This window comes from Burkholderia sp. Ac-20384 (assembly GCF_017104605.1).
In the GTDB taxonomy this organism is placed as follows: Bacteria; Pseudomonadota; Gammaproteobacteria; order Burkholderiales; family Burkholderiaceae; genus Burkholderia; species Burkholderia lata.
The window spans coordinates 1-57,671 of record NZ_JAAGPE010000013.1 but is presented as its reverse complement, the minus strand read 5'-3'; the positions used below and the strand labels follow the sequence as shown (position 1 = coordinate 57,671).

Below are 57,671 nucleotides of genomic sequence, written 5' to 3'. Positions count from 1 at the left end.
CTCGTAAGCCAGGTTAGCCGAAGCGCGCCGTTCAGAACTTGCCGCAGAACCGCGCACGGACACGATTTCCATGCCGGCGCACCGGCGCTGCGGCAAGAACGGCTTCATTGCTGAACAACGTCTGGTGTGCGCTAAAGCAATATCGGGAACCGAACAAGCGTATCACCCTTTGAGTCGATATCCAACGCGCGGCGGCGGTGCCGACTAGACCGGCCTGACGCTCGTGAGCCGATGGTAGGCGCGGTCGAAATACAGCAGGCCGCCCGCTTGAGACCCGTTCCCGATCCCGACGACCTGGCAGAACAGGATGCCGTGCGTGCCGACTTTCTCGATGCGGTCGATCTTGCAGTCGAAGCACACCAGGCTGTCGGGCAGCACCGGCGAACCGGTCTCCAGATACGCGTAATCGGTCTGCGCGAACCGGTCCTCGACCGACGCACGCGTCTGCCCGCTGAACAGCCGCGAGACATGTTCCTGCTCGGCACCGAGCACGTTCACGCACAGCACGCCGTTGGCCTCGAAGCGGTCGTACTGGTGGCTGCTCTGATTCATGCAGACGAGCAGTGTGGGCGGGCTGTCCGTGACGCTGCATACCGCCGACGCGGTAAAGCCGCCCAGGCCGGCGAGGCCATTCGTCGTCACGACATTGACGGCCGCACCCAGCCGCGACATTGCATCCCGAAATTCCGTTGGCATCACCATGACTTGTCTCCTTGAGTTCGATTGCACCCTGCTGGCCAGCTCCGCAGAGTGATGAAAAAATCATAGATGATGATTTCATCAGTTTCAACTGCCGGCGCAGGTAAACGTGGCTGGGGAAAACCCCATTTGACTCTTCGCAAATGTGATCGTTAAATCATAACTGATGACATCATCAGTTTATGGGTCGACGAGATTCGAATCCGGCCGGGGTGGCATCTGACGAGATAGAGGGGGCAGCGATGTACGTCGTGGTGGACAGGCAATGGCGGATCAGGGTCTCGGACGGGTTGGACGTCAGTCGGCTGGCGCTCCTCGTGCACCAGCCGCGTACCGAGTTGCAGCATGTGCGCGCGGTGCTGGACGGTGTCGCGGTTGGCGTCGACGCGGATTTCGCATCGATCTCGCTGGCCTGGCTGAAGTCGGAATGCCTGCGCGCCGGGTCGAGCGGGGGGCAGCGCTTTGCACGATTGATGGAGCAATTGCATCGGATCGGCATCAACGAGGAGGGTGTCGGGACCATACGCATCCCGATTCGGTGGAATCAGGTCGATCGGACCGAACCGGGCAGCGACGAAGCCTGGAACGGGGCGGTCTGCCAGGTCTACATCGTCGATACGGCGGAGCGGTTCAACTGCCACGGCAATCAGCCGGTGCTGCAGGCGGCCATCGGCGCGGGAACGAAGTCGATCCGGTCGGGTTGCCACGGCGGTGGATGCGGCATCTGCAAGATCAGGGTGCTGCATGGCAGCTATGCGTCCGGCCCGATGAGCCGGGCGCACGTCAGCCCGACGGCCGGTGAAGGCAGCGACGTGCTGGCGTGCCGGATCTACCCGCTGTCGAACCTGGTCGTCGAGTTGCTCGGAAAATCGAAGGAACGCTGCACGATCAAAAGCAGTTAGTTATCCAAAATCATGAAGGAGGGGATGATGGGTGTGATGAGAATCGGTCACGTGGCCCTGCGAGTGCTCGACCTCGATCGGGCGCTGCATCATTACGTGACGGTGCTGGGCCTGCAGAAAAGCCATGTCGACGCGCGCGGCACGGTCTATCTGAAGGGATGGGACGAGTGGGATCTCTATTCCGTTTCGCTGACGCAGGCGGATCGGTCCGGCGTCGAGCACATCGCGTACAAGGTCGAGAAGGAGGCCGATCTCGACACGCTGGCGGCGAGAGTCGAGGCAGCCGGCGTTCGGGCGACCGAGCATGCGGCGGGACATCTCGAGCGGTGCGGGCGCTCCATCGGCTTCACGCTGCCCAGCGGGCATCTGATGTACCTGTACGCGGACAAGGAATTTCGCGGCAAGAGTGTCGGCACGCTGAATCCGGAGCCCTGGCCCGATGGCCTCGAAGGCGCGGCGGTGCATTGGCTCGATCACGTGATGCTGATGTGCCCGGTCGACCCGGAGGCTGGCATCAACACCGTCGAGGAGAACACGCGCTTCCTCGGCGAGGCGCTCGATTTCCATCTGGCCGAGCAGGTGCTCGCCGGGCCCGATCACTCGGTGCAGGCCGCCGTGTGGCTGTTCCGGGGCTGCAAGCCTCACGATCTGGCCATGGCCGGCGGCCCGGTTGCCGGCCTGCATCACGTGGCGTTCTACCTCGACAGCTGGCACGACGTGCTGCGCGCGGCCGATGTGCTCGGCAAGCATCAGGTGAAGATCGACGTCACGCCGCAGCGCCACGGCATTACCCGTGGGCAGACGACCTACTTCTTCGATCCGTCGGGCAATCGCAACGAGATGTTCGCGGGGCTCGGCTACTACGCGCAACCCGACATGCCGCCCATCACCTGGCACGCGGAGGACATCTGGCGCGGCATTTTCTATCACCAGGGCGAACCGAGACCGGATTTCATCGAGGTCTACACCTGACCTGCGCGGCCGGTCGCGTCATCCGGCGCGACCGCGAGGCAGCGGATTTACAGCAGGTTGGCAGGGCAATTGCATTCAAGGAACAACGAGATGAACGAGACAGCAGCGACCCGGAACGACCCCGAAATCGGGCGCTCGATTCGTGCGGACGGCATCACCACGAACTACCACGACGAAGGAAGCGGGCGGCCGGTGCTGCTGATCCACGGCTCCGGGCCGGGCGTCACCGCGTGGGCGAACTGGCGGCAGACGCTGCCCGCGCTGGCGGAGTTCTGCCGGCCGATCGCGCCGGACATCGTGGGCTTCGGTTACACCGAGCGCCCGGATGGCGCGACGTATGGCAAGCGGCTCTGGCTCGAGCATCTCGTCGGCTTTCTCGATGCGCTGGGGCTGACCGAGGTGGACGTGATCGGCAACTCGTTCGGCGGCGCGCTCGCGCTGACGCTGGCGACGACCTTCCCCGAGCGGGTCGGCAAGATCGTGTTGATGGGAAGTGTCGGCGTGCCGTTCGAACTGACGCCCGGGCTCGATGCGGTGTGGGGGTACGAGCCGTCGAAAGAGAACATGCGGAATCTCCTGCACACGTTCGCCTACAACCACGGGATGCTGACCGACGCGCTTGCCGATTCGCGTTACGAGGCCAGCATCCGGCCCGGGTATCAGGAGACTTTCGGCCGGATGTTCCCGGCGCCCCGCCAGCAAGGCATCGACGCGCTGGCCGTGCCGGACGAAAAACTGTCGGCCATCCGCCAGCCGACGCTGATCGTGCACGGGCGGGAAGACAAGGTGATTCCGACCCGGACCAGCGAGCGGCTGTTCCAGCTGATTCCGCATGCGGAGCTGCACATGTTCTCCGAATGCGGGCATTGGGTGCAGATCGAGAAGGCCGCGAAGTTCAATCAACTGGTCCGGAATTTCCTGACGTCGTGATGCTTTCACGCGGCAGCTTGAAGGTTTCGGCAAAAAACGCCTCACCAGGCAAACATGAGAGGTGACACATGAAGATCAACTACTTCCAACAGGTTCCGTATCGGGACTTGCCGGCCGATTTCGAAACGAAACACGAATCGGTCGTCACGACGCCCTATGGGCTCACGACGCCGCAAGGCATCCGGGGCGCCTATCGCGATGCGCTTGACGAGATGATGTATGCGGCGCGCGCCGGCTTCGACGGGCTCGCGATCACCGAGCACGGGCAAAGCTCGTACGACATGATGCCGAACCCGGATCTGTTCGAGGCCGTGCTGGCCTACATGACCGAAGTCGAAGGCATCGAGACCGCGATCTATCCGATCGGGCGCTCGCTCGGCAAGACGCTGGAGCCGCTGCGGGTGGCCGAAGAGCAGGCGATGCTCGACTGCATGTCGGGGGGGCGTCTCATCTGCGGTTTTCCGATCGGCCTGGCGTACGACGCGAACGTGAACAACGGCGTGTCGCCGCTGCAGACGCGCGCGCGCTTCGATGAAAACCTCGAACTCATCCTGAAGGCGTGGAAGGCGCCGAAGCCGTTCGCGTGGAACGGCAAGTTCTCCCAGCACCCGGACGTGAACATCTGGCCGCGTCCGATCCAGAACGCGCCGCATCCGCCGGTCTGGATCACGGCGATCGGCAACCCGAACACGATGAAGTTCATCGTCGATCGCGACTACGGATTCAATTACTTCGGCTGGTTCGGCGCGAAAGCCACCGGCAAGCGCATTTTCGACCGGTTCCGCGAGATCGAACAGGAAGCGGGCAAGGCACCGAACCCGTACCGGATCGGCTTCATGCAGTCGATCGCGGTTGCCGAAACGGATGCCGAAGCCGAGCGGCTGTACGCACGGCATGCGGAATACTTCTTCCGCAAGGCGCTCGGCGGCATCGGGATGCACCGGCTGGCACTGCCGGGCGGCATCGACATCCGCGGGCTCGAATTCATCTTCCGCGATCCGAAGGATTTCGGCATGTACGACCGGATGAAGACGGCGACCTACCGGGATCTCCTCGAATCGGGTGCGGTCGTCGCCGGCGGGATCAGCACGGTGCGCGAGCAGCTCGTCGAATATGCACGCGAATTCGGCATCGGCAACCTGCACGCGATGCTGCAGTTCGGCTCGATGCCGAAGGAGCTCGCGCAGTACAACATCGACATGTTTACCAAATACGTGATGCCGGACCTCAAGAAGCTGTGGAGCGACAAGGGGCATCAGCATCACTGGTGGCCGGAGCGGCTGGGCGGCGTTCCGCTCGATGCTCGCCAACAACAACTCGCGGAGACACAGGCATGAACACCGAAACGATCGAATCCCCGAACCAGGCTGCCGTCAGCGTTCCGCTCGAGGAGCGCAAGGTGCCGGTGTGGGGCGGCAAAGTCACGCTTCGCGTCAAGGTTTTCGGCACGGGTGCGGATGTCGTCTATCTTCATCCGGCGGCCGGCCTCGTGATCGACGACTTCCTGATGGACCTCGCGGGCACGCATCGCATTTTCGCGATCGAGTTTCCGGGAACCAGTGCGGACGACCCTTACGCGGTGCGGCAGTTCGACGATCTTCACGACGTCGTGCTGGCCTATGAAGAAGCGATCCGCCAGCTCGGCATCGAACGGCCGATCGTCATCGGGCAAAGCTTCGGCGGCATGCTGGCAGCCGAGCTCGCGTCGACGTTCCCCACGTTGTTCCGCCGGGCCGTGCTGCTGGACCCGATCGGCCTGTGGCGGGACGACATGCCGGTCGTGCACTGGAATTCGGTGCCCGCCGAGCAGATGCCGTCGCTGCTCTTTGCGGATCCGGACAGCGAAGCCGCACGCGCGTTTCTCGCGATGCCGACCGATCAGGAATCCTTCGTAAAAACGCTGGCCGCGCGGATCTGGACGCTGGGCTGCACCGGCTCCTTCGTGTGGCCGATTCCGGATCGTGGCCTCGCGAAACGGCTGCACCGGATCCGGATCCCGACCAAGATCATCTGGGGCCGCGACGACAAGCTCGTGTCGTCCGGCTATGCGGCGGAGTTCCAGCGCCTGATCGCCGACAGCGAAGTCGAGATCATCGACGATTGCGGACACATCCCGCAGGTCGAGAAGCGCATCGAGACCTACCGCATCGTCAGCGGATTCCTCGGGCAAGCGAAGTAGTCGACGCACGTGCGGCGATGGGGCCGCACAAGCGGCAGGCGGGCAATACCCGCCTGCCGTTCCATCGAGGGGCTTTTCAAATGAATGTGGATCAGATTCAACACGTGGCGGACCGGCTCCGTCGGGCCGAAAGCACCGGCGATTTCATCGAGCCGCTGCACCGGGCGAACGCGGCGCTGAACATCGACGATGCGTATGCGATACAGCAGCTCAATATTCAACGACGGATCAGCGCGGGCAGCCGGCGGGTCGGCTGCAAGATCGGCCTGACGTCGGCAGCGGTGCAGAAGCAGCTGGGCGTCGACCAGCCCGATTTCGGCGTGCTGCTCGACGACATGGCCTACGGCGACCAGGAAACCGTGCCGTGGAGCGCGTTGAGCCAGCCGAAGATCGAGGCGGAAGTTGCGTTTGTGATGGGGCGGGACATCGCGTGCGACAACCCGGGGCATCTCGATCTGTTGCATGCAATCGAATACGTGCTGCCGGCGCTCGAGATCGTCGGCAGCCGGATCCGCGACTGGGAGATCGGCATCGTCGACACGATCGCCGACAACGCATCGTCGTCCGCGTTCGTGCTGGGGAATCGTCCGGTCAAGCTGTCGGACGTGGATCTCCGGTTGTGCGGCATGGTGACGGAGCGGCGCGGGGAAGTCGTCTCGCTCGGCGTCGGGGCGGCATGCATGGGGCATCCGGTCAATGCGCTCGTCTGGCTGGCCAGGACGATGGCGGCGCGTGGCGTGCCGCTGCGGGCCGGCGATGTCGTGTTGTCCGGCGCGCTCGGCCCGATGGTGAACGTGCGGCCGGGTGATGTGTTCGAAGCGCAGATCCAGGGGCTGGGCGCGGTGCGCGCGAGTTTCGACGACGCAGAGGCATGACATGCGGGGAGTCGGCGTGTTCGGGCGAACCGGATGCGACACGGCGAATGAAACGAGTTTGAACGATCGGAGTGGACGGTGAAGTCAAAAGCGAAAGTAGCGATCATCGGGCCGGGAAATATCGGCACGGACCTGATGATCAAGGTGATGCGTCACGGCACGCACATCGAAATGGGCGCGATGATCGGCGTCGATCCGAAGTCGGACGGCCTCGCGCGCGCGCAGCGCATGGGTGTCGCGATCTCGTCGGACGGTATCGACGGGTTGCTGGCGCTCGACGTGTTCAAGGAGATCGACATTGTGTTCGACGCGACGTCGGCCGGCGCGCACAAGCGGCACAACGATGTGTTGCAGGCGCATGGTGTGCAGGTGATCGACCTGACGCCGGCCGCGATCGGCCCGTATGTGATTCCGGCCATCAACCTGGAATCGGAAAATGCGCCGAACATGAACATGGTGACGTGCGGCGGCCAGGCGACGATCCCGATGGTCGCCGCGATATCGCGCGTGACGAAGGTGCATTACGCGGAAATCGTCGCATCGATATCGAGCAAGTCGGCGGGGCCCGGCACGCGCGCGAACATCGACGAATTCACCGAGACGACGCGCAAGGCGATCGAGCAGCTCGGCGGCGCGTCGCGCGGCAAGGCGATCATCATCCTCAATCCTGCCGAGCCGCCGCTGATCATGCGCGACACGGTGTTCGCGCTGTCCGATCCTGCCGATCAGGGCAAGATCGAGGACAGCATCGCGCAGATGGTCGCGAGCGTGCAGGCGTACGTGCCTGGCTATCGGCTCAAGCAGAAGGTCCAGTTCGACGTGATCCCGGCCGACAAGCCGCTCAACGTGCCGGGCGTCGGGCTGAAGCACGGATTGAAGACGTCGGTGTTCCTCGAGGTCGAGGGCGCGGCGCACTACCTGCCGTCGTATGCCGGCAACCTCGACATCATGACTTCGGCCGCACTCGCATGCGGCGACATGATGGCGCGCAGAAGAATGGCCGCGGGCATTGCGCGCGGTCACAAGGAGGCAGTGTGATGAACGACGCACGCAAGAAGCTCTATATTTCCGATGTGACCTTGCGCGACGGAAGTCATGCGATCCGCCATCAGTACAGCATCGCGAACGTGAAGGCGATCGCGGCCGCGCTGGATCGCGCGGGGGTCGACAGCATCGAGGTCGCGCACGGCGACGGCATCGAGGGCTCGAGTTTCAACTATGGTTTCGGCGCGCACTCCGACGTCGAATGGATCGAAGCCGCGGCTGCGAGCGTGACGCACGCGAAAATCGCCACGCTGCTGATTCCCGGCATCGGGACGATCCACGATCTGCGTAACGCGTACGATGCCGGCGCGCGCGTGGTGCGCGTGGCGACGCACTGTACCGAAGCGGACGTGTCGCGGCAGCATCTGGAATACGCCCGCGAGATCGGCATGGATCCGGTCGGTTTCCTGATGATGAGCCACATGACGACGCCGCAAAAGCTCGCGGAACAGGCGAAGCTGATGGAGAGCTACGGCGCGACCTGCGTGTATGTGGTCGATTCCGGCGGCGCACTTGGCATGAACGATATCCGCGACCGCTTCCGCGCGTTCAAGGAGGCGTTGAAGCCCGAGACACAGACGGGCATGCATGCGCACCACAACCTGAGCCTGGGTGTCGCGAACTCGCTGGTGGCGGTCGAGGAGGGATGCGACCGCATCGACGCGAGTCTGGCCGGGATGGGGGCGGGCGCGGGCAATGCGCCGCTCGAGGTGTTCATTGCCGCTGCCGAGCGCCAGGGATGGCATCACGGCTGCGACCTGTACGGCCTGATGGATGCGGCCGACGACATCGTGCGCCCGCTGCAGGACCGGCCGGTGCGTGTCGATCGCGAGACGCTCGCGCTGGGCTACGCCGGCGTGTATTCGAGCTTCCTGCGCCATGCCGAGCGCGCGGCGGACAAATACGACCTGAAGACCGTCGATATCCTCGTCGAACTCGGCCGCCGGAAGATGGTGGGCGGGCAGGAGGACATGATCGTCGACGTCGCGCTCGATCTGCTGAAGTCGGCGGAGCACGAACACGCGCATGCCGAGCCGACGATGAGCGAAGCGGGGCGTTGAGCGAGCACGTCGGCACGTCACGCCGGTGCGAGGCGACGCGCCGGCGGCGGCGCGCGTCGACGATTCATGCGCTGCCTCGGGCATGGCCGACGAGGCAGCGGCGGCGACGCTCGTCCCGATCGCTGATCACGTCATCGACCTGATGCAACGCCCGGCAGGGGATACCTGCCGGGCGTTGCATTTTGTGCAGCGAGCGGGCGTGCTCCGACGCGGAGTCCGTCTGCACGCCGTGCCGCTGTGCCTTCAAACCCGCGAACGGGTCATTCCGACAGCAAGAGCCGGCTGCACTCGCAGCTACGTGTACACAGGCGCACCGATCGCACGCGTCGGGGGAAAACCCTATTTGACGTGAATCAATGGTGATCGTTAAATCATAACTGAGGTGTTTATCAGTTTATGTGTGAGGTGACCTTCAGCGGCTTGTATTTGGTGTTGGAACAAGTGGCAATGAGCCGGACCGGTGAGGACCGGGCGCTCCGGAGCGGCGCTTGCCCGGACTTCCGGTCGTCCATCATTCGCAGGCGCTCGGGATAAAGGTTGCGGCGCCGGATGGCAATCTGTCGTGTGGCACATGACTGAATGCCTTGATCGGCTTTCGCTCGCGGCGAAAGTCGAGAGGGACGTGACGGCATCGATCTGATAGATCCCTGTTTGGTTAGGAATGCAGTAGATGTTTGGTTTAATGAATCGATAGCAGCAGCTGCACCGACACTGGAAACGCGAAGCGTGAACGGGCAACGGTTGGCAGTGTCAACCCGAGCGCAAGTTGTGCTCGCGTGACGCGATATCGCAACGACGGAACGCGAGCGAGCCGGTTGTGCTGCGGAAGGCCGATGTTCGGAAAAGACGATACGAAAGGAGACAGAGACGTGAATACGCATGAAGGACGTGTGGCGATCGTAACGGGTGCCAGCAAGGGGATCGGGCAGGCGGTTGCCGAGAAGCTTGCGACGCATGGGGCGCAGTTGGTGCTCTTCGATCTCGAAGACTGCGGCGAGACCTTGCGGCATATCGCCGCCATGGGCGGAACGGCGACAAGCATTCAAGGCGATGTGTCGTCGGAGCAGGACTGGGTCCGTGTGCGGGACGAAGTTCGTCAACGATTCGGGCGAGCGGACATCCTGGTGAACAACGCGGCCATCTATCCGTTTGCGACGATCGACGATCTGGATCCCGATCTCTTCCGCCGGGTGCTGAAGGTCAACCTCGAAGGCCCGTACCTCGGGGCCCGCACGTTTGCGCCGCTGATGGCCGAGAATCGGTGGGGGCGCATCGTCAACATTGCCTCCAACTCGATCGCGACGAACCTTGCCGGGCTCAGCCATTACATGGCGAGCAAGATGGGTGTGATCGGCCTGACCCGCGGCCTGGCCAACGAGCTTGCGGATCGCGGCATTACCGTGAACGCCGTCGCACCGGCCATCACGGACACGCCGGGAACGAGCGGCATGCCGCGCGACATCATCGATGCCGTGTGGAACCAGCAGGCCATCAAGCGTTTTGCGGTGCCGCGGGACATCGCCGGTCCGATCGTCTTCCTGACAAGCGAGGGCGCGGCGTTCGTTACCGGGCAGACCGTTTCCGTCGATGGCGGGATGATGAAGCTTTGACCGTGCCCACGCCCGCCGTTTAGCAAGAACGCTCGCTGCGCAGGCGCGACTACGGCTACCGCGGACGCATTTGGCCATCGGCGAATGATGGCCGATACAATCCACGACCGGATTTGAAGCAGGATCGCCGGGCAGCCCAGGTGTGATTTGAATGGTCGGTCCGATCCAATTGATTCGATATCCTATTTGAGTGAGGTTGGGATTGATCTGAAAAAGTATCGGGTGGCAGGTATTTCGATTAGGAATCCATTAAATAAATACGATTCTCTGCGTGCTGTAACTCATCAGGAAAGACAGGAGAGGGACATGGAAGGTGGATGGAAGGTATCTCGTAAGGGCGCGGCGATCGCGGTGGCAGGTTCGCTGATGGGCGGTGTGGCTCACGCCCAGAGCAACATCACGCTTTACGGCATTGTCGACGCGGGGTTGTTGTACACGAGCAAGACGGCCGGCGCCAACGGTCAGAACCTGGGGCACCAGTTCTCCGCCGTCGACAGCGGTTCGCTGCCGTCGCAGTTTGGCCTGACGGGCACGGAAGACCTGGGTGGCGGCATGAAGGCGTCGTTCAAGCTGGAGAGTGGCATCAACATGCGCAACGGCGGCTTCGACGACTCGAACGGGAACCTGTTCGGTCGCCAGGCCTATGTCGCACTGGAAAACCAGTTCGGCAAAGTGGCGATCGGCCTGCAGTTTTCACCGTTCTTCCTGTCCTTGCTCGACACCGACCCGCGCGGGTTTTCGCAGCTGGGCAGCGGCCTGATCATCTATGCGGATACCGTGACCGGCACGGGCGCATTCAACTCGAATGCCGTGTCGTACACCAGCCCGACCATCGCCGGCTTGCAGGGCAAGGCGATGCTGGCACTCGGTGGAGCCGCGGGCAATTTCCAGGCCGGCCGTCAGTATTCGGCAAGCCTGAAATACACGGTCGGCAATCTCCTGATCAGCGGAGGAATCTATTCCGGCAACAGCGGCGGTACGGTGTCGACGCCGATCCCGACAACGGTCGCATTCTGGGGGCGCGCGATCGGCGCCACCTACAATTTCGGCGTCGTCACGGCGAAGGCGCAGTTCGTCAACTACAAGGTGGCGCAATCGTACGATTCCAACGTCTACAGTGCGGGGCTCGACAGCTACGTCACGCCGCAGTTGAATCTCAACGGCGGTATCTATTTCACCAGTGACCGGAATCACACGGCGAATCATTCCATCATGGGCGCCGCCGGGGCCACCTACAACCTGTCGAAAAGCACGGCGCTCTATGCGCAAGTGGCTGTCGTGAACAACCACGGCACGATGAACACCGGCATTTCGGCAGACGGGGCGCTGTACGGTGTTCAGGGGACGACCGTGGGTGCCGATATCGGTATCCGGCATTTCTTCTGAGCGGCGGGTGTCGGCGTGGCGGGTATGTCGGCGTGAACGATCGCGGCGCGTTATCGACGATAACGGCCCGGGGCGGGCAAGATGCGCTTGGTATACTTCGACATCTTCCCGCCTTCGACGTCATTCCTGCATGCCCAGCTCCGATACTTCGGCCAAGCGCCAGCCCACAGCCAAACGCACCAGGGGACGCCCGTCCGGCACTGCGCACGTCGGTTTCGATTCGCTGCTGCGATGTGCGCGGCAGCGGTTCGCCAAGCAGGGCTACGCGGCAACCAGCGTGCGGGAGATTGCAGGTCTTGCGGGCGTCGATCCTGCATTGATGGCCCATCATTTCGGATCGAAAGAAGGGCTGTGGACCGCGGTCGTCGACCAGCTGGCCGCGCAGCTGGCACAGCTGATCGAGACGACGAAGCAATTGCGCAACAGCCGGATGTCGCCGATCGAACGAATCAGGCAGGCATTGACACTGCTGACCGACAGCGTGTTCGAGAACCCGGATATCGGCATGTTTCTCTCGACCGCCACGACGGAGCACGGCGAGCGCCTGAACGTACTCGTCGAAAGACTGATCAGCCCCTATCGTGACGCACTCATTCCGCTTCTCGAGGATGCAATCGAAGCCGGCAAGATGAAGCCTCACGATCCCGAGCTGTTGCACGCGATGATCGTGAATTCGATCAGCAACACGATCTCCTACGGGCACGTGCTCGAGAAATTTTCGACGCTGCCGGAGCAACCCGAAAAATTCAAGCAAGGGGTGCTGGAGATCGCAATGGGGCTGCTGCGATAACCTGGCCGTCGTGCCGACGTCCCCGCGATGCGCGTGGTGATGAAGGTCGCCAGGCCTGTGCGTCATGCTGTCGAGCGGGCAGCGGCTGTCACGCGATCTCCGCGGTTGCCTGGTATTGCGCCGGTGCGGGGCAGTGCGGTGCGGTTCCCGATTCGTCGAACGTCGCCAGCAGATGGTCGATGAAGGTTCGCACCTTGGCGGGCAAGTGGCGACGGCTGGGGTAGACGATGCCGAACGTCGGCGCCGGGGCCCAGTGATCCGGAAGGACACGCTTCAGCGTGCCTTGCTCGAGTTCCCGTTGGACCAGTGCGGGCTGGATCAACGCGATTCCCATGCCTGACAGGACCATCTGCATGAGGAAGTCGATGTTGTTGGCCACGACGGCCGGATTGCACGTGATCGTGACGGTGCCGTCGGCACTGTCCAGATGAAGCTCGGATTTACCGCGCTGGGGGCCCGAGATCGCGAGGTACGCGTGCTCGGCCAGCTCCGCCGGGTGCGTCGGCTCGCCGCGCCGCTGAAGATAGCCGGGCGATGCAACGGCGATGAGCGGCGCGCTGAAGACTGCGCGTGCGACGAGGCTCGTGCATGACAACGACGACAGGTCGACGATGCCGGCATCGTAGCCGTCTGCGACGAGATCGACAGGGCGATCGACCAGCACGGGAACCGGCAGTACCTCCGGATACGAATCGCAATAGTCACGCAGGCACGACGACAGGTGCCGCAGCGACAAGCCGACGGAGACCGCTACACGCAGGGTTCCGGACGGCGTTTGCGTGGGCACCGATACCGCATGCTCGACCTCGTCGAGCTTCGCCAGAATGTCGCTGACACGCGTGTAGTACGTCTTCCCGAACTCCGTAAGCGACACGCTCCGCGTCCTGCGGACGAGCAGGCGCCTTTCCAGCTGTTCCTCGAGCCAGTTGACGCGACGGCTGATCATCATTTGAGAGATGCCGAGGCGGGTGGCCGCACGGATAAAGCTTCCGTCGTTCACGACCTGTACGAACGACCGCATCGATTGAAGTTTGTCCATATCCGTTTTCTGGTTCAGGCGCCGTTCCCATCCCGGGCATGCCGGGCCTCGCAATCGCGGCGGCCGGCTGGCGCACGGGAACGGCCGTCTGTGTAGTTCGCAAGCGATATTCAACGAATGATGAATAAAATGATATCGCAAAAATGGCCCCGCGTGAAGATTGCCGGCCGCCGCGTGTCGCAGTCCTGCACCACCACGATGCTTGAGCGCGTCGAGTGCGCCGGCAGTGCAGGGCGGTGGCGGCACTGTCGACACCCCGGCTCGATTCGACGCGTGGCCCCCGTCCGAGGGGATCGATCACGTAAACGCATTGACCGTCGGGGCATATGGCGCATCGCTCGCGTTATCTGAGCATGGCTTCTATCGGCCGCCTGCTTCGCCGCGTGCGAGCCGCCTGACGCCGCCTCGAGCGTGCCGTGACGTGGCACGACGTGACGATCGAACGGTTGACAGCGTCGCGACGGATGCCCTACCATCGCAATAAATCAACAAGTGATGAATAAATTTCGACCATGAGGATTCCGGCCATCGGGGACGGATAGCGCACAGCGCGCTCTGCTTCCGCCCTGGCAAGACAGGCGCCCGGCAACCCGGGTTGCATGCCTGCCGCACCGGGTGGATGTCCCGTCGCATCGCGTGCTCATTCGTACGAGTGAGTCGTTGCGTCGGTCGTGCGTTAACGGGCGGGAGGTTCGGCACCGTTAACGTCCTTTCTTATCGATCAGTACACCTACTGAATGGGTGGGAGTCATGCTGCGCGCAAAAATCGTTGAATCCGGTGCCGCTTGCCGATTCGAGGCTGCGTGCGGCGGATCGTATGTGCGTCGCGACGGCGGATGCGCCGAGCAGGCGTCCATATGGGCAGACGAACCGGACTTGTCGTTCAGCCCGGCGCACGGAGGGGCTTCCCCAGTGGCGGCCGGATTCGCAACGTTGAGAGTGAGAAACATGAAACGAACAGTGAGGGATGTTGTATGTACCGGATGATCATTCCCAAGAGAACCGCCTTGCTTGCGACGTGTGTCGTAGTCGGGTCGATGGCTGTCGCCGGATGCCAGAAGAAGGAAGCCGCGGTGGCGGCTGTCCCCGAGGTCGGCGTGGTCACGCTGCAGCAGCAGGAGATCACGCTCAAGTCGTTGTTGCCGGGTCGCGCGAATTCGTGGCGTGTTGCGGAAGTGCGCCCGCAGGTCAACGGCGTGATCAAGCGCCGGCTCTTCGTCGAAGGCGACGATGTCAAGCAGGGCCAGCAGCTCTACCAGATCGACGATGCGCCGTACAAGGCCGCGTACGAGAAGGCGCGCGCCGCGCTGGTATCGGCGCAGCATCTCGCCGAGCGCAATGAAAAGCTGCTTGCCGACAACGCGGTGAGCCGTCAGCAGTACGACGACTCGGTGTCCTCGTATCGCCAGGCACAGGCCGATCTCGATACCGCGAAGGTCAACCTGGACTACACGAAGGTCTACGCACCGATCGCCGGGCGCATCGGCCGCTCGCTCGTGACGGAAGGCGCACTGGTCACGAACGGCCAGTCCCAGTCGATGGCGGTCATCACGCAGCTCGATCCCATTTATGTCGACGTGACGCAGTCGTCGTCCGACATGCTGCGCCTGCGCAAGGAACTCGCCGACGGCCAGTTGCAGACCGCTAGCGCGGGCGCAGCCAGTGTCGGGCTGTTGCTCGAGGACGGCACGTCGTATGCGCACGGCGGCACGCTGAAATTCTCCGAAGTCAGTGTCGACGAAGGCACGGGCTCGGTGACGTTGCGTGCCCAGTTCCCGAACCCGGATCACCAGATCCTGCCGGGCATGTTCGTGCGCACGAAGCTCGACGAGGGCGTCAAGCGGGACGCGATCCTGGTGCCGCAGCAGGGCATCACGCGCGATACGACGGGCACGCCGGTGGCCTGGGTCGTCGATGCCGACGGCAAGGTGCAACTGAAGCAGCTCGCGGTGGACCGGACGGTCGGCAATACCTGGCTCGTCCGCTCGGGGCTGAATGCGGGCGAGCGCGTGGTGACCGAAGGCGTGCAGAAACTGCAGGTCGGCATGAAGGTCGTCGCGGTGCCCGCGACGAACGTCCATGTCGACCTGGGTGACGCGCGCATTGCCGCGCCGTCTACGGCTAACGGCAGCTAGTCGGAGCGCGCATGTCACAGTTCTTTATCAGGCGGCCCATCTTTGCGTGGGTGATCGCCATCGTCATCATGCTGGCCGGTTATCTGGCGATTCGGTCGTTACCGATCAACCAGTATCCGAACATCGCGGCGCCCGCGGTGTCGATCACGGTCAGCTACCCGGGCGCGTCCGCGCAGACGGTTCAGGACACGGTCGTCCAGCCGATCGAGCAGCAGCTCAACGGTCTCGACGGCCTGCGTTACATGTCGTCGGAAAGTAACGCCGACGGCAGCATGACGATCGTCGCGACGTTCGACCAGGGCACCAACCCCGATATCGCGCAGGTCCAGGTGCAGAACAAGCTGTCGCTCGCGACGCCGCTTCTGCCCCAGGAAGTGCAGCAGCAGGGGATTCGCGTCGTCAAGTACCAGATCAACTTCATGATGGTCGCGGCGCTCGTTTCCGAAGACGGAAAAATGTCGAGCGGCGACCTCGGCAACTATCTGGCGTCGAACCTCCAGGATCCGATCCTGCGAACGAAAGGGGTGGGCGACTACCTGCTGATGGGTTCGCAGTACGGGATGCGGATCTGGCTCGATCCGGCGAAGCTCGACAGCTATTCGCTCACGCCGCTCGATGTCACGAACGCGATCCGGTCGCAGAACGTCCAGGTATCGTCGGGCCAGCTTGGCGGCCTGCCGACGCGGCGTGGCGTGGAGCTGAGCGCGACCGTGATCGGGAAGGTGCGCCTGCGTACCGCCGACGAGTTCAAGCAGATCCTGCTCAAGGTGAATGCCGACGGTTCGCAGGTCAAGCTCGGCGACGTCGCGACCGTGAGCCTCGGGCCGGAGAACTACTCGATCTCGAGTATGTACAACGGCAAGCCGTCGGCCGGTATCGCACTGCGTCTGGCGACCGGCGCGAACCTGCTCGAGACGGTGGAATCCGTCAAGAAACTGCTCAAGGAACAGGAACCGCTGTTGCCGCCTGGCGTGAAGATCGTCGTTCCGTACGATACGTCGCCGGTCGTTCATGCGTCGATCCACGAAGTGGTCAAGACGCTGATCGAAGGCATCATCCTCGTGTTCCTGGTGATGTACCTGTTCCTGCAGAACATCCGCGCGACGCTGATTCCGACGCTGGCGGTGCCGGTCGTGCTGCTGGGTACGTTCGGCGTGCTCGCCGCGTGCGGCTTCACGATCAACACGCTCACCATGTTCGGCATGGTGCTGGCGATCGGCCTGCTGGTCGACGACGCGATCGTCGTGGTGGAGAACGTCGAGCGCGTGATGACCGAGGAAGGGCTGAGCGCGCGGGAAGCGACCAGCAAGTCGATGGGGCAGATCCAGGGCGCGCTGGTCGGTATCGCGATGGTGCTGTCGGCCGTGTTCCTGCCGATGGCGTTCTTCGGCGGATCGACGGGCGTGATCTATCGCCAGTTCTCGATCACGATCGTGTCGGCGATGGCGCTGTCGGTGCTGGTTGCACTGGTGTTCACGCCGGCGTTGTGCGCGACGATGCTCAAGCCGGGCGACGCCGATCATCACGTGAAGAAGGGCTTCTTTGGGTGGTTCAACCGCACGTTCGACCGCGGTACCGACCGCTACGAAGGTGCGGTCGCGGCGATCCTGCGCAAGAAGGGCCGCTACATCGTCATCTACCTGCTGATCGTGGTCGGCATGGGCTTCCTGTTCACGCGCATCCCGACGGCCTTCCTGCCGGACGAAGACCAGGGGACGCTGTTCGTTCAGCTCCAGATGCCGGGCAATGCATCGGCGGAACGGACCGAAGACGCGTTGGCGAAGGTGCGTGACTACCTGTTGAAGGACGAGGCGGATATCGTCGAATCGGTCTACACGGTGAACGGCTTCAACTTCGCGGGGCGCGGGCAGAACTCCGCACTGGCATTCGTCGGGCTCAAGCCGTGGGCCGCGCGCAAGGGGAGCGACACCACTGTGTTCGGCCTTGCACAGCGTGCGGGTGCGGCGTTTTCGAAGATCAAGGACGGCATCGTGATTCCGATCGTGCCGCCCGCGATCATGGAAATGGGCAACTCGCAGGGCTTCGACGTGTACCTCCAGGATCGGACCGGTCAAGGCCACGACGCGCTGATGGCGGCACGCGACCAGTTCCTGAAGCTCGCGCATGCCAACCCGCTGCTGGCCAACGTTCGCCCGAACGGCATGAACGACGAGCCGCAGTTCCACATCGATATCGACGATGAGAAGGCGCGTGCGCTGCAGGTCAGCATCGCCGATATCAACGATACGATGACCGCTGCCTGGGGTTCCCAGTACGTGAACGACTTCGTCGATCGCGGTCGTGTGAAGAAGGTGTACGTCCAGGGCCTGCCGGATGCGCGCGTGGGTCCGGAGGATCTGTACAAATGGTATCTGCGCAACGGCAACGGCCAGATGGTGCCGTTCTCGGCGGTGGCGTCGGGGCATTGGGAATACGGTTCGCCGAAGCTCGAGCGCTACAACGGCATTCCGGCCGTCGAACTGCAGGGCCAGCCGACCGCCGGCCACAGCTCGGGCGAAGCGATGCAGGAGATCGAGAAGATCGCGGCGCAGCTGCCGAACGGATTCGGGCTGGCGGTCACGGGGCTGTCCTATGAGGAACAGCTGTCGGGCTCGCAGGCGCCGGCGCTCTATGCACTGTCGATCCTGATCGTGTTCCTCTGTCTTGCCGCGCTGTACGAGAGCTGGTCGGTGCCGCTCTCGGTGCTGATGGTCGTGCCGCTCGGCGTGATCGGCGCGGTGGTCGCCACGCTCGCGCGCGGCCTGACGAACGACGTGTTCTTCCAGGTGGGCCTGCTGACAACGGTCGGCCTGTCCGCGAAGAACGCGATCCTGATCGTCGAGTTCGCGAAAGAGCTGTACGAAAAAGAAGGGATGTCGCTGATGCAGGCGGCCGTTCAGGCGGCACGGCTGCGGCTGCGCCCGATCATCATGACGTCGATGGCGTTCGTGCTCGGCGTGCTGCCGCTCGCGATCTCGAACGGCGCCGGCTCGGGCAGCCAGCACTCCGTCGGCACCGGTGTGGTCGGCGGGATGATGACCGCGACGTTCCTGGCCGTGTTCTACGTGCCGCTGTTCTATGTGCTGGTGACGGGCCTGTTCTCGCGCGGCAAGAAAGGCAAGGCCGACAAGGCCGACGACATCGACAAGGTTGACGAGGTGACCGCATGAAGATCCTGAAACTCGCGGTATTGCCTGCGGCGCTGCTGATGGCGAGCTGCACGATGATCCCAACCTATCATCGTCCCGACCCGTCGGTTGCCGCGCAATACGCGGCAACCACACAAGACACCGCCGGCCAGCCGGCGGCCGCGGAAGTCGGCTGGCGCGACTTCTACACCGACCCGCACCTGCAGACGCTGATCGGCATGGCGCTGGAAAACAACCGCGACCTGCGCGTGGCCGTGCTGAACATCGAAGCGGCGCGCGCGCAGTACCGGATCCAGCGGGCGGACCTGCTGCCGACGCTGTCGGCCGGCGCGTCCGGGTCGATCCAGCGGCTGCCGTCGGACCTGTCGACGACGGGCCAAGCCGGCGTCACGCGGTCCTACAACGTCGGGGGCGTCGCGTCGTACGAGCTGGACCTGTTCGGCAAGATCCGCAGCCTGACGGAGCAGGCGATGCAGACGTATCTGGCGACCGAGGCGACGCGCAAGGCCACCCAGATCAGCCTGATCGCCGAGGTGGCCACTGCGTGGCTGACGCTGCAGGCCGACCAGGACATCAAGGCGCTGACGGCCGACACGCTCGCCAGCCAGCGGGCGTCGCTGAAGATCACCGAAGCGGGGTACCGGAACGGCACGTCGTCGCTGCTCGATCTGCGTCAGGCCGAGACGACCGTCCGCTCGGCGGAAGCGAATCTCGCGCAGTACGACCGGCAGGTGCGGACCGACATCAACGCGCTGACGCTGCTGGTGGGCGTGCCGCTCGACGACGCACTGCTGTCGCGCGAACCGCTTGCGACGGTCAGGTTCGACGAGGACCTGCCGGCCGGACTGCCGTCGGATCTGCTTGCGCGGCGCCCGGACATCATCGCCGCCGAGCATCAGCTGATGGCCTCGAATGCGAACATCGGCGCCGCGCGCGCGGCGTTCTTCCCGAGCATTTCGCTGACGGCGAACGGCGGTACGGCCAGTGCGTCGTTGCGCAACCTGTTCGATCCCGGCAGCGCGGCGTGGTCGTTCGGGCCGACGATCAGCGTGCCGATCTTCGACTACGGGCGCAACAGCGCGAACCTGGCGGTGTCGAAGGTCAATCGCGACATCGAGGTCGCGACGTACCAGAAGGCGGTCCAGACGGCGTTTCGAGAGGTCTCCGATGCGCTCGACGGTCGTGCGACCTGGGGCCGGCAGGAAACGGCCCAGCGTCTGCTGGTGGAGGCGAGCCAGTCCGCGTACCGGCTGTCCGACGCGCGCTATCGCGCGGGCGTCGACGGGTATGTGGACGTGCTCGTCAACCAGCGTTCGCTGTACGACGCGCAGCAGAACCTGGTCAAGGTCCGGCTGTCGAGGATGTCGAACACGGTCGACCTCTACCGCGCATTGGGCGGCGGCTGGCAGGACCGGACGGTGAAAGCCGACGTGTCGACCGGGCAGGCCGCGCATCCGCCGGGTTGACCCGTACGCCGACTTGAAGCAGGACGCCGCAACGGGCCCGGCCCGTTCGGTGATTCAGGATGCGTGCCCCGGCACCCGGGGCACGCAAATCGCATGCCCTTACCGGGCCGCTGCGATGTGACACGCGAGCCATCCCGACCCGGATGGACGTTCGGAAACGTTATGGTGAAACGAACCCGTGAACAGGCACAGGCGACACGGGCCATCATCGTCGAGTCGGCACAGGGCGTGTTCTTCGATCATGGCTTCGCGCATGCGTCGCTCGAGGAAATCGCCCGCCGGGCCGGCGTCACGCGCGGGGCCGTGTACTGGCACTTCGAGAGCAAGCTCGACGTGCTCGATGCCATCTTCGCCGATGCGGCGATTCCACTGGACCCTTTCCTGATTGCGTCGCGACACGATGCCGAGCATGAGCTCGACGCGCTGATCGATGCACTCGGTGCGTGCTGGCGGATGGCGACGCGCTCGAAATTGTCGCGCCGGCTGTACACGCTGTCGTACACGCGATGCGAAAACGCGAAGGAAACGGCGGCTTTCTGCGAACGGGTTTGCCAGGCTGGGTACGCGGCGGAACAGCGCATCGATGCATGGTTGCGTCGTGCGATATCGGCCGGGCAGCTGGCGAGCGAGCATGAACCGGCGGTGATCGCCAGCGTGGTTCACGCGACGTTGAGCGGATTGCTGCACCGGGAATTGACGCGGCCAGGATGCCGCAATCCGGACAGGGTTGAGGTGACCGAAGTGGTCCGGACCCTGATTCAAGGATGAATGCATCGGGCGCTCGACGAAGGGCGTTGCGCCGCGATCCATGAGTGCTGTGATGAATCCCGTACCAACAGAGTTTGAAATCGCGAAAGAACAATCCGGTGAAATGGCACCAGGAATGTCCGGTTCGAATTCCGTCATTCCGGAAAGGCGCCACCATCGCATGTCCATCGTGACATTGCTGTCGGCTGCCGATTCGTTGCAGTCCCGGTGCATCGACCGGCGCGTCGAGCAGGCGCTCGGCATTACGAAGTCGCAGGCGTCGATCCTGCACGTGCTCGATTGCGGTGCGCCGTTGACGGCCGGCGAACTGGCCGATGCCTGCGGCATTGCCGGCAGCGCGGTGACGCGTCTGGTGGACCGGCTGGAGGCGCGGTATCTCGTGGAGCGGGCGCAACGGGACGATGACCGCCGTATCGTCTACGTGTCGCTCACGTGTGACGGGCGTCGGATCGCGGCCGCGTGGCGCGATCTGCAAGACGAGATCCAGTGCGAGCTGCGTGCCTTCGCGAGCGACGACGAGCTTCGAATGCTGGGCAATTTGCTGTCGCGCATGCTCGGCAATGCAGCGGGAGGCGAGGCGAGTGGATGAACGGCAAGGCCGGTTCGTCGGTACGTGCCGAAAGGCGGCCTTCGTCCATTCTTCCCGGGTGCTGAAGGGGAGCGCTTGCCGTTCCCGGATCGGCCGTCCCGACAATTTCTTGCGTGCATACGTCTTCCCATCGCTTCAGCCCTGACCGCTTTGGCCGCGGAGCAGTGCTGCCTCCGCGGGTTTTCATACGGTGTCCGACGTTCCCCGGCTCAGGCGGCGAGTGCGAGCTTCGACGCGAGCATCGCGACGAGCGACGGCAATTCCGCGAGCGAGCCGACCGCGCCGAACACGTAGTAGTCGGGGCGCACGATGATGGCCCTGGCGTGCTGTTCGTTGAAGAACGCCTGGTACTTGCCGCTGACGTCGTACAGGATTCGCCCGGCGACGACCTTGCTTTCGTCGTGCGTGATGCCGATCGTCTGCGCGCCGATGCGGGCGAGGGTGGCCTGCGTGCCGGCGTCGAGATGCGCGTCCGGGTCCGCATCGAGCACGATGACGTGAAAACCGTTCGGAATCGCGTCGTCGTAGCGCATCACTTCGCTGTCGTTGCGCACCTGGCCGTGCACGCTCAACTGGCCGGCAATGCCGCCGTCCGCCGAATTCTGGTCGACCCGGATCACGCCGTCGGTCAGCCCCGGGAACGGCGGCAGTGGCGGCACCTGGCCGGACAGGTAGGCTTCGTCGCGTTGCGCGGCTGTCTGCGGATCGGCGATGCACACGACCTTGCCCATTTCGATCGACGCGTCGATTACCGCGCGAACCTGCGGCCGCCGCTCAGGCGTGTAGCCGTCGAGCAGGTCGTCCGACGCGATGCCCTTCAGGATCAGGTCGAAACGCCACGCCAGGTTCCACGCGTCGCGCAGGCCGGAACACATGCCCTGGCCCATGAACGGCGGCATCTGGTGCGCCGCGTCGCCGGCAAGCAGCACGCGCTGCTTGCGCCACGTCTGTGCGATCAGCGAGCGGAACGTGTAGACCGCGTAGCGTACGAGCGTCGCCTGATCCGGCCCGACCCACGGCGACAGCAGCGTCCACACCTTCTCGGGCTTCTGCATCTCCTCGAGCGTTTCGTGCGGCAGTCGCATGAACTCCCAGCGCCGATAGCCGGGACCACCAGGCACCATCGTGGTCGGGCGCGCCGGATTGCACCACTGGCCGATGTCGGGCACGTCGAGCTTCACGCCTTCGTTCGGCTGCAGGTCGACGACGAGCCAGTCTTCCTGGAAGCCGAGATCGGCGAACGGGATGTCGAGCGACTTGCGCACGAAGCTGTTGGCGCCGTCGGCACCGACCACATAGCGTGCGCGGACGGTCAGCGTCTCGCCGGTTGACGTCCAGACGCCGTTCACCATGCGCCCTTGCCCGACGGTCAGCTCGCAATGGTCGGGCAACTGTTTCAGTCCAATCGCTTCCCAGCCCTGGTTGACCGACACGTTCGGCAGCGACTTGGCCTTGCGATCGAGCAGCGCTTCGAGCGACGGCTGGTTGAACAGGTAGCCGACGGGGCCGTCGCTGATCGATTCAGCGGACCAGTCGATCTCGACCAGCGTTTTCCAGTCGGCGTTGAACCACTGGTACATCGACGAGGGCTGCGAGATCGCCTCGACGTCGTGGCCGATCCCCATCGCGTGAAAGACGCGGCGTATCTCGTGGTCGTGGAAGACCGCCCGGGGCAGCGGATACAACGACGGCCAGCGTTCGACCACGGCGACGTTGTAGCCGCGTTCGCCGAGAGCGATGGACAGCGATTGTCCGACCGGGCCGTAGCCGATGATGACGACGTCGTAGAGGTTCTGGTCAACCATTTGAATCACCTGCAAGAAAGCGAGTCGTGCCCTGGCACCAGGGAATCTGGCAGCCATACAGTGCACGTCGGTGAGAAATCGATTCGTTCAGCCGGGCGGCTTCACGCGAGTGCCCTTATTCCGGGGCCTCGGTGTTGTGAACGAAGTTGCCGGGGACCGGCGGCCCCCACAGGTACAGCGAGTCTTCGGGCGGGAAGTCGCCCGCCGGCCAGGGGTGGCCGGCCGACACGAAGTCGATGTCGGCGGAATACTCGCAGAACGAGCCCCACGGATCCTCGACATAGTGGAAGTAGTTCGAGCCAAGCACGTGGCGCCCCGTGCCCCAGCCCTTGTCGTAGCCGGCCGCGGCCATCTGCGACGCGCCTTCGCCGACCAGGTTCACGTCTGCCACGTCCCACGCGGCGTGATGCCAGCCGCGTGCGCCGCTCTTCGCGAATGCGACCAGGTGGTGGTCGCTGCCGTGCGGCGCATGCGTGAACGCGATGATGTCCTGCGACTTGTCGGACAGCTGCAGCCCGAGCGCGTCGTGGTAGAACGCGATCGCGCGCAGCACGTCCGGCGTGAACAGCAGCACGTGCGACAGCCGGTCGGGATGAACCGTCTTCGATTCCGAGCGCGTATGCGAGCCGCGCGCGTCGGCCGCGCTGCCGGCGACGACGTTCCGCGTCTTCGCACAAGGGCTGGTCTTCGGCCCGACCTTCACCTGCAGCAGGTTGCCGTCCGGATCGTGGAACCACACGCCGTCCTGGTCTTCGCCCGTGACCGGGTCGGCGCCGGCCGCGACGATTCTCGCGTAGAGCGCGTCGAAGTCGGCCGCGTAGCAGTTGAACGACAGATACGCGAGCGATTTGCGATCGGCGGGCAGGATGCGGGCCCAGCGATGGCCGTCAGTCGCGTACAGCGAGAGTTCCTGGCGATCGCCGCCCGTGCGTTCGACGCGCAGGCCGAAGCTGCGATAGAAGTGCTCGGCCACGTCGAGTGACGGCACGTTCAGGGCGAAGTGGTCGATCGAGTGGACGGCCGGGGTGGGGGGCATGTCAGTCTCCGTTGTCGTGTGCGCCCGCGCGTGGGCGGGCGCTGCATCACGATGGCCGAAAGTCAGCGGGCGGCTTCGTCCGCGATCACGTTGCGCAGCGTGCCGATCTGCTCGACGCTGACTTCGCACACGTCGCCGGCCTTCATCAGCAGCTTGGGCGTCCGCGCCCAGCCGATGCCCGAGGGCGTGCCCGACACGATCACGTCGCCGGCCTCGAGCGTGATCGCCTCGCTGATGATGCTGATCAGGCTGGCCACGTCGAACACCATCTCGTCGGTGCTGGCCGACTGCACGACTTCACCGTTCAGTCGCGTTTCGAGGCGCAGGCCCTTGACGCCGGGCGGCAGCTCGTCGGCGGTCACGAGGTCCGGGCCGAACGCGCCGGTGCCGTCGAAGTTCTTGCCGACGGTCCACTGCGGGGTCTTGAACTGGTATTCGCGCACCGAGCCGTCGTTGAACACCGAGTAGCCCGCGACGTGCGAGAGCGCATCGGCCTTGCCGATATGGCGGCCGCCCTTGCCGATGACCACCGCGATCTCGCCTTCGAAGTCGAGGCCTTCGGAATCGGTGACGGCGGGGCGGATCATCGGCTGGTCGTGCGCGATCAGGCTGGTGGCGACGCGGAAGAACAGCGTCGGGTAATCGGGCTGCTCGTACTTGCTCTCCGACGTGTGATCCGCGAAGTTCAGGCCCACGCAGATGATCTTCGGCGGACGGCGCAGCGGCGGGAGCAGCTTCAGGCCGCTGGCGGCGACGCGTTCCTGCGCGGCTGAACTGCTCGCGTACTCGACGAGATTCACGCCGCGGGCAAGCAGCGATTCCAGTGTTTCGTCGCCGAGCACACGCACCGTATCGCCTTCACGCACACCCAGCGTTGCCTTGCCGTTCTGTTCAAAACTGACCAATCGCATATCCATCTCCAGTAACGTGCCACGGGGTCGAATGTTTCCGGGGCATCGATTTGACGAATTCGTCATTTCTTCATTCTAGTTGATTTGATAAAATCGTCAATTAGGCTTGGGTTGGGAGAAACCCGAATGCCGTGCGTCGCGACGCGCGCAAGGACAGGGAGATGAAAATGAAGGATCAGGACGAGAACTATCAAAGCCGCGCGGGCGCGTTGCGCCGGGAAAAGACGCGCAACCGGCTGATCGAGAGCGCGCTGGCCGTGTTCGCGGAGAAGGGGCCCGACGCGCCGATGATCGACGATTTCATTGCGGCGGCCGGCGTGGCGCGCGGCACGTTCTACAACTACTTCCGCACCACCGCGGAGCTGCTGGCCGTCGTGGCCGGCGAAACCAGCGACGAGGTGCTGGGCGTGGTCGATCCGCTGGTGCTCGAGGTGGACGACGTGGTGCAGCGGATTGTCGTCGGTGCGCGGCTGTATATGGCGATGGCGGTGCGGTATCCGCAGTGGGGCGCATTCATCACGCGGGTCGGCACGCGGCGCGGTTCGCGCGGCCGGCTGCTCGACGTGTATCTCACACGCGACCTGCAAACGGCGATCGATGCAGGGCGCCTGCAGGTCGGCCACGTGATGGTCGCCCGGGATATCGCGCTCGGGGCAATCATGTACGGGATCGAAACCCTGCTGTCGGGCGACGCGCCGGCAGACTATACGGAGCAGTCGATGTTCGCGTTGCTGCGGGCCTTCGGGGTTGGCGAGAAGGATGCGCGCAAGTTTGCGTGGGCGCCGCTGGCCGATTGTCCGGAGCCGCGCGGTGCCATTTTCGAGCGGTTCCGTCACGCGGATACGGCTGGCAGCGACGAAGCGGACGCGTGACTTATCGCTGACTGACCGCGCCGCGCCGGGATGGCGCGGCAGCAGTGAAAACCGGCCGACGTTCCCGTCGCCTGAGGCAATCGGCATCACGCCGGCGCAAAGGGGCCCGCATTCACGACGGCTCGCCCCGGTGGCTGGGCGCGCTTGAACCCGTCATCCCCCGATCAGGGGAATCCATGCTTCCAAACTACCCGAACGGGTAGCTGCCACCCGTCCCCCTCATACCTACACTCCTTTTCCAGAAACAACGCGACTGAACGGCGGCGAAACCGCCGGGTCGTGACTCCCGCGCAAAAACAGGTGCGCGGGACGTGATTTGTTTCGTCCTGCTTCCGATTGACGTCTGCGCGTCGACGGCCATCCTGCCGATCAACGCGCACGGACGGTCGGACTCCGCCGCGCAACGACCGGGCCCGGGCAAGCCGGAGCATCCGGTCCGGCGGGCATTCGCAACAGCGAAGCACCGGTATCCAACAAACAGAGACTAGAACAGGAGACATTCCCGATGACGATCATCCCGTCCCGCAAACGTTTCGCGTCCGTTGCCGGCGTGCTGCTGGCCACGGCCGGATTGCCCGCTCATGCGCAAAGCAGTGTCACGCTCTACGGTGTCGTCGACGCCGGCATCCTCTATACGAGCAAGGCGATCGATCCGAAGACCGGGCTGAATGCCGGGCATCAGGTATCGATGATCACCGGCGGGATGACGCCGTCGTTGTTCGGCCTGAAAGGCACCGAGGATCTCGGCGGCGGCGTGAAGGCGCTCTTCACGCTGGAAAGCGGCATCGACGTGTCGAACGGCGGCTATGCCGATTCGAACGGCAACCTGTTCGGCCGGCAGGCGTGGGTGGGGATCGAGAGCAGCTACGGCACGGTGAAGGCCGGCGTCCAGTTCTCGCCGTTCGTGCTGTCGTTGATCGCCACCGACGCGCGCAGCGTGTCGTACTTCGGCAGCGGCGTGCCGATCTATGTCGGCGGCGTGCTCGTGACGGGGATCTTCAACGCGAATGCGATTTCGTACACGAGCCCGGTGGTGGCGGGCTTGCAGGGCAGCGCGATGCTTGCGCTCGGCGGCAAGGCCGGCGATTTCCAGGCGGGCCGCCAGTATTCGGCGAGCCTCAATTACACGGTTGGGCCGTTGCTCGTCAGTGCCGCGATGTACAACGGCAACTCGGGCGGCACGGCCGCGGCGACGCCGGTACCGAGCACGGTGCCGTTTACCGGGCGCACGCTCGGCGCGAGCTATCAGTACGACGCGCTCACGGTGAAAGCCGCCTACGTCAATTACAAGATCGCGGGCTCGTTCGACAGCCGCGTCTACGGCGGCGGCGCCGCCTATCAGTTCACGCCGGTCGTGAGCGCCGACGCCGGCGTCTGGTACACGAGCGACGGCAACGACACGAACAATCACTCGATCCTCGCCGCGGCAGGGCTGACCTACAGCCTGTCGAAGGCGACGTTGCTGTACGGGCAGCTCGGCTATGTGAACAACCACGGCAAGATGAATACGGGGCTGTCGACGAACGGTGCGCTGTACGGCGCGAACGGGTCGACGTTCGGCACCGTGATCGGCATGCGCCACCTGTTCTGACGACGGGTTCCCAGGTTTCGACAGGAGGGTGGCATGCAGATCGAGATAGGTTTCGAGCAACGGCACGTGTTCGTCTTCGGCGGCACGACCGGCATCAACTTCGGCATCGCGCAAGCATTCGCGCGATGCGGCGCGGCCGTCAGCGTGGCGAGCCGCAAACGCGAGAACGTCGACGCCGCGGTGAAGACACTGCGCACGACCCATGCGTCGGTGCACGGCGCATGCGCCGACGTACGCGATTTCGACGCGGTGGGCGCCGCGCTCGGCGATGCGGTGCGTGAATTCGGCCCGATCGACGTGCTGATATCCGGCGCGGCGGGCAATTTCCTGTGCGACGCGAACGCGATGTCGGCGAACGGTTTCCGCACGGTCATCGATATCGACCTGATCGGCTCGTTCAACGTGATGCGGCAGGCCTATCCGCATCTGCGCAAGCCGGGCGCGTCGATCATCAGCATCACCGCACCGCAGGCGACGGTGCCGATGCGCCATCAGGCACACGCGTCCGCGGCGAAAGCCGGCATCGACCAGCTCACCCGCGTGCTCGCGCTGGAATGGGGTGCCGACGGCGTGCGCGTCAACGCGATCTCGCCGGGCCCGATCGACGGGACGGAAGGCTTTCGCAAGCTGATCGCCCGCACCGACGACGAACTCGCGCTGGCCGAATCGGCCGTGCCGCTGCGCCGGTTCGGCTCGATCGACGACATTGCGAACCTCGCGCTGTTCCTCGCATCGCCGTATGCGTCGTACGTGTCCGGCGCCGTGATTCCGTGTGACGGTGGCGGTGCGATCGACAGCGTGAAGCCGGCGATCGAGCGGGCTGGCGCGAACGCGTCGGCCGGTACCTGACGCGCGGATGCCACCGATACGGGCAATCCATACCCGATAACTACCCGGACGGGTGGCGGCGGCCGACAGGCCGCTGCCTACACTGATTCCACGACGAACATAACCAGACAGGAGACGACGTGCATTCCCTTCCTTTTCCGACGCCGCACGGCTGCATGACGGAGCCGAGCGCGCCCATCGACATGCGCCGCGCTGCACGGGCACGGCAGCCGCGCCGCGCCTGAACCGGCCGATCACGAAGCGAGAGAGCTCATGACAATCCCAACCGATTCGATCCAGCACGCGGCATCGGGCACGTCCGGCACACGGACCGCGCGGCATCGCCTGATCAACATCGACAACGGCGGCACGCTGACCGACATCTGCGTGATGGACGGCGACAACGTGATCCGCACGAAGACGCTGACCACGCCGCACGACCTGTCGCAATGCCTGTTCGACGGGCTGCGCAAGGCGTCCGTGGCGATCTACGGCAACGAAGACCTGGAGGCGCTGCTGTTGTCGACGGCTGCGATCCGCTACTCGACGACCCAGGGGACGAACGCGCTCGTCGAGCGCAAGGGGCCGCGGCTCGGGCTCGTGGTCGGCGGGACGCTGTCGGCCGCGCAGGTGCGCGAAGCCGACGGCGCTGCCGACCTGTTCGACGCGGTGATCGGCAGCCGCGCAGTCACGCTGTCCGGCGATTCGGCCGAAGCCGACGTGGTTCGCGCGGTCGGCGAACTCGCGGCGTCCGGGGCCAACCGGCTCGTCGTGGCGATCGGCGGCCCGCAGCGCGTCGAACTCGAACAGCGCCTGAAGCGCAAGCTGCTGCGCAGCTTTCCGCCGCACCTGCTCGGCGCGCTGCCGATCCTGTATGCACACGAAATCGCCGACGATGCGAGCGACGTGCGCCGCACGTGGACCGCACTGTTCAACGCGTTCCTGCATCCGGCGATGGAGCGCTTTCTCTACAGCGCCGAACAGAAGCTGCGCGACGCGCGCGCGCAGAGCCCGCTGCTCGTGTTCCGCAACGACGGCTATGCAGGGCGCGTCGCGAAGACGATCGCGCTGAAGACCTACAGTTCCGGCCCGCGCGGCGGGATGGAAGGCGCACGTGTACTGGCCCGGCACTACGGGCTGACGCATCTGCTGTCGATGGACATCGGCGGAACGACGACCGACATCGGCGTGGTCGACGAACGCGGCGTGCGCGCGGAACGGCACGGCAACGTCGAAGGCGTCGCGACGTCGTTCGCGTTGTGCGACGTGGTCAGTGCGGGCGTCGGCGGCAGCTCGATCATCCGCGTCGCGGGCGAACGCATCGCGGTGGGGCCGGAAAGCGTCGGCAGCGCGCCGGGGCCGGCCTGTTTCGGCCTCGGCGGCACGCAGGCGACGATCACCGATGCGTTCACGCTGTCGGGCCTGCTCGATCCCGCGTCGTTCTTCGGCGGCAAGCTGCAGCTCGACAAGGCGCGTGCCCGCCAGGCGGTTCATGCGCATGTGGCCGATCCGCTGAAGATGGGCGACCTCGAAGCGCTCGCCGCGATGGAAGCCGCGTGGGTGAAGAAAGTCGCCGACAGCCTCACCGCCTATGCGTCGATCCGGCCCGACACGACGCTTGCCGCGTTCGGCGGCGCGGGGGCGCTCGTCGCATGCCGCGTCGCGGAGGCGATCGGCGTGAAGCGGGTGTTGATTCCGGGGCTGGCGGCGGTGTTTTCCGCGTACGGAATCAGCTTTTCGGATGTCGGGCACAGCTTCTCGGCGCCGCTTGCCGAAGCGACCGACAGCGCACTCGCTGCTGCGATGGACACGCTGTTCACGCAGGCATCGCGCGCGATGTTCGGTGAAGACGCGGCGATCGACGACTGCCGGTTGGCCTATACGGTCGAAGCGACCGGCGCCGACGGCCGGAGTAGCGAGCACGCGGTGACCGGCACGACGCTGCCGGCCGGGCTTGCGCCGGACGCGACGCTGTCCGTGTCGCTGACCGCGATCAAGCGCATGCCGCAAGCGACGCTGGACGGCCGCTTCGACGAGACCGGCCACCAGCCCGCCGTTGCGCACGGCACGCGGCGCGTCGTGGTCGATGGCCGCGAAACCGAACTGCCGCTGTACCGCGTCGAGGATCAGCCGAAGGGCGTCGCGGTACGCGCGGCCGGCCCGGCGGTGCTCGAGGAAGCGTTCTTCACGGGGCGCATCGATGCCGGCTGGCATTTCGACATCAATTCCGCCGGAGACATCCTGCTCAGCAGCGGCACGGAGAACGAATAATGAAAGTCCTGATTACCGAAACCCTGCGCATCGATCTCGGCACGGAACAATGGGAATGCCGGCGTTGCGGTCATGCGCACGGCAGCGCGCGCGACAACTACAAGCGCGGCCTGCTCGTCCACGATCGCGATCCGCGCGAGATCCACAAGCCGCTGCTCGATCCGAACCGCTACGCACGTACGTACTCGCCGGACCCGGACTGGTGCCGGATTCTCGAATACTACTGCCCGGAATGCGGCGTGCTCGTCGAAGCCGAATACCTGCCGCCCGGCCATCCGCCGCTGCACGACATCGATCTCGACATCGACGCGTTGAAGCTGCAATGGAAGGATCGCGAGGAGATGACGGAGCCCGCGCAGGCGCCCGACCTTGCACTCGAACGCGTGAAGCTGCAGCGCGCGCTGCATGCGGCCGCCCATCATCGCCACGCAGTCGGTGCCGGCACCGACGCGTCGTCCACTTGAGCCACGGGGAGATTCGATCATGAAACGTGTTTCCGTCGACATTGGCGGCACCTTCACCGATTGCTTCGTGGCATGGGGCGATCATTGCGTCGAAGGCAAGTCGCTCACGACGCACCACAATCTGGCGGTCGGCTTCAACGATTCGCTGGCCGACGCATGCCGCCAGCTCGAACTGACGCCGACCCAGCTGCTGTCCGAAGTCGATTCGGTGCGCTACGCGACGACGCTCGGCACCAACGCGCTGATCGAGCGCAAGGGCCCGCGCGTCGGCCTGCTCGTCACGACGGGCTTCAAGCACACGGTGCCGCTGTCGCGTGCCCGCGGTTACGGGGAAGGGCTGTCCGAACACGAGCAGATGGATATTCCGAATGCGGCCCGCCCGGAGCCACTCGTGGCGATTCCGCTGATCCGCGAGATCCGCGAGCGTGTCGACTACGTCGGCCAGGTGTTCTGGACGCTCGACGAGGACGACGTGCGCTTGCGCATCCGCGAGCTCGTCGACGCCGGTGCGCAGGCACTCGTCGTGATGTTCACGAACAGCGTCGTGAACCCGGTGCACGAGCTGCGCGTGCGCGAGATTTTCCTCGAGGAGTACCCGGCGCACATGCTCGGCGCGATCCCGATGCTGCTGTCGCACCAGGTGGTCGGCCGCAAGGGCGAGTATTCGCGCGCGACGTCGTCGATCATCGACGCGTTCCTGCATCAGATCATGTACCACGGGCTCGGCACGCTGGAGCTGAACCTGCGCCAGCAGGGCTATACGAAGCCGATGCTCGTCAATCACAACTCGGGCGGGATGGCGCAACTCAACTCGACCGATGCGCTGCAGACCGTCCACTCGGGGCCGGTGTCGGGCATCGCCGCGAGCGAGTACCTGGCGGCGGCCGCCGAACTGGGCAACGTCGTCGCGACCGACATGGGCGGCACGAGCTTCGACATCGGGATCGTCGTGCAGGGCGGGCAGAAGTTCTACGACTTCAACCCGGTGATCGATCGCTGGCTCGTCAGCGTGCCGATGGTGCACCTCGTCGCGCTGGGCGCGGGCGGCGGCTCGATCGCGCGCTACGAGCGGATGTACAAGACGGTCGAGATCGGCCCGCAGTCGGCCGGCTCCGATCCGGGGCCCGCGTGTTACGACCGCGGCGGCCAGCATCCGACCGTCACCGACGCCGACCTGCTGCTCGGCTATCTCGATCCGAAGAACTACGCGAACGGCCGCATTCCGCTGAATCCGCGCCGCGCGAAGCAGGCGATGCAGGACGACCTGTGCGACGTGCTCGATCTCGACGTGATCGAAACCGCCAAGCTGATCAAGAAGCAGGTCGACGCGTCGATGGCGAACGGCATCGCCACCGAATTGCGCACGCGCGGCTTCGAGCCGAAGGAATTCACGGTGCTCGCGTACGGCGGCAACGGGCCGCTGCATGCGTGCGGGATTGCGTCCGCGCTCGGGGTCGCGAAAGTGCTGGCGCCGCCGTATTCGTCGACGTTCTCCGCGTGCGGGGCGGGGACGGTGAACCAGATGCATATCCACGAAATGAACACGTGGACGGTGCTGTTCAACCCGAACACGAAATCGTTCTTCCTGGATTTCGACACGTTCAACCGCGGCGTCGAGGAACTCGAGCGGCGCGGGCGCGAGGATCTGGAACGGCAGGGGATGGACCCGTCGCAAATCCGCTACCGGCTCGAACTCGACATGCGTTACGGCAACCAGCGCGTGCAGACGGCGGTCGTCACGCCGATCTCGCGCCTGAAGACGCAGCGCGACGTGCTGACGCTGATGGAGCTGTTCCACGAGAGTTACGGCTCGCGCTTCGGGGACGGCTCGCAAAGCCCGGAAACCGGCGTGCGGATCAACACGCTGCGTGTTTGCGCGTACGTCGAACAGCCGTCGGTGAAGTTCGCGAAGCTCGCGGTCAGCGACAACCCGCTGCCGCCGCCGGAGCCGGTTGGCTACCGCGAATGCCACTTCGTCGGGCACGACGGGCCGCAACGCACCGCCATCTACGACGACCGCGCGCGTGCCGAGCGCACGCAGATCGAAGGGCCGGCCGTCATCACGACCCGCGCGACGACGTTCCTCGTCGAGCCGGGCTGGATCTATCAGGCGACGGCCCAGGGCGGCGCGTGGTTCCTGCGCAAGTAAGCAAGGAGATCGACATGCAAAACGACATCAATGCGGAAGACCGGGCGCTGCTCGACAAGTTCATCGCCGACAACACGCTGTTTCTCGGCCCCGATCCCGAGATCATGCGCAATCACAGCATCCTGCCGCGCTCGACGCTGGAGAACGAAGTGCTGGAGCGCGGCGTCGACCCGCACCAGGTTCACCATGTGCGGGGGCTGATCAATTCGGCGCTGTCCGAAGCGTTCACGATGGTGAACCAGATGGGCGCGGCGCCGGGCGCGAAGTGGGGCGACCTCGTCACCGCGATCTACACCGCGCAGGGCGACCTGTCGATGATCGCGCCGCACGGGATCATCGCGTTCGCCGCGTGCTGCTTCTATCCGATCCGCTTCATCATCAAGAACTGGGTGAACGACCCGACGGTCGGCGTGAAGGACGGCGACGGCTTCATCCACAACGACGCGCGCTACGGCGGCATCCACAACACCGACCAGTCGATGATGATGCCGCTGTTCTACAAGGGCGAACTCGTGTGCTGGCTGTCGTCGACGATCCACGAGGGCGAGAACGGCTCGACCGAGCCGGGCGGGCTGCCGGCCAAGGCCGAGAGCAAGTACGACGAAGGCATCAAGATGCCGCCGTTCAAGATCGTCGAGAACTTCGAGCTGAAGCGCGACCTCGTCACGTTCCTGCAGAACTCGGTGCGCGACCCGCGCCTGCAGCTCGAGGACATGAAGGTGAAGCTGCACGCGGTGCTGCGCCTGCGCGAGCGCATCATCGCGCTGCTCGACCAGTATGGGCGTGACGCGCTGATCGGCACGTTGCGCACGCACCTGGAAGACGTCGAAACGGAAATGCGCCGCCGCATTCGCGAGTTGCCCGACGGCACGACGCGCGTGCTGCAGTTCATGGATTCGAGCTTGCGCGAAAACGCGCTGCAGAAGATCTCGTGCGCGATCACCGTGAAGGGCGACCGGATGGTGATGGATTTCCGCGGCTCGGCACCGCAGTTCATGAACCGTTCGGTCAATACCAACATCGCGTCGTTCAAGGCGGCGCTGTGCACGGGCCTGCTGCAGAACATCTGGCCCGACCTGCCGCATACGATGGCCGTGCTGTCGCCGATCGAGATCATCACCGATCGCAACTCGATCCTCGATGCGGAAGGCGAGATGCCGCAGGCGATGAGCCTGATGCCGCTGTTCAAGGGCTGCGTCGTGTGGACGATTCCGATGAACAAGCTGAGCTACAGTCTGCCGCATCGCTACTCGGCGGTGATCGCGTCGCAGTATGACCAGGCGGCGACGTTCATCTACGGCGGCCTGACGCAGCACGGCGACGTGACCGGCAACTTCTGCGCGGACATCAACGGCAACGGGCAGGGCGCGCGCAGCCACGCAGACGGCGAGCATTCGATCTCGCCCGTGTTCGGCTTCATGTGCGACACCGGCGAACACGAGATCGCGGAAGAGGACACGCCGATCATCCGCCTCGGCGCGCAGCGGCTCGCGAAGGACCGGATCGGCTGGGGCAAGTATCGCGGCGGGATGGGCTACGAGCAGATCGCGACCGCGCGCGGTTCCGGGCTGTGGGGCTTCATGACCGGCTGCGAGGGCTCGAAGTTTCCGTCGGCGCAGGGGCTGTTCGGCGGCTATTCGTGCCCGAGCTACCAGCTGATGAAGATCAAGGGCATCAACATCTTCAAGGTGCTCGAGGAGAACCCGAAGGCGGTCGACACGTTCGACATCGTCGAGCTGATGAACAAGCGGCCGATTCCGGGCGCGCAGTACAGCAGCCACGACATGGGCATGACGTTCGAGATCTGCAACGAGGGCGAGATCTACATGATCTGCCAGGGCTCGGGCGGCGGCTATGGCGACGTGCTCGAACGCGATCCGGCGCTCGTGATGAAGGACCTGCGCGAGGAGCTGATGTCGCACGAGAACGCGCGCGACATCTACAAGGTCGTCTACGACGAGGAGACGCTCGTCGTCGATGTCGAGGCGACGGCGGAAGCGCGGGCGGCCGAGCGGCTCGCACGGATTGCGCGCGGCAAGCCGTTCGACGCGTTCTGCGACGCCTGGGTGACACCGGAGCCGCCTGCGACGCTGCCGTACTTCGGCAGCTGGGACGATCGCACCGAGATCTACGCGACGACGCTGGGCCAGCGCGTCAGGATGCCGGCGGACGCGATCCAGGGCGCCTTCATGCTCGATCCGAAGGATGTCCGCATCGCGGAGCTGGAGGCGCAACTGGCCGACAAGGCGGCGCAGGCATAAGCCGGCGCCACGGCCGAGGCGCGGCGGGCGAGAGCGCGCCGCGCCGAACGTTTTTTTCCTGCAGGACGGGCGGCGGTCGCGTGATTGACGGCCACCCGGCCTCATGCTGAACTGGAAGGCATCATGTCTCGACTCATCGATACCGCGCGGGTACGCCGGCCGCTCTGGCTGAATCACGCTGGCTACAGCGTGCCGTTGCTCGCGGGCGGCAGCGCGCCGTGGCTCGACAGTGCCGCGTGCGTCGCGTGGGCACGCCAGGCGCACGGGTTGCTCGGATCGGACGTGCTCACCTTGCCGCTGGCGGAGCTTGCCGCCGCATGGGTGACGCGCGACACGGCATTGCAGGACGCAATGGCTGCGAACACGAAGCGCGCGCATCTGCCGCTGAAGGCCTGTCTCGCGAGCACGCCGCTGCGCGAGCAGGCGGCCGCGCTGGCGAGCGCGTTGCGCGCGGCGTTGCCCGAGGCGATCTTCGCACTCGTGCTACCGTCTCCACGCGACTGGGCGGCTCGGGCGCTTGCATCGGCAGGCGGTTCGCCGCACGGCGAGGTCGACGAGGATGCCGCCGATGCGGCGGCGTCGAGCATCGCGGATTTCCTGCGGGCGTTCGCGACGGCGGGCGTCGATGCGGTACTGCTGCACGAGTCGCGTACCTGGGAGGCCGACGAAACCGCGCTGTGGCTCGAACTGTATCAACCCGTCGCAAACGTCGCGACGCATTACGGCTGGGACTGGGGCATGCAATGGCCGGCGGCCGTGACGCTGGCCGACGGCCAGGGGCCGGATTTCACGATCGCGCCGACGCGATGCGGGCCCGGCACGGCCGGTATCGTCGTGCCGGACTCGTTCTGGCACGACGGTGCGATGCCGGCGCCGGAACCCAAGGCGTTCGACGTGGCCGAGATTCCCGCTGCGGCACATCCGGAGACCGTTCTCGAACGGCTCGCGCTCTTACATGAAAGGCGATTGACATGGTGAACGAAGGCGAACTGCTGTGGACGCCCGGCGAGACGTCCGTGCGCGGCTCCCATCTTGCCCGCTATCTCGACTGGCTCGCGACCGATCGCGATCTGGCATTCGCGGACTACGACGCGCTATGGCGCTGGTCGGTGCGCGAGCCCGATGCGTTCTGGGCGTCGATCTGGCAATGGTACGGCGTGCAGTACGACGGCTCGGCGCGACGCGTGACGGACGGCGCGCCGATGCCGCATACGCGCTGGTTTCCTGATGCGCGGGTGAACTACGCGGAGCATGTGCTGCAGAACGCCGCGCATGCGGGTGCGGCGCCAGCCTTCCATTACGCTTCCGAAACGCGACCGCTGCAGACGATGTCGCTTGCCGAGCTTGCGAGCCAGGTGCGGCGCTTCGCGACGCGCCTGCGCGACCTCGGTGTGGTGCCGGGCGATCGCGTTGTCGCGTATCTGCCGAACGTGCCCGAGTGCGCGGTCGCGATGCTCGCGACGACCGCCATCGGCGCGATATGGTCGTCGGCTGCGATCGACTTCGGCGTGCGCACGGTCGTCGACCGCTTCCAGCAGATCGCGCCGAAGGTGCTGATCGCAGCCGACGGCTACCACTTCGGCGGCAAGGTATTCGATCGCCGGCGCGAGGTCGCCGAAATCGCGCGGGCGCTGCCGTCGCTGCAGACGCTCGTCTGGCTGCCGAACGTGGCGGATGCGATGCCGGCCGATGCGACGTCGCTGCCGTGCGCGGTGCACGCATGGGACGCGTTGCTCGCCGGCCCCGACGTGCCGGCCGATACGTTCCGCTTCGAGCGGGTCGGCGCCGATCATCCGCTGTGGATCGTGTTCTCGTCGGGCACCACGGGCTTGCCGAAGGCGATCGTGCATGGTCATGCGGGCATCCTGGCCGAGCACCTGAAGTTGATGCATCTGCACGTGGACCTGCACCCGGGCGACGTGATGTTCTTCTACAGCACGACCGGCTGGATGATGTGGAATCTGCTGGTCGCCTCGCTGCTGACCGGCGCATCCGCCGTGCTCTACGACGGCAGCCCGATGCACGGCGGCCCCGAGTGTCTGTGGCGGCTCGCGGCCGACGCCGGCGCGACCTGCTTCGGCGGCAGTCCGACCTTCGTGCAGATGATGGAGAAATCGGGCATCGAGCCCGGGCGGCAGTTCGACCTGTCGGCGCTCAGGAGCGTGCTGCTCTCCGGTGCGCCGAGCACGCCCGAGACGTTCGCATGGTTCTACCGCAACGTGAAGCAGGACTTGTGGGTCACGTCGCAATCGGGCGGCACCGAGCTGTGCAGCGGGCTGGTGGGCGCGGTGCCATCGCTGCCGGTCCACGCGGGAGAGATCCAGGCGCGCATGCTCGGCATGGCGGTCGACGTGTGGAACGACGACGGGCAGCCGGTCGTCGACGAAGTGGGCGAGCTCGTCGTCACGCAGCCGGCCCCGTCGATGCCGATCTTCTTCTGGAACGACGACGGCGGCGCGCGCTATCGCGAGTCGTACTTCGAAACCTTTCCCGGCGTATGGCGGCACGGCGACTTCATGCGAATCACGCGCGACGGCGGCTGCTACATCTACGGGCGTGCCGATTCGACGCTGAATCGATACGGTGTGCGAATCGGCTCGGCGGAGATCTATCGCGTCGTCGAGGAGATCGACGAGGTGGCCGACAGCCTGGTCGTGTGCTGCGAGTTGCCGGGCGGCGGTTTCTTCATGCCGCTGTTCGTGCGGCTGCGCAATGGCGAAACGCTCGATGACACGCTGCGTGCGCGCATCGCCGAGCGGCTGCGCACGCTATGCAGCCCACGCCACGTGCCGGACACGATGGTCGCGATGGAGCAGATACCGTACACGCTGACGGGCAAGAAAATGGAGGTGCCGGTGCGCAAGATCCTGATGGGGCGTCCGGTCGAGCAGGCGGCGAGCCGCGACGCGATGGCCAATCCGGCCGCGCTCGATGCCTACGTCGCGTTTGCCGCCGAGGTGCCGCGATGAGCGCGACTGCCTCGCTTCCCGAAGCGGCCGCGGCGCCCGGCGACGACGACCCCGCAGCGCACGAATCGGCGGCGTGCCTGCGGCCTTACTGCTGTAATCCGTTCGCGGCGTTCTCCGCGTTTTCCCGGGTGGGCGGGTGGACGCCGCCGCTGCCGGATGCCGGTGCGGTACCCGAAGGCGATGCCACGGCTTGAAGCTGCCGCGTGAATGCGGCAGGATGAGCGACCCGACCCCTCACCCGGATGATCGTGACCGTTTCCCGAAATGCGATCCAGCGCAGCGTGCGTCATGACGGCGTGGACCTGCGCGAGCACAAGTTTTCGCCACCCGCCGCGCGACGCGGCGCGATCGTGCGACATGCGTTGCTCGAACGCGTGACGCGGCTCGGCGTGCCGCACGTCGTGATCCTGCACGCGCCGCTCGGCAGCGGCAAATCCACGCTGCTTCGGCAGATCATGGAGATAGGCACCGCGAAGCGCTGGACGATCGGGTGGCTGACGCTCGACGAGAACGACAACGATCCGCGCCGCTTCGAAACGTACTTCATCGCGCTGGTCACGCAGATGGTGGCGGACGCGGGCGGCCCCGCGCCCGAGCAGTCGCCGGCGACGACCGACAACATGATCGACTGGGTGCTCGATCGATTCGGGCAGATTCCCGGCCCGATCGGCTTGTGCATCGACGATCTCCAGTGGATTCGCGATCCCGCGATCCTGCGGTTCCTGCGCGACCTGTTGCGCGCGCTGCCGGGCCGCTGCCGGATCTATATCGGGTCGCGCAATTTGCCGGACATCGGCGTGAGCACGCTGCTCGTCGCCGAGGAGGCGCTGGTGCTGCGGATGGAGGACCTGCGTTTCTCGCCGGCGGAGTCGGTCGAGTTCATGACCGCGTCGGACGACGCGGCGCTCGACGCGGAGATCGCGTCGTTCGTGCAGGCGCGCACCGAAGGCTGGCCGGCCGGGTTGCAGCTGTTCAAGCTTGCGCTTGCGCGCGGCAATCCGTGGCACACGGTCGACGAGATGCGCGATTGCGGGCCGCTGGAACTGGTGCGCTACCTGTCGGAAAACACGCTGTCGCTGCAGCCGCCGGACGCGCAGGTGTTCCTGCTGAAAACATCGTTGTTACGGCGCCTGAACGGATCGCTGTGCGCGGAGGTGACCGGCGCGCATCACGCAGACGCGGTGCTGCAGCGACTGGAGCAGGACGGCCTGTTTCTCGAGGCGCTCGACGGCAATCCGGGCTGGTACAGGTATCACAGCCTGTTTGCGCGTTTCCTGTCCGAGCGTCTCGGCCAGGACGATCCCGATGGCGTGCTCGACGTGCACCGGCGCGCGGCGCACTGGTACGTGCGGCATGGCGTGCCCGAGGAAGCGATGTATCACGCGGTCGAGGCGCGCGAGTACGCGCTTGCGGTGCGCACGCTCGACGAATGGGCGTCGCGGCTGATCGCGGGCGCGGAGCTCGCCACGGTGGCGTACTGGTTCGACCGGCTGCCGTTGAACGAGGTGCTCGGCAACCGGAGTCTCGCGATCAAGGTCGCGTGGGCGCTCGTGTTCCTGCGTCGCGGGAGCCCGACGCATCCGCTTCTCTCGTATCTCGACGAGACGCGCGCTCGCGAACAGGGTGGCACCACGCACAATCCGGATGTCGTGCTGGCGATGGCGACGATGTTCAACAACGACCTGCGCGGCGCCGCGCGTCTCGCGAACATCCCGGTGCTGCATCAGCCGGCGCGCGACATCTTCGAGGCGTTCGAACTGGGCGCGGCAGCGAACCTGCTGACGTTCAGCGCGATGGCGACGTGGCACGAGGAAGACATCCACCACATGCTCGTGCTGGCGAACAGCCACAACGATCATGCGCAGGCCGCGTTCAGCCAGGGCTACACGCTCGCGCTGCGCTGCATCCTGCAGGTCACCAGCGGGCAGCCGAGGCTCGCGACCGAAGCGCCGCGCGCGACGTCGGGCACCCGGCCGTGGCCCTACGTGAATCGCGGCATGGCGGCGGTGGCGCTTGCGGCATCGCGGATCTGGGCGTGCTATGAAGCCGATGCGCTCGACATCGGGGAGCGGCTCGCGACCCAGTTCGAGGACGAGATCGCGCTGGCGGCGGTACCGGAATTCATCGCGCTGTCGATGGTCTCGATCGCGCGCATCCACGCGGCCCGCGGGCGGATGATCCAGGCACGCGACACGCTCGACACGCTCGAGCGCCTGAGCTTTCAGAGCCAGTGGTCGGGCGTGCGCGAGATGATCGCGTGGGAGCGGCTCTACTTTGCCGGGCGCAGCGGCGATGCGGCGCGGGTCGATGCGCTGCTGCAGCACGTGACGGACGACGCGTCGCCGCTGGACCCCGTGTGGATTCCGATCACCGAGATGCTGAGCGGGCGGCTGCTGGGACGGATCCGGCTCGCGCTGTTCCGGCAACAACTCGACCGGGCCGGCGAGTTGCTGAAAGCCGCGCTGGCGATCACGCCGGCCCGGCCGCTGCTGTCGGTCAAGCTGCACGTGCTGCAGGCACTGGTGCAGCATCGGCAGGGGCATACGCGGCTCGCGCTGCGAACGCTGCAGGGCGTACGCGAAACGGCGAGCGCCGGCGGCTGCCGACGCGCGCTGCTCGACGAAGGCGCCGAACTGGTCGCGTTGCTCGACGAGGCGCCCGACGCGGAGTTGCCGCATACGGCGCAGGCATCGGAACAACGTTCCCATACGGCGGCGTGGTACGGCGCCTTGTCGCAGCGCGAACAGGAAATCCTGCGGCTGCTGTGCAGCGGCGCATCGAATCGCGAGATTTCGGAGAAGCTGTTCCTTTCCGAAAACACCGTGAAGTTTCACCTGAAGAACGTGTACCTGAAGCTGGACGTCAAGAATCGCGCGCAGGCGATTCTCAAGGCGCAACTCGACTTGCGGTGACGCAATGTGAAGGGGACGGCCACGCGGGTTGCGTGGCCGTCCCCTTCGGTACGTCAGCTCGGGCTATCGCGACACGGAAGCGTGCGGCGGAAAATGCCGGCCACCGTGTCACGTTCGGGCAGGGCCGACCACCGGCATGTTGTGCCGGCCGGCAGCCCGCCTCGCGGCAGGTAGCCGATCGCGCGTTACGCCCCCAGATGCTTCTTGAAGAACGGCACCAGTTGCGCCAGCGCCTGGCCGGTCGGCGCGGGCTGGTCGTACAGGTCATAGTGGGTGGCGCCGGGCACGATCTGCAGCGTCTTCTCGCTCGAACGCGCGCGGTTGTACAGGTCGAAGCCGTCGCGGTACGAACCGAACGCGCCCGGCTCGCCGCCGCCGATGACGATATGCAGCGGCTGCGTCAGCAGGTGCTCGGCCAGGTGGAACGCATCCCAGCCGACTGCCGGCGCGAGGCTCGAGAAACGCAGCTTGTTGGGCGAACCCGGCTGCTGGCCGCGCGGCGTCGTGTAGTACTCGACCGCCTCGACGATGTCCACGTTGGTCAGGCCGGCCTGCTCGAGCGCCGCCTTGGAGGTCGGGATGTAGGTGGTCAGCAGCGGTTCGGCGCCGCGTGCTTCCGCCGTACGCTGGCTGGCGATCGCGTCCAGTGCCTTCAGCGCCGAATCCGGCGTCAGGTCGCCTTCACGCATGAGGCGGCCGTAGTTGGCTGCGACCACCGTGCCCACCGCCTTGAAACGGCGCTCGGTCATGGCGGCATTGACCGCATAACCGCCGCCGCCGCACACGCCCAGCACGCCGATGCGCTTCTCGTCCACGAAGGGGAGCGTGACCAGGTAGTCCACCGCGCAGCGGAAGTCTTCCACGCGCAGCGTCGGATCTTCGCTGAAGCGCGGCTCGCCGCCGCTCGCGCCCTGGGTCGATGCGTCGAAGGCCAGCGTGATGAAACCCTGCTCGGCGAGCTGTTCGCCGTAGATGCGGCCCGAGGTCTGCTCCTTGCAGCTGCTGATCGGGTGCGCGCAGACGATGGCCGGGTAGGTCTTCGTTTCGTCGAAGTCCTTCGGGAAGCGAAGGTCGGCGGCCACGTCCCACGTGCGGTTCTTGAAGGTCACGGATTTCATGGTGAGGTCCTGTCGTGTGCGCGTGGCCGGTCGGGCCCTGCGCGATGAGTGGATCGGGACACGTTTCCCGGGGAGCGAGCCGAACGCCGGCATGCTGCCTGGGAGGGCGTACCGTTGATGCTCGCGGTGAGTAACACTTTAGACCTTGACAGGCTCGGTGATAATCCAGAAAAATTTTGATGCAGTTATTAGTGGAGCTTCTGAATGAACGGCAACAACCTCAAGGACCTGACGGCATTCCTGCTGGTCGCCGAAGAAGGCAGCTTCACGCGCGCGGCCGCGCGCCTGGGCATCTCGCAGTCGGCGCTCAGCCAGGTCATCCGCGCACTCGAGACGCGGCTCGGCCTGCAGCTGTTCGCGCGCACCACGCGCAGCGTTTCGCTGACCGCCGCGGGCAGCCGGCTGCTGGAGCTGATCGGCCCGGCGATGGGCGAGATCGACTCGGGCCTCGACGAAATTACCCACCTGCGCGACAAGCCCGCCGGGACGATCCGCCTCAATGCCGACGAATATGCGGTGCAGCATGTCCTGCAGCCTGCCGTGACGCGGCTCTTGCCCGCGTACCCCGACATCCGCGTCGAACTCAATATCGATTACGGGCTGACCGACATCGTCAGCGGCCGCTACGACGCGGGCGTGCGGCGCGGCGGGCTCGTGGCCAAGGACATGATCGCCGTGCAGATCAGCCCGCCGCATCCGATGTCGGTCGTCGGGGCGCCGGCGTATTTCGCCAGCCGGCCGGCGCCGAAACTCCCACGCGACCTGACCGACCACCTCTGCATCAACCTTCGCCTGCCGACGCACGGCGAGTATTTCCCGTGGGTGTTCGCGAAAGCGGGCAAGGAGCAGCGCGTGAAGGTCGACGGCCAGCTGGTCGGCAACAGCATCGGGTCGGCGCGCGATGCCGCGCTGAGCGGGCTTGGCCTCGCGCACCTGCCGCATGCGTACGTCGCCGAGCAGCTGGCGTCGGGGCAACTGGTCGAAGCGCTGTCGGGCTGGCGCAAGACCTACGAGCCGTACTACCTCTACTACCCGAGCCGCCGTCATGCGTCCCCCGCGTTTTCGCTAGTGGTCGACGCGCTGCGCTACCGCGGATAGGGCCCATCGTCGTGCCGGCGGCGCGGGCGGGCCGTGCGCCGGTCATCGAATGGCTGGCGCGGTTCGATCGCGATCCGGCCCGGTTTGTCGGCGTGATGTCCGGGCGCGTGCCGATACTGTAGCGGCGTGTCCGGAACCGGCGCATCGTCTCTTGCTGGAACGTTCCGCATGCTGGAAGCGAACCGGTCGCGATAGCCGATTCCGTTGTACGGAAACCGCCGCGCTCCGGAATTGACCGCTCGACGGCATGGCCGCACGCTGCTCGTGAACTGATGACGCGCCCCTGATCGTGCCGATTCCCATCGGCGTGCCGGGCGGACGCGCGCAGCGCAACCATCGCCAATACGGAGACAAGTGATGCCCCGTTCCCCTCGCGCACGGCCGAATCGTCGTGTCGACCTCCATGTGCATGCCGACGATCGCGCCGGATTGCATCGAGACGCTTCCCGATCCGCCGACGAGTAATGCCGATGCCGCTCGATCCGCAAATTGCCGCGATCCTGAAGACCCTCGAAGCCGCACCGCCGATGGAGAGCCTGTCCGTCGACGCGCTCAGGAACAGCCTCGCGTACCCGCCGCTGGAGCGGCGCACCGTCGTCGGCGAGGTCGTCGATTTCGACCTGCCGCTCGAAGGGCGCGTGCTCGCGGCACGCCTGTACCGGCCGAAGCTTGCGCAAAGCGATGGCGTCACCGTGTTCTTTCATGGCGGCGGCTTCGTGATCGGCAATCTCAATACGCACGATCACGTGTGTCGCGATCTCTGCGCGGAAAGTGGTGCCGCCGTGATTGCCGTCGATTATCGGCTGGCGCCGGAACACCCGTTTCCTGCCGCTGTCGACGATTGCTTCGATGCCGTGCGCTGGATCGCGGAACACGCCGACACGCTGTCGTTCGACCCGTCGCGCATCGTCGTGGCCGGCGACAGCGCGGGCGGCAACCTGGCCGCCGTGACCGCGCTGAGGATCCGCGACGAGGGGGGGCCGACGTTGCGCGCGCAGGTGCTCGTGTATCCGGTGACCGACTATCACACGCCGCCGACCCGTTCGTACATCGAGAACCAGTCCGGCTATTCGCTCACGCGCGCGGCGATGATCCGGTTCTGGAACGACTACGTCGCGAACGAACGGGAGGCGCTGCATCCGCATGCGTGCCCGCTGCGCGCGAAATCGCTGGCGGGCCTGCCGCGCGCGCTGGTGATCACGGCCGGGTTCGACCCGCTGCGCGACGAAGGCGAAGCCTATGCCAATCGCCTGTTCGATGCCGGCGTGTCGGTCACCTTCCGGCGTCACGACGACATGATTCACGGCTTCTTCCGGATGGGGCCGGCCTGTGCGGCCGCTCAGGAAGGGTTGCTGCGCGCGGCGGCGTGGATCCGCGACGTGATGGCGCGCTGACGAACGATAAAGCGTCGTGGCGCGGTCGCGTCATGACTTGATGGACAAACGGATTCGGAGTGCGAATGGAAACAGAACAATCTATCGGCTTTCTGGGCCTCGGTCAGATGGGCGGCCCGATGGCCGAGCGCTTGCTCGGACACGCGTTCCGCCTGCATGTGTACGATCCGTCGCCGGCGGCGCTCGCACCGTTCATCGCAGGCGGCGCCGTCGTCCACGATTCGCCGCGCGCGGTCGCCGATGCGGCCGGCATCGTGTTCGCGTGCCTGCCGAACCGGGACGTGTCGCTGGCGGTCGGCCTGGGGCCGGACGGCGTCGTGCACGGATCGGCGATCCGCACCTACGTGGAGATGTCGACGATCGGTCAGGACCTGATCGAGCGGATCGGCGACGCGCTCGCGCAGAAGGGAATCGGCATCGTCGATGCGCCGATTTCCGGCGGCGCGCCGGCCGCACGTGCCGGTACGCTTGCGATGCTCGCGGCCGGCGCACCGGCGCTCGTCGAGCAGGTGTCGCCGCTGCTGTCGCTGATCGGCAAGGACGTGTTCGTGATGGGCGAGCGCGCCGGCATGGCGCAGGTCATGAAGATCGTGAATAACATCATCATGGCGACCAATCTCGTCGTTTGCTCGGAAGGGCTTGCGATGGGCGCGAAGGCCGGTCTCGATCCCGACATGATGATGCGGCTGCTCGACGCCGGAACGGCACAGAGCTTCGCGTGTTCGAAAATGCTGAGCCGGGCCGTGGCGGGGCGATTCGACTACGGCGCGGCGGTCGCGATCATCGACAAGGACATGTCGCTCGGATTCGACGCGGCGCGTTTGCTGGACATCGCGGCGCCGACGATCGAGCGGGCGCGCGACGTCTGGCACGCGGCTTACGAAGCTGGGCGCGGCAAGGACGATTTCACGTCGATCCTGACGTTCGTCGCGGAGCAGGGCGGCACGCAGGTGCGCAGTGGGCGAGTGCCCGGATGACGCGCGACGAACCGCATCGGTGCGCCGCGTGTGCGATCACGGTTCGTAGCGAACGTCGCGCAGCACGTGTTCGAGATCGCGCGCGGCCTGCTTGAGCGCCGGCACGATGCGTTGCCTGATGGTGTCGATGTCGGCTTGGGCCTTGATCGCGCCGCAGCTCAGCGACATCGGCGTGGCCGTATCGCCGACGCTGACCGGCAATGCGATGCCGTACGCGTTGCGCTGGAATTCGCCGTACGACAGGCACACACCGTTCTCGCGCAGATCCTCGAACGCGTGGTCGATGCCGACGCGCATCGCATCGCGCTGCGCGCCGGCGGCCTCCAGCAGCCGCGCGACATATTCCTGCCGCCGAGGGTCGGGCAACCCCCACAGCCACGCGCGCCCGATCGCCGTGAGGCCCATCGGCAGCAACGAGCCGACGCCGAGCCGCAGCGTCGCGATGCCCGAACTCGTGCGATGCGCGATGTACAGCATGTCGAGGCCATCGGCCGTGGCGAGTGCGACGGACACGTCGAGCCGGTCGGCGAGTTGCTGCATCAGCGGCTGCGCGAGCCGCGTGACGGGATTGGTTTCGAGGTACGCATGCCCGATGCCGAAGACGCCGGTCGCCAGCTCGAAGCGGGTGCCGCCCGCGACGCGGCGGATATACCCGAGCTGAATCAGCGTCGACGTGAGGCGGGACACCGCGGACCGGGACATCCCGGTGCGCTGCGCCAGTTCGCCGTTGGTCAGCGGCGCGCGCTCGGCATGAAACGCGCGCAGCAGCTGAAGGCCGCGGTCGAGCGTGAGCGTGACCTGCGCGGGCTCGGGCGTCGCGGTTTCGGCATGATTCGACGGATTCGCCATCGTGCTCCCGCGCCCTCAGCCCTGGCGCGGCACGCGATTGCGCAGCGTCTGCGCAATCGCGACGAGCCGCGGCCCGAGTTCCCGTTCGATCCGCGCCTGGGCGAGGCGCGCGGTGCGGCCGACACAGCCGAGCACCAGCGGCGGGCGATCGGGCAGCACCAGCGGTGCCGCGACGCACGCGAGTTCCTCTTCCCATTCGCCGTGCAGCATGCCGAAGCCGAGTTCGCGCACCTGCGCGATTTTTTCGTGCATCCGGCGCCCGATGGTCGGCCAGTTGTCATCGGGCCGCCGCTCGAGTTCGCTCAGCAGATAGCTGCGCTCCGACTCCGGCAGCACGGCAAGCAGCGACCAGCCCATCAGCGAATACGCGATATGCATGCGCATGCCGGGCTGCAACTGCAGGTTGAGCACGACGCGGCTGCCGATCTGGACGTCGAGGATCAGGATGTCGGACCGGTCGCGCGTGCCGAGCAGCACGCAGGTATCGGTCGCCTCGGCGAACTTGCGCATCTCGATGCCGGCGACCCGCTGCAGGTCGGGATCGGACACGGCCGCGTAGCCGAGCGCGAGCGAGGCGGCGGCCAGCGAATACTTGCGGCTCGCCTTGTCGTGATGCAGGTAGCCGAGCGCGACGAGCGAGCGCAGCAGCCGCAGCACGGTCGGCGCCGGAATGCCGGTGGCGTGCGCGATTTCCAGGTTGCCGAGCCACGCATGTTCCGGGCCGAACACCGACAGGATCGACAGCCCGCGCGCGAGGGGCGTCACCATCGTGCTGCTCGGCGCACGTTCGCCGCGCGGCGGCTTCGGCCACGCGGTGTCGACGCCGTGCGGGCCGTTGTCGGACCTCGCATCGACGTGCGTCGGCATGGATCTGCCGGGTTGCATGAGTGTCTCCGTCGGTTCGTTCGATCGCGGGCCGCGTGCGGGCCCGTGGCGCGTTGCTGGTCGAATCGTACTACCATCGCGCCGATCGTGACGCTGGGGCGAGCCCGGAGGCGGGCCCGGTGCGTCAGCGCGACGATCGCGCGACGAGGTCGCGGAGCCGCTCGCACACGAATTCCAGGCCGTCGCGGCTGCCGGGCAGCACGCCAATCATCATCAGAAAGCCGTGCATCTGCCCCTGTGCGCGACGGTGATGAACCGGCACGCCGGCCTGTTCGAGGCGCTGCGCATACGCCTCTCCTTCGTCGCGCAATACGTCGTGCTCGGCGGTCACGACGATCGCTTCGGGCAGGCCGGACAGATCGGCTTCCCGCAGCGGCGACGCGAGGCTCGAATGCCGGGCGGCATCGCTTGGCGCGTAGTGATTCCAGTACCCCATCATCGCGTCGCGCGTGGTCAGCAGCTGGTTCTCGGCGGCGACGTACGAAGGCCGGTCGAACACGCAATCGGTCACCGGATAGACGAGCAGCTGGCCGGCGAACGACATCGTTCCCTCGCGGCGGGCGAGCAGCGTCACCGCGATCGCGAGGTTGGCGCCCGCACTGTCTCCTCCGACGAATACCGGCAGTTCGGCGCCGAGCAGCGCGACGCGTTGCGAAGCGAGCCATTGCGCGGCCTGCCAGGCGTCGTGTACCGGTCCGGGGAATGGATGCTCCGGCGCCTTCCGGTATTCGACGAGCGCGACCGCGACGCCCGCGCCGGCGGCGATTTCCCGGCACAGCGGCGTGAACGCGTCGATTCCGCCGACGACCCAGCCGCCGCCGTGGAAGTAGACGAGCAACGCCTGAGGGCGCCCGTCCGGCACGAACAGCTGCGCGCGGAGCGTGCCGCCGTCGACCGGGATGTCGAGCGCGGAGGTGGTGCGCACGTCGGCGCCGGGGGACAGGATCGTACTGATGCGCGCAAACGCCGCGCGCGCTTCGTCCGGCGTCATCAGGTGACGCGGCTTCGATGGCGTCGCGGCGAGCTTGTCCATGAACGCCCGGGTGGCGGCGTCGAGACTCATGATGGCGCCCTCGGGGCGGCCAGGCGAAGCGGGACGCCGTGCGAGGCGGTCGAGCGGTCCATGGGGTGTCTCCGTGATGGGGTGATATCAGATGGGCGGTTTCGCCGGTGTGCGTCGCGCCGCGTCGTGCCGCGCCGCGCTGCCTGCGCGACGCGGGTGATCCGCCCTACTGCGGCGGCTGCAGTGCGCCGAGCACGGCGTCCACGCCGCCGAACAGGTTCCAGCCGAACGTGGCGGTGGCGCCGGCATCGACGACGAGGTTGGTGCCGGTGATCGCGGAGGCCGCGTCGGACAACAGGAACGCGATCGGTCCGGCCAGTTCGCCGGGCGTGATGACGCGGCCGAGCGCGGTCTGGCGTGCCATCACGGCGGGATCGCGTTCGCCGCGTGCGTAGCTGGCCTCGATCACGGGCGTGCGGACGGGCCCCGGCGACACGGCATTCACGCGCACACCTTGCCGGCCGAGATAGACGGCGAGCGAGCCCGCGAGATTGATCATTGCGGCCTTCGACGGGCCGTAGGCGAGATGGGGCGTCGAAACCATCCCGGCGAGCGACGACAGCATCACGATGCTGCCGCGCCCGCGCGACGCCATGCGCAGCCCGACCGCACGGCAGACCGCGTAGGCGCCGCGCGCGTTGATGTCCATGATGTGGTCCCAGACCGGAATGTCGGCCTGCAGCGGGCCCTGCGCGGGCGGGATCACGCCGGCCGCGAACACGAGCGCGTCGATGTCGCCGCATTCGCGTTCGACGGTGTCGATGCACGGCTCGATGCTGTCGACCTCGCCGACGTCGAGCCCGTACGCGCGGCCGCCCGTTTCGGCCGCCACGCGTTTGGCGGCCTGTGCGTCGCGGTCGACCACGATCGGGTTCCACGTCGCCGAGAGCGCTGTACAGCAGGCCGCGCCGATGCCGCCGGCGCCGCCCACCACGAGTACGTTTCTGCGCAATTCCATGTCTGTCTCCTTTGATGTTGTATTTGCCGCGGCCCGGCTGCCGCGCGCTGCGGCGTGTCAGCCCAGGCCGGCTTCCGTGCGTACGGCGAACACCGGATCGTCCGGGCCGCGGCGGCCGAGCGTCCAGGCCGGGTTGAGCACGTTGTCGGCCGGATCGACGAGTTGCGACTGGATGGCGTCGAAGACGGTGCGCCGCCGCGCGATCCGCCATTCGCCGTCGCGCTTCTCGAAGCGGTCGACGTAGCGGCCGAAAACCTCGACCCGGCTGTTGTGCGTGCTGCCGGCGTGCTTCGCGTCGAGCATCGAGCGGTGTCCGCTGGCTTGCGGCGCGATTTCCAGCCGCGCGAAGAAATACGTCTCGACCGCGGCGACGCGGTCGGACGCGAGTTCCACGAGGCAGTTGCCGAGAAAGTGGGTGGAGGTCAGCAGGCCGGGCGCATCGTGCCGTTCGCGCACCCACGCGATGAACGCGTCGCGCGTGCCCTTGAAATCCGCGTGGTCGTCTTCGCCGTCCTCGAAGAAGGCGGCGCGCACGAGTGCCCAGTCGCGACGGTCGACGCCGCGTGCGTAACGCAGCATCACGTCGCGGATCAGGTCCTTGTCGAGCAGTCGTTGCATGGCGTCGGACACGGCATGAGTCTCCTTGTGTTTGATGGCATCAACGATGAAGAGCCGGTCCGTATCGCGTCAACGCGCACCGCGCGGGTTTGCCGTACTTTGAAATTTCATCGGGTTTGCCGCAGCGCACGGCCGGCGGCCGGGGCCGGCCGATTTCAATGTACGGTAAGGCCGCACCGGCGCCGTTGATGCAAGCCGGCCTGCGGTCTTTCAATGGGCTCCTGCGAAGCGCAATCATTTCAAAGGAGACACCCAACATGAACCAACCTCTCGACGTGCTGGATGCCGTCGTCGTCGGTGCCGGCTTCGGCGGCCTGTATGCGATCAAGCGGCTCACCGACGCGGGTTTCCGGATCCAGGCATTCGAATCGGGCGACGGCGTCGGCGGCACCTGGTACTGGAATCGCTACCCGGGTGCGCGCGTGGATCTCGAATGCTGGGACTACTCGTACTCGTTTTCCCCGGAGCTGCAGGACGAATGGGACTGGCCGGAGCGCTATCCGACGTCCTCGGAACTGATGCGCTACCTGAATCACGTCGCCGACCGCTTCGACTTGCGCCGGCACGTGCGTTTCAATACGCGGGTCGAATCCGCGGTGTTCGACGAGCAGCGGAATATCTGGCGTGTGACGACGTCGGACGGCAAGGTCACGCATGCACGCTTCTTCGTGCCCGCCACCGGTGTGCTGTCGGTGCCGAAGCCGCCTGAAATCCCGGGGATCGACACGTTCGCCGGCGAAAGCCATCACACGGGCCGCTGGCCGCATCATGAAGTCGACTTCAGCAACAAGCGCGTCGGCGTGATCGGCACGGGTTCGTCGGGCATCCAGGTGATCCAGGCGCTCGCCGGCAAGTGCAAGCACCTGACGGTGTTCCAGCGCACGGCCGTGTACGTGGTGCCGGCGAAGAATCATCCGCTCACGCCCGAGATGCGGGCCCGCGTGCGGGCGACGTATCCGGAGCGGCGTGCGGTGAGCCGTCTCACGCGCTTCGGCATCGCGGTGCCGTTCCCGGTGGAATCGGCGCTCGACGCAACCCCGGAAGAGCGCCAGAAGAAATACGAGAACGCGTGGGAAAACAGCCAGCTGCTCGGTTTTCGCATGTGCTACGGGGACATCCTGTCGAACGAGGCCGCGAACGATACGGTGGCCGAGTTCATTCGCGGCAAGATCCGCGAGACGGTGAAGGACCCGGCGGTGGCGGAGAAACTGATGCCGCGCGGCTTCCCGTTCGGCACGAAGCGCCCGTGCCTCGGCGACACGTACTACAGCGTGTACAACCGCGACGACGTGACGCTGGTCGACCTGAAGCAGACGCCGATCGATCGCGTGGTGCCCGAAGGGATCGTGACGAGCGAAGGGCTGCATGAACTCGACGTGCTGATCTTTGCCACCGGCTACGACGCGCTGACGGGCGCACTCACGCATATCGACGTGCGCGGCGTGAACGGCCGCCCGCTGACCGAAAAATGGGCGAGCGGCGCGAAGACCTACCTCGGCCTGATGACGAGCGGCTTCCCGAACCTGTTCACCGTGACGGGGCCGGGCAGCCCGGGGCCGCTCGCGAACATGTCGATGAGCATCGAACAGCACATCGACTGGATCGCGCGCTGCATGACCGACCTGCGCGACGCGGGCGTCGACCGGATCGACGCCGGCCAGCAGGCGGAAGAGGACTGGATGCAGCACGTGCAGGACGTCGTTGCGAAGACGCTCTACCTGAAGGCGAACTCCTGGTACGTCGGCGCGAACGTGCCGGGCAAGCCGCAGGTGTTCCTGCCGTATCTGGGCGGACACGGCAACTACCGCAAGAAGTGCGACGACGTCGCGGCAGCCGGCTATGCGGGCTTCGTGCTGACGGGAGCCGGCGATCGCGAAACCGAATCGCAGAACGAAACGATTGGAGATGCAGCATGAGCAACATCAACGGACGCGTGGCCGGCAAGGTCGCGTTCATCACGGGCGCGGGGGCGGGGATCGGCCGTGCGGCGGCCGAGCTGTTCGCCAGCGAGGGGGCGACGGTCGTCGTGGCTGAATTCGACCCGCAGAGCGGGCAGGCGACGGTCGACGCGATTCGCGCGGCGGGCGGCACCGCGACGTTCGTGCGAACCGACGTCACGAGCGAGGACAGCGTGCGCGACACGATCGCGACGGCACTTGAATTCGCCGGGCGGATCGACGTGCTGTACAACAACGCGGGCGGCTCGACGTCGGTCGACGCGCAGGTGACGGATTGTCCGGCCGACGAGTTCTGGCGGGCGATCAAGCTCGACCTGTTCGGCACGTGGATCACGTGCAAGTACGGGATCGCGGCGATGCTGAAGACCGGCGGCGGCTCGGTCATCAACAGCAGCTCGGTGTTCGCGCTGGTCGGCACGCGCGGCAAGGATGCGTACACGGCCGCGAAGGGCGGCATCTCGGCGATCACGCGCTCGATGGCCGTCGAGTACGCGCCGCATCGCATTCGCGTGAACGCGGTGGCGCCGGCCGTGACGGTCACGGCGCGCGTGGCCGGGCTGCTCAAGTCGCAGCCCGACGTGATCAACAAGACCGGCGAGCGCCAGTTGCTGGGCCTGATCGACCCGAAGGAGGTCGCGCTGACGGCGCTGTACCTGGCCTCCGACGAATCGCGCACGACCACGGGGCAGATCGTACCGATCGAGGGAGGAGTCTCGATCTCGGGATGAGGAAGAGCGCCCCGAGGGCGCTCGACCGCACCGCAGGAAGGGGCGCGGAAATCGCCGCGTGCGCGGGCCGGAGCGCGGGCGATGCCTGTGGCGCCGGGGCAGGCCCCGTGGCTCAGCGCCCGTGCCCGTCCGCGCCCGCCACGCGGAGCGCCTGCAACCCCGTCGCGGCCTCGAACCCGGCAATGCCGCTGCGCGCGTTCGCGTCGGCTGCGAGACGCCTTTCCCGCTCGCTGGCATGCACGCGATCCCATGCGAGCACCTTGGGCGTCATCAACCGGTGCCAGAGCGGCGGTATCATCGCGACGACGATGGTCGTCAGATAGCCGCCGATCATCATCGGCGCATCGCGAAACGGTTCGAGTGCGTGATACGGTACTTCGCCCTGCGCATGATGATGCGAATGGCGCGTCAGGTTGAACATCGACCACGAGCTGATGCGCCGGTTCGTATTCCACGAATGACGCGGCTGGACCGGCGTCGCCGGATCGCGAACGATGCCGTAGTGCTCCATGTAGTTGACGATTTCAAGGAGCGCCTTGCCCCACAGCGCGCAGAGCGTGAAATACGCGGCCGTCCGCCAGCCGCCCGCGCTCCATGCGCACGCAACCAGCAGCACGCTCATCAGGTGGCCGCGAATCACCGCGTTGAACGGCGTGAGCAGCCCGTGCCCGGCGCGCTTCAGGCGCTTGCCCTCGATTTTCCACGCGCTGACGTTGCCTTTGACCGTCGAAGCGAGCACATGGAAATAGACGTTGCGGCCGCGCGGTGCAGTGGCGGGATCTTCCGTCGTGGACACGTAGCGGTGATGCCCGTACACGTGCTCGATCGAGAAAATCGTGTCGAAGCTGAACGCCAGCAGCCAGCGGCCGATGAACATCGACACCGGGTCCCACGTGCGATGCGTCAGCTCGTGCGCGGGAATGGTGCCGATCATGCCGATCATCAGCCCGGTCAACAGCATGCCGGACACGTGATGGCCCCAGCCGGCCGCCGCGCGCGCCGCCAGCGCATCGTATCCGGTCGCGCGTTCGATCAACATGCCGAAGCCGAGCGGGTCGGACGCGCTGACGGACCAGACCGACGCGAAGACGATCAGCGCCAGCAGCGGCAGGGCCATCCACAGCTGGAACGTCAGGATGCCGGGATGGCGCAGGGTCGGTGTCGACGTATCGTCGCCGCAGATCGCGTCGCCGACGATGTAGAACGCGACGAGCGCGACGAAACAGGCGGTGATCCACTGCCCGCCTGCGACGAACGCGACGATCGACGCGATGCCGATGACGTGGAACAGAAAATATTTCAGGTAATGGAACATCTCGGTGTCTCCTCCTCCATGCTGATCCTGGAAAGTCAGGCGATTGCCTGCGTGTCGTGCTGCGTGGTGAAGCGGTCCGCGTGAATCCGCGAGCGGGAGAGGCCGCGCGCGACCAGGACGTCGGTCGCCGCGTCGATCATGCGGGGCGGCCCGCACAGGTACGCGTGCGTCTGCGCCGGCAGGTCGGCCGCGATGGCGTCGGTCACCATCCCGCGCGAGCCGCGCCACGATGAATCGGCCGGCTCGTCGGACAGGATCGGTTGGAAATCGAAGCGGCCCGGCCAGCGGGCGGCAAGATCGTGAATCGTGTCGAGTGCATACAGGTCGTGCTGCGCGCGTGCGCCGAACAGCAGCGTGACCGCACGCGTCGTGCGTGCCGCGACGCCGTCTTCGAGCATTGCGAGAATCGGTGCGAGCCCGCTGCCGCCCGCGATCAGGATCAGCGGGGCGTCGGCGGGGCGCATCCAGAAGTCGCCGAGCGGGCCTTCGACGCTCACGGTTCGGCCGACGAGATCGTGCGCATGGACGTGGCCCGAGAACACGCCGCCGGGCACCTTGCGGACGAGGAAATTCACTTGCGCATTCGGCCGCACGCTGGTCGCGAACGAGTAATGCCGCGCCTCGCCGGGCAGCGACGCGATCGACAGCTGCGCGTACTGGCCGGCCTTGTACGGCAGCGATTCGTCGAGTTGCACGCGCAGGCGGACGATGTCGTGGGTCATCCGGTCCTGGCCGATCACGCGGCCGTCGATCTTCCGTCGCGCGGCCTGCCGGCTCGTGTCGACGGCGATCGTCACGTCCGACTGCGGGATGCTCTGGCACGCGAGGATGAAGCCCTGGTCGAGATCGTCGTCGGACAGGATGTAGCCGGTCTGCGTCAGCTCCTTCACGCGCCCGTCGACGAGCTTGCATTTGCAGGTCGCGCAGCCACCGACGCGGCAGCTGTGCGGGAAGTCGATGCCGTGGCGCAGCGCTGCCTGCAACAACGTTTCCGCCGGCTCGACCGTGATGGCGCGATCGTTGATGACGGCCTTCACAGTCTTGGTTTTTGTCAGGAATCGGAACATGTTCTCCCCATGCGGCCATCGCGATTGATGTGGCTTCATCGTAGGGAGCCGGCCGGTGTTACGGGAGTGCGCGAATTGACATCGAGGGCGCATTTATTGTCAATTGATGTCCGTCGCTCACCCGGGAAACCCGACATGTCCGAGACGGACTTTTTTCTTCAACCGCAGTACGCGATCCAGATCGCCGATCAACTGGTCCGCATGGGCGGGCGTCCACCCGACTGGTTTGTGCAATTGCAGCATCCGGGGCCGAACGGCGAGCTGACGATCGGGGAATTTTCGTTCGACGCGTTCAAGCGGCTGGTCGGCGATGCGCTCGATGCAACCGGCGAGCCGGCATTCGGGCTGCTGGTCGGTGAACGCCTGCGCGTCGGCAGTCACGGGGTACTGGGCTACGCGGTAGCCAACAGCGTGACGGCGCGGCAGGCGCTGGAACTGATCGAGCGGTTCGTGCAGGTGCGCACGTCGCTCATTTCCGCGAAGCTCGAGATCGTGGGCGAACATGCGCGGCTCGCGTTCGTCGAACGTCATCCGTTGGGCGACATCCGGCAGTCGGTGATGGAAGCGATCGTGCTGACGATCAAGAATCTGCTCGACTACATCACGCGCGGCACGAGTCGCACATCGTATGTGGCGTTCCCGTTCGACGTGCCCGGCTATGCGGTGCTGGCGGGCGAACTGTTCGGTTGCGAGGTGCGTTACGGCGTCGACTGGGCGGGCATGGCGTTTCCGGTGGCGGAACTCGACCGGCCGCTCGGCACCAGCAACCCGCACGCGTTGACGGAGGCGGTGCGCATCTGCCAGGACGAACTCGCGAACAAGAATCGGCAGCAGGCTTTTTCATCCAGGATCCGCCGGCTGATGTTCGAGAAGGTCGGCGATTTCCCGACGCAGCGCACGACCGCGCAATTGCTGAACGTCACGCCGCGCACGATGCATCGGCGGCTGGCCGACGAAGGCACGTCGTACCGCGAGATACTGGAAAGCGTGCGCCACAAGCTGGCGATCGAGAGCGTGAAGTCGGGCAAGCTCAGCCTGCAGGAAATCGCGTTTCTGCTCGGCTACGACAGCCTCGGCAATTTCCGGCGCGCGTTCAGGCGCTGGGAGGGCATGTCGCCGTCGGAATATCGTCAGTCGATGTAGCGGCTGCGTCGGTGCGAAGGCCGGGGCGCCATGTCCTGTGCGATCTCCGCGACCTGCCGGCGCAGCCACCCGTACGCCGGGTCGTCGTGCGTGCGCTCGTGCCAGATCATCGTCAACGCGAAAGTCGGCACGTCGACCGGCAGTTCGACGAGCGTGACCGGCATCGACTGCGCGAGGTGTTCCGCGAGGCGGCGCGGCAGTACCACCGTCATGTCGCTCTTCGCGACCACCATCGGCGCCACCAGGAAATGCGGCAAGCGCATCGCGATGCGCCGGTGCAGCCCTTGCCGCGCGAGGGCCGCGTCGACCCGTTCGCCACCGCGGCCGCCGATCGTCACCAGCACGTGCGACAGTGCCGCGAAGCGCTTCGGCGTCAGTCGCGCGGACAGTGCCGGATGCCCGTTGCGCACGATGCAGACCAGGCTGTCGTCATAGAGCGGTCGACGATAGATGCCGGCGGGCAACGTATCGTCGTCGAATGCGCCGAGCGCGATACCGGCCGTGCCGTCCACGACGAGTTCGACGTTGTTGTCGCGTGACGGCGGCACGTCGAGATCCATGCCGGGCGCGTGCCGTTCCAGCCGCGCATTCACGTCAGGCATCAGCGTCAGCGCCATGTGATCGAGGCTCGCGATCGAGAACTGCCCGCGCGCGGTGGCCGGATCGAATTCGGCCGGCGCGACGATGCTGGCCGCTTCCGTCAGCACGCGCGACACGCGCAAGGCGAGCGACGCCGCGCGCGGCGTGAACTCCAGCCCCTTCGGCGTGCGCACGACGACGCGATCGCCGAGCAACGTGCGCAGCCGGCCCAGCGCGCGGCTTGCCGCCGGCTGCGTC

General features: G+C 65.9%; 48 protein-coding genes (1 of these 48 running past the window's edge). 33 read left to right on the top strand and 15 right to left on the bottom strand.

What is annotated here, in order from left to right:
• Together G3O00_RS04440 and G3O00_RS04435 are read right to left on the bottom strand one after the other, a co-directional pair.
• Positions 1 to 108: the 5' end (the start) of a TetR/AcrR family transcriptional regulator gene (locus G3O00_RS04440; protein WP_206142214.1), read on the bottom strand. Its footprint begins 765 nt before the window's first position; 108 of the gene's 873 nt are visible here — the first part of the coding sequence; its start codon is at positions 106 to 108; its stop codon lies beyond the left edge, outside the window.
• A 96-nt stretch (positions 109 to 204) separates the two neighbouring features.
• Positions 205 to 702 (bottom strand): flavin reductase, encoded by a 498-nt coding sequence (locus tag G3O00_RS04435; protein ID WP_206142213.1) that lies wholly within the window; start codon positions 700 to 702, stop codon positions 205 to 207.
• Positions 703 to 941: 239 nt separating this feature from the next.
• On the opposite strand from G3O00_RS04435, the gene G3O00_RS04430 reads away from it, so the two are divergent.
• From G3O00_RS04430 to G3O00_RS04380, 11 genes are all read left to right on the top strand, one after another.
• Complete coding sequence (locus G3O00_RS04430; protein WP_206142212.1) at positions 942 to 1,601, top strand: 2Fe-2S iron-sulfur cluster-binding protein; 660 nt, start codon at positions 942 to 944, stop codon at positions 1,599 to 1,601.
• 27 nt (positions 1,602 to 1,628) lie between these two features.
• On the top strand, positions 1,629 to 2,573 hold the full coding sequence (locus tag G3O00_RS04425) for a catechol 2,3-dioxygenase (protein WP_174929654.1): 945 nt from the start codon (positions 1,629 to 1,631) through the stop codon (positions 2,571 to 2,573).
• Positions 2,574 to 2,663: 90 nt separating this feature from the next.
• Positions 2,664 to 3,503, top strand: coding sequence for an alpha/beta hydrolase (locus G3O00_RS04420; protein WP_206142211.1), 840 nt, complete (start codon positions 2,664 to 2,666; stop codon positions 3,501 to 3,503).
• Between the two features lie 68 nt (positions 3,504 to 3,571).
• Positions 3,572 to 4,840 (top strand): LLM class flavin-dependent oxidoreductase, encoded by a 1,269-nt coding sequence (locus tag G3O00_RS04415; RefSeq protein ID WP_206142210.1) that lies wholly within the window; start codon positions 3,572 to 3,574, stop codon positions 4,838 to 4,840.
• Positions 4,837 to 5,682 (top strand): alpha/beta hydrolase, encoded by an 846-nt coding sequence (locus G3O00_RS04410; RefSeq protein ID WP_206142209.1) that lies wholly within the window; start codon positions 4,837 to 4,839, stop codon positions 5,680 to 5,682. Before G3O00_RS04415 ends, G3O00_RS04410 begins: the two co-directional genes overlap by 4 nt.
• Before the next feature lie 80 nt (positions 5,683 to 5,762).
• The gene (locus G3O00_RS04405; protein ID WP_206142208.1) at positions 5,763 to 6,557 is read left to right on the top strand and encodes a fumarylacetoacetate hydrolase family protein; all 795 of its coding nucleotides are present in this window, start codon (positions 5,763 to 5,765) and stop codon (positions 6,555 to 6,557) included.
• Between the two features lie 78 nt (positions 6,558 to 6,635).
• Positions 6,636 to 7,595 (top strand): acetaldehyde dehydrogenase (acetylating), encoded by a 960-nt coding sequence (locus tag G3O00_RS04400; protein ID WP_206142207.1) that lies wholly within the window; start codon positions 6,636 to 6,638, stop codon positions 7,593 to 7,595.
• Positions 7,595 to 8,662: a 4-hydroxy-2-oxovalerate aldolase gene (dmpG, locus tag G3O00_RS04395; RefSeq protein WP_206142206.1), complete on the top strand. Its 1,068-nt coding sequence runs from the start codon at positions 7,595 to 7,597 to the stop codon at positions 8,660 to 8,662. The genes G3O00_RS04400 and dmpG overlap by 1 nt, the downstream gene beginning before the upstream one ends.
• Before the next feature lie 869 nt (positions 8,663 to 9,531).
• On the top strand, positions 9,532 to 10,272 hold the full coding sequence (locus tag G3O00_RS04390; RefSeq protein ID WP_346778955.1) for a glucose 1-dehydrogenase: 741 nt from the start codon (positions 9,532 to 9,534) through the stop codon (positions 10,270 to 10,272).
• Between the two features lie 306 nt (positions 10,273 to 10,578).
• The gene (locus tag G3O00_RS04385) at positions 10,579 to 11,658 is read left to right on the top strand and encodes a porin (RefSeq protein ID WP_206142225.1); all 1,080 of its coding nucleotides are present in this window, start codon (positions 10,579 to 10,581) and stop codon (positions 11,656 to 11,658) included.
• 130 nt (positions 11,659 to 11,788) lie between these two features.
• A complete protein-coding gene (locus tag G3O00_RS04380) occupies positions 11,789 to 12,448 on the top strand; it encodes a TetR/AcrR family transcriptional regulator (protein ID WP_011354796.1) in 660 nt (219 codons plus the stop codon).
• 88 nt (positions 12,449 to 12,536) lie between these two features.
• Here the strand turns inward: G3O00_RS04380 and G3O00_RS04375 are convergent, their stop codons facing one another.
• Positions 12,537 to 13,742 carry a LysR family transcriptional regulator gene (locus G3O00_RS04375; protein WP_346778954.1) on the bottom strand — a complete coding sequence of 402 codons (1,206 nt, stop codon included), beginning with the start codon at positions 13,740 to 13,742 and terminating at the stop codon, positions 12,537 to 12,539.
• 782 nt (positions 13,743 to 14,524) lie between these two features.
• Between G3O00_RS04375 and G3O00_RS04370 the strand changes: the two genes are divergently transcribed.
• The 5 genes from G3O00_RS04370 to G3O00_RS04350 all read left to right on the top strand — a co-directional run bounded on the left by G3O00_RS04370 (position 14,525) and on the right by G3O00_RS04350 (position 21,594).
• A complete protein-coding gene (locus tag G3O00_RS04370; RefSeq protein ID WP_277399251.1) occupies positions 14,525 to 15,622 on the top strand; it encodes an efflux RND transporter periplasmic adaptor subunit in 1,098 nt (365 codons plus the stop codon).
• A gap of 11 nt (positions 15,623 to 15,633) precedes the next feature.
• Positions 15,634 to 18,792: an efflux RND transporter permease subunit gene (locus tag G3O00_RS04365; protein WP_206142203.1), complete on the top strand. Its 3,159-nt coding sequence runs from the start codon at positions 15,634 to 15,636 to the stop codon at positions 18,790 to 18,792.
• Positions 18,789 to 20,237 (top strand): efflux transporter outer membrane subunit, encoded by a 1,449-nt coding sequence (locus G3O00_RS04360; RefSeq protein ID WP_174929644.1) that lies wholly within the window; start codon positions 18,789 to 18,791, stop codon positions 20,235 to 20,237. Before G3O00_RS04365 ends, G3O00_RS04360 begins: the two co-directional genes overlap by 4 nt.
• A 165-nt stretch (positions 20,238 to 20,402) precedes the next feature.
• Positions 20,403 to 21,005, top strand: coding sequence for a TetR family transcriptional regulator (locus G3O00_RS04355; protein WP_206142202.1), 603 nt, complete (start codon positions 20,403 to 20,405; stop codon positions 21,003 to 21,005).
• A gap of 52 nt (positions 21,006 to 21,057) precedes the next feature.
• Positions 21,058 to 21,594: a MarR family transcriptional regulator gene (locus G3O00_RS04350; protein ID WP_206142201.1), complete on the top strand. Its 537-nt coding sequence runs from the start codon at positions 21,058 to 21,060 to the stop codon at positions 21,592 to 21,594.
• 209 nt (positions 21,595 to 21,803) lie between these two features.
• Here the strand turns inward: G3O00_RS04350 and G3O00_RS04345 are convergent, their stop codons facing one another.
• The 3 genes from G3O00_RS04345 to G3O00_RS04335 form a co-directional block, all read right to left on the bottom strand.
• Positions 21,804 to 23,399 (bottom strand): bifunctional 3-(3-hydroxy-phenyl)propionate/3-hydroxycinnamic acid hydroxylase, encoded by a 1,596-nt coding sequence (locus tag G3O00_RS04345; protein ID WP_206142200.1) that lies wholly within the window; start codon positions 23,397 to 23,399, stop codon positions 21,804 to 21,806.
• Positions 23,400 to 23,514: 115 nt separating this feature from the next.
• Positions 23,515 to 24,435: a VOC family protein gene (locus G3O00_RS04340; RefSeq protein WP_206142199.1), complete on the bottom strand. Its 921-nt coding sequence runs from the start codon at positions 24,433 to 24,435 to the stop codon at positions 23,515 to 23,517.
• A gap of 62 nt (positions 24,436 to 24,497) precedes the next feature.
• Positions 24,498 to 25,346 carry a fumarylacetoacetate hydrolase family protein gene (locus G3O00_RS04335; protein ID WP_206142198.1) on the bottom strand — a complete coding sequence of 283 codons (849 nt, stop codon included), beginning with the start codon at positions 25,344 to 25,346 and terminating at the stop codon, positions 24,498 to 24,500.
• 161 nt (positions 25,347 to 25,507) lie between these two features.
• On the opposite strand from G3O00_RS04335, the gene G3O00_RS04330 reads away from it, so the two are divergent.
• From G3O00_RS04330 to G3O00_RS04280, 11 genes are all read left to right on the top strand, one after another.
• Entirely contained in the window at positions 25,508 to 26,218 is a 711-nt protein-coding gene (locus G3O00_RS04330; protein WP_241024941.1) for a TetR/AcrR family transcriptional regulator, read from the top strand.
• Between the two features lie 505 nt (positions 26,219 to 26,723).
• On the top strand, positions 26,724 to 27,809 hold the full coding sequence (locus tag G3O00_RS04325; RefSeq protein WP_011354807.1) for a porin: 1,086 nt from the start codon (positions 26,724 to 26,726) through the stop codon (positions 27,807 to 27,809).
• Positions 27,810 to 27,842: 33 nt separating this feature from the next.
• Complete coding sequence (locus G3O00_RS04320) at positions 27,843 to 28,658, top strand: SDR family oxidoreductase (RefSeq protein ID WP_174929638.1); 816 nt, start codon at positions 27,843 to 27,845, stop codon at positions 28,656 to 28,658.
• A gap of 252 nt (positions 28,659 to 28,910) precedes the next feature.
• Positions 28,911 to 30,908 (top strand): hydantoinase/oxoprolinase family protein, encoded by a 1,998-nt coding sequence (locus G3O00_RS04315; RefSeq protein WP_206142197.1) that lies wholly within the window; start codon positions 28,911 to 28,913, stop codon positions 30,906 to 30,908.
• Positions 30,908 to 31,372: an acetone carboxylase subunit gamma gene (locus G3O00_RS04310; protein WP_011354810.1), complete on the top strand. Its 465-nt coding sequence runs from the start codon at positions 30,908 to 30,910 to the stop codon at positions 31,370 to 31,372. The genes G3O00_RS04315 and G3O00_RS04310 overlap by 1 nt, the downstream gene beginning before the upstream one ends.
• A 19-nt stretch (positions 31,373 to 31,391) precedes the next feature.
• Positions 31,392 to 33,521: a hydantoinase/oxoprolinase family protein gene (locus G3O00_RS04305; RefSeq protein WP_059600872.1), complete on the top strand. Its 2,130-nt coding sequence runs from the start codon at positions 31,392 to 31,394 to the stop codon at positions 33,519 to 33,521.
• A 14-nt stretch (positions 33,522 to 33,535) separates the two neighbouring features.
• The gene (locus G3O00_RS04300; RefSeq protein ID WP_206142196.1) at positions 33,536 to 35,782 is read left to right on the top strand and encodes a hydantoinase B/oxoprolinase family protein; all 2,247 of its coding nucleotides are present in this window, start codon (positions 33,536 to 33,538) and stop codon (positions 35,780 to 35,782) included.
• A 123-nt stretch (positions 35,783 to 35,905) separates the two neighbouring features.
• The gene (locus tag G3O00_RS04295) at positions 35,906 to 36,760 is read left to right on the top strand and encodes a hypothetical protein (RefSeq protein ID WP_206142195.1); all 855 of its coding nucleotides are present in this window, start codon (positions 35,906 to 35,908) and stop codon (positions 36,758 to 36,760) included.
• A complete protein-coding gene (locus tag G3O00_RS04290; RefSeq protein WP_206142194.1) occupies positions 36,754 to 38,751 on the top strand; it encodes an acetoacetate--CoA ligase in 1,998 nt (665 codons plus the stop codon). The genes G3O00_RS04295 and G3O00_RS04290 overlap by 7 nt, the downstream gene beginning before the upstream one ends.
• Entirely contained in the window at positions 38,748 to 38,945 is a 198-nt protein-coding gene (locus tag G3O00_RS04285; protein ID WP_174929634.1) for a hypothetical protein, read from the top strand. Before G3O00_RS04290 ends, G3O00_RS04285 begins: the two co-directional genes overlap by 4 nt.
• Before the next feature lie 48 nt (positions 38,946 to 38,993).
• On the top strand, positions 38,994 to 41,663 hold the full coding sequence (locus tag G3O00_RS04280) for a LuxR C-terminal-related transcriptional regulator (RefSeq protein WP_206142193.1): 2,670 nt from the start codon (positions 38,994 to 38,996) through the stop codon (positions 41,661 to 41,663).
• Between the two features lie 185 nt (positions 41,664 to 41,848).
• Here G3O00_RS04280 and G3O00_RS04275 read toward each other — a convergent pair whose 3' ends face one another.
• Positions 41,849 to 42,874, bottom strand: coding sequence for an alpha/beta hydrolase (locus tag G3O00_RS04275; RefSeq protein WP_277399250.1), 1,026 nt, complete (start codon positions 42,872 to 42,874; stop codon positions 41,849 to 41,851).
• A gap of 111 nt (positions 42,875 to 42,985) precedes the next feature.
• On the opposite strand from G3O00_RS04275, the gene G3O00_RS04270 reads away from it, so the two are divergent.
• The 3 genes from G3O00_RS04270 to G3O00_RS04260 all read left to right on the top strand — a co-directional run bounded on the left by G3O00_RS04270 (position 42,986) and on the right by G3O00_RS04260 (position 46,250).
• Positions 42,986 to 43,879, top strand: coding sequence for a LysR family transcriptional regulator (locus tag G3O00_RS04270; RefSeq protein WP_011354817.1), 894 nt, complete (start codon positions 42,986 to 42,988; stop codon positions 43,877 to 43,879).
• A gap of 470 nt (positions 43,880 to 44,349) precedes the next feature.
• Positions 44,350 to 45,273, top strand: a complete 924-nt coding sequence (locus G3O00_RS04265; protein WP_241024940.1) for an alpha/beta hydrolase — start codon at positions 44,350 to 44,352, stop codon at positions 45,271 to 45,273.
• Positions 45,274 to 45,338: 65 nt separating this feature from the next.
• The gene (locus G3O00_RS04260) at positions 45,339 to 46,250 is read left to right on the top strand and encodes an NAD(P)-dependent oxidoreductase (protein WP_206142191.1); all 912 of its coding nucleotides are present in this window, start codon (positions 45,339 to 45,341) and stop codon (positions 46,248 to 46,250) included.
• A 36-nt stretch (positions 46,251 to 46,286) separates the two neighbouring features.
• Here G3O00_RS04260 and G3O00_RS04255 read toward each other — a convergent pair whose 3' ends face one another.
• The 5 genes from G3O00_RS04255 to G3O00_RS04235 all read right to left on the bottom strand — a co-directional run bounded on the left by G3O00_RS04255 (position 46,287) and on the right by G3O00_RS04235 (position 50,635).
• Positions 46,287 to 47,099 (bottom strand): IclR family transcriptional regulator, encoded by an 813-nt coding sequence (locus G3O00_RS04255; protein ID WP_206142190.1) that lies wholly within the window; start codon positions 47,097 to 47,099, stop codon positions 46,287 to 46,289.
• A 15-nt stretch (positions 47,100 to 47,114) separates the two neighbouring features.
• Complete coding sequence (locus G3O00_RS04250; RefSeq protein ID WP_011354821.1) at positions 47,115 to 47,984, bottom strand: IclR family transcriptional regulator; 870 nt, start codon at positions 47,982 to 47,984, stop codon at positions 47,115 to 47,117.
• Positions 47,985 to 48,108: 124 nt separating this feature from the next.
• The gene (locus tag G3O00_RS04245) at positions 48,109 to 49,047 is read right to left on the bottom strand and encodes an alpha/beta hydrolase (protein WP_206142189.1); all 939 of its coding nucleotides are present in this window, start codon (positions 49,045 to 49,047) and stop codon (positions 48,109 to 48,111) included.
• Positions 49,048 to 49,213: 166 nt separating this feature from the next.
• Positions 49,214 to 50,005, bottom strand: a complete 792-nt coding sequence (locus G3O00_RS04240; protein WP_206142188.1) for an SDR family oxidoreductase — start codon at positions 50,003 to 50,005, stop codon at positions 49,214 to 49,216.
• A gap of 57 nt (positions 50,006 to 50,062) precedes the next feature.
• Positions 50,063 to 50,635 carry a nuclear transport factor 2 family protein gene (locus tag G3O00_RS04235; protein ID WP_206142187.1) on the bottom strand — a complete coding sequence of 191 codons (573 nt, stop codon included), beginning with the start codon at positions 50,633 to 50,635 and terminating at the stop codon, positions 50,063 to 50,065.
• 245 nt (positions 50,636 to 50,880) lie between these two features.
• On the opposite strand from G3O00_RS04235, the gene G3O00_RS04230 reads away from it, so the two are divergent.
• Positions 50,881 to 52,539 carry an NAD(P)/FAD-dependent oxidoreductase gene (locus tag G3O00_RS04230; protein WP_206142186.1) on the top strand — a complete coding sequence of 553 codons (1,659 nt, stop codon included), beginning with the start codon at positions 50,881 to 50,883 and terminating at the stop codon, positions 52,537 to 52,539.
• Positions 52,536 to 53,309, top strand: coding sequence for an SDR family oxidoreductase (locus G3O00_RS04225; RefSeq protein ID WP_206142185.1), 774 nt, complete (start codon positions 52,536 to 52,538; stop codon positions 53,307 to 53,309). Before G3O00_RS04230 ends, G3O00_RS04225 begins: the two co-directional genes overlap by 4 nt.
• Positions 53,310 to 53,421: 112 nt before the next feature.
• Here G3O00_RS04225 and G3O00_RS04220 read toward each other — a convergent pair whose 3' ends face one another.
• The gene (locus G3O00_RS04220; RefSeq protein ID WP_206142184.1) at positions 53,422 to 54,624 is read right to left on the bottom strand and encodes an alkane 1-monooxygenase; all 1,203 of its coding nucleotides are present in this window, start codon (positions 54,622 to 54,624) and stop codon (positions 53,422 to 53,424) included.
• A 35-nt stretch (positions 54,625 to 54,659) separates the two neighbouring features.
• The gene (locus G3O00_RS04215) at positions 54,660 to 55,691 is read right to left on the bottom strand and encodes a 2Fe-2S iron-sulfur cluster-binding protein (protein WP_011354828.1); all 1,032 of its coding nucleotides are present in this window, start codon (positions 55,689 to 55,691) and stop codon (positions 54,660 to 54,662) included.
• A 135-nt stretch (positions 55,692 to 55,826) separates the two neighbouring features.
• Here G3O00_RS04215 and G3O00_RS04210 point away from each other — a divergent pair, with 135 nt between their 5' ends.
• Entirely contained in the window at positions 55,827 to 56,834 is a 1,008-nt protein-coding gene (locus tag G3O00_RS04210; RefSeq protein ID WP_206142183.1) for an AraC family transcriptional regulator, read from the top strand.
• Here the strand turns inward: G3O00_RS04210 and G3O00_RS04205 are convergent.
• Positions 56,822 to 57,671, bottom strand: an 850-nt coding sequence (locus tag G3O00_RS04205) for a LysR family transcriptional regulator (protein ID WP_206142182.1), incomplete at its 5' end; no start/stop codon positions are given. The two genes, G3O00_RS04210 and G3O00_RS04205, sit on opposite strands and share 13 nt — an antisense overlap.

Excerpts from the sequence above, each read along its gene's own strand:
- G3O00_RS04435 (WP_206142213.1), bottom strand. The coding sequence starts at position 702 with ATGGTGATGCCAACGGAATTTCGGGATGCAATGTCGCGGCTGGGTGCG.
- G3O00_RS04430 (WP_206142212.1), top strand. The coding sequence starts at position 942 with ATGTACGTCGTGGTGGACAGGCAATGGCGGATCAGGGTCTCGGACGGG.
- G3O00_RS04425 (WP_174929654.1), top strand. The coding sequence starts at position 1,629 with ATGGGTGTGATGAGAATCGGTCACGTGGCCCTGCGAGTGCTCGACCTC.
- G3O00_RS04420 (WP_206142211.1), top strand. The coding sequence starts at position 2,664 with ATGAACGAGACAGCAGCGACCCGGAACGACCCCGAAATCGGGCGCTCG.
- G3O00_RS04415 (WP_206142210.1), top strand. The coding sequence starts at position 3,572 with ATGAAGATCAACTACTTCCAACAGGTTCCGTATCGGGACTTGCCGGCC.
- G3O00_RS04410 (WP_206142209.1), top strand. The coding sequence starts at position 4,837 with ATGAACACCGAAACGATCGAATCCCCGAACCAGGCTGCCGTCAGCGTT.
- G3O00_RS04405 (WP_206142208.1), top strand. The coding sequence starts at position 5,763 with ATGAATGTGGATCAGATTCAACACGTGGCGGACCGGCTCCGTCGGGCC.
- dmpG (WP_206142206.1), top strand. The coding sequence starts at position 7,595 with ATGAACGACGCACGCAAGAAGCTCTATATTTCCGATGTGACCTTGCGC.
- G3O00_RS04385 (WP_206142225.1), top strand. The coding sequence starts at position 10,579 with ATGGAAGGTGGATGGAAGGTATCTCGTAAGGGCGCGGCGATCGCGGTG.
- G3O00_RS04380 (WP_011354796.1), top strand. The coding sequence starts at position 11,789 with ATGCCCAGCTCCGATACTTCGGCCAAGCGCCAGCCCACAGCCAAACGC.
- G3O00_RS04370 (WP_277399251.1), top strand. The coding sequence starts at position 14,525 with ATGGCTGTCGCCGGATGCCAGAAGAAGGAAGCCGCGGTGGCGGCTGTC.
- G3O00_RS04365 (WP_206142203.1), top strand. The coding sequence starts at position 15,634 with ATGTCACAGTTCTTTATCAGGCGGCCCATCTTTGCGTGGGTGATCGCC.
- G3O00_RS04360 (WP_174929644.1), top strand. The coding sequence starts at position 18,789 with ATGAAGATCCTGAAACTCGCGGTATTGCCTGCGGCGCTGCTGATGGCG.
- G3O00_RS04350 (WP_206142201.1), top strand. The coding sequence starts at position 21,058 with ATGAATCCCGTACCAACAGAGTTTGAAATCGCGAAAGAACAATCCGGT.
- G3O00_RS04345 (WP_206142200.1), bottom strand. The coding sequence starts at position 23,399 with ATGGTTGACCAGAACCTCTACGACGTCGTCATCATCGGCTACGGCCCG.
- G3O00_RS04340 (WP_206142199.1), bottom strand. The coding sequence starts at position 24,435 with ATGCCCCCCACCCCGGCCGTCCACTCGATCGACCACTTCGCCCTGAAC.
- G3O00_RS04335 (WP_206142198.1), bottom strand. The coding sequence starts at position 25,346 with ATGCGATTGGTCAGTTTTGAACAGAACGGCAAGGCAACGCTGGGTGTG.
- G3O00_RS04330 (WP_241024941.1), top strand. The coding sequence starts at position 25,508 with ATGAAAATGAAGGATCAGGACGAGAACTATCAAAGCCGCGCGGGCGCG.
- G3O00_RS04325 (WP_011354807.1), top strand. The coding sequence starts at position 26,724 with ATGACGATCATCCCGTCCCGCAAACGTTTCGCGTCCGTTGCCGGCGTG.
- G3O00_RS04320 (WP_174929638.1), top strand. The coding sequence starts at position 27,843 with ATGCAGATCGAGATAGGTTTCGAGCAACGGCACGTGTTCGTCTTCGGC.
- G3O00_RS04315 (WP_206142197.1), top strand. The coding sequence starts at position 28,911 with ATGACAATCCCAACCGATTCGATCCAGCACGCGGCATCGGGCACGTCC.
- G3O00_RS04310 (WP_011354810.1), top strand. The coding sequence starts at position 30,908 with ATGAAAGTCCTGATTACCGAAACCCTGCGCATCGATCTCGGCACGGAA.
- G3O00_RS04305 (WP_059600872.1), top strand. The coding sequence starts at position 31,392 with ATGAAACGTGTTTCCGTCGACATTGGCGGCACCTTCACCGATTGCTTC.
- G3O00_RS04300 (WP_206142196.1), top strand. The coding sequence starts at position 33,536 with ATGCAAAACGACATCAATGCGGAAGACCGGGCGCTGCTCGACAAGTTC.
- G3O00_RS04295 (WP_206142195.1), top strand. The coding sequence starts at position 35,906 with ATGTCTCGACTCATCGATACCGCGCGGGTACGCCGGCCGCTCTGGCTG.
- G3O00_RS04290 (WP_206142194.1), top strand. The coding sequence starts at position 36,754 with ATGGTGAACGAAGGCGAACTGCTGTGGACGCCCGGCGAGACGTCCGTG.
- G3O00_RS04285 (WP_174929634.1), top strand. The coding sequence starts at position 38,748 with ATGAGCGCGACTGCCTCGCTTCCCGAAGCGGCCGCGGCGCCCGGCGAC.
- G3O00_RS04280 (WP_206142193.1), top strand. The coding sequence starts at position 38,994 with ATGATCGTGACCGTTTCCCGAAATGCGATCCAGCGCAGCGTGCGTCAT.
- G3O00_RS04275 (WP_277399250.1), bottom strand. The coding sequence starts at position 42,874 with ATGCCGGCGTTCGGCTCGCTCCCCGGGAAACGTGTCCCGATCCACTCA.
- G3O00_RS04270 (WP_011354817.1), top strand. The coding sequence starts at position 42,986 with ATGAACGGCAACAACCTCAAGGACCTGACGGCATTCCTGCTGGTCGCC.
- G3O00_RS04265 (WP_241024940.1), top strand. The coding sequence starts at position 44,350 with ATGCCGCTCGATCCGCAAATTGCCGCGATCCTGAAGACCCTCGAAGCC.
- G3O00_RS04260 (WP_206142191.1), top strand. The coding sequence starts at position 45,339 with ATGGAAACAGAACAATCTATCGGCTTTCTGGGCCTCGGTCAGATGGGC.
- G3O00_RS04255 (WP_206142190.1), bottom strand. The coding sequence starts at position 47,099 with ATGGCGAATCCGTCGAATCATGCCGAAACCGCGACGCCCGAGCCCGCG.
- G3O00_RS04250 (WP_011354821.1), bottom strand. The coding sequence starts at position 47,984 with ATGCAACCCGGCAGATCCATGCCGACGCACGTCGATGCGAGGTCCGAC.
- G3O00_RS04245 (WP_206142189.1), bottom strand. The coding sequence starts at position 49,047 with ATGAGTCTCGACGCCGCCACCCGGGCGTTCATGGACAAGCTCGCCGCG.
- G3O00_RS04240 (WP_206142188.1), bottom strand. The coding sequence starts at position 50,005 with ATGGAATTGCGCAGAAACGTACTCGTGGTGGGCGGCGCCGGCGGCATC.
- G3O00_RS04230 (WP_206142186.1), top strand. The coding sequence starts at position 50,881 with ATGAACCAACCTCTCGACGTGCTGGATGCCGTCGTCGTCGGTGCCGGC.
- G3O00_RS04225 (WP_206142185.1), top strand. The coding sequence starts at position 52,536 with ATGAGCAACATCAACGGACGCGTGGCCGGCAAGGTCGCGTTCATCACG.
- G3O00_RS04220 (WP_206142184.1), bottom strand. The coding sequence starts at position 54,624 with ATGTTCCATTACCTGAAATATTTTCTGTTCCACGTCATCGGCATCGCG.
- G3O00_RS04215 (WP_011354828.1), bottom strand. The coding sequence starts at position 55,691 with ATGTTCCGATTCCTGACAAAAACCAAGACTGTGAAGGCCGTCATCAAC.
- G3O00_RS04210 (WP_206142183.1), top strand. The coding sequence starts at position 55,827 with ATGTCCGAGACGGACTTTTTTCTTCAACCGCAGTACGCGATCCAGATC.